52 protein-coding genes and 3 pseudogenes are annotated in these 57,671 nt (G+C 33.2%); 14 read left to right on the top strand and 41 right to left on the bottom strand.

All coding sequences use genetic code 11. The features are described from left to right. Positions 1 to 477 precede the first annotated feature (477 nt). From hblA to hblC, 3 genes are all read right to left on the bottom strand, one after another. Positions 478 to 1,611 carry a hemolysin BL binding component B gene (hblA, locus tag NHG49_RS12870; protein ID WP_064475212.1) on the bottom strand — a complete coding sequence of 378 codons (1,134 nt, stop codon included), beginning with the start codon at positions 1,609 to 1,611 and terminating at the stop codon, positions 478 to 480. 31 nt (positions 1,612 to 1,642) lie between these two features. Further along, complete coding sequence (hblD, locus tag NHG49_RS12865) at positions 1,643 to 2,869, bottom strand: hemolysin BL lytic component L1 (protein ID WP_098101942.1); 1,227 nt, start codon at positions 2,867 to 2,869, stop codon at positions 1,643 to 1,645. 65 nt (positions 2,870 to 2,934) lie between these two features. Then, positions 2,935 to 4,254 (bottom strand): hemolysin BL lytic component L2, encoded by a 1,320-nt coding sequence (hblC, locus tag NHG49_RS12860; protein ID WP_064475210.1) that lies wholly within the window; start codon positions 4,252 to 4,254, stop codon positions 2,935 to 2,937. Between the two features lie 608 nt (positions 4,255 to 4,862). On the opposite strand from hblC, the pseudogene NHG49_RS31675 reads away from it, so the two are divergent. Continuing rightward, positions 4,863 to 4,937 (top strand): annotated as a pseudogene (locus NHG49_RS31675) (undecaprenyl-diphosphatase); the annotation flags it as partial. A 19-nt stretch (positions 4,938 to 4,956) separates the two neighbouring features. On the opposite strand, the gene bla reads toward NHG49_RS31675, so the two are convergent. Together bla and NHG49_RS12850 are read right to left on the bottom strand one after the other, a co-directional pair. Beyond that, entirely contained in the window at positions 4,957 to 5,883 is a 927-nt protein-coding gene (gene bla / locus NHG49_RS12855; RefSeq protein ID WP_374987924.1) for a class A beta-lactamase Bla1, read from the bottom strand. Positions 5,884 to 6,162: 279 nt separating this feature from the next. After that, positions 6,163 to 8,301, bottom strand: a complete 2,139-nt coding sequence (locus tag NHG49_RS12850; RefSeq protein ID WP_088047192.1) for a peptidoglycan D,D-transpeptidase FtsI family protein — start codon at positions 8,299 to 8,301, stop codon at positions 6,163 to 6,165. Positions 8,302 to 8,694: 393 nt separating this feature from the next. On the opposite strand from NHG49_RS12850, the gene NHG49_RS12845 reads away from it, so the two are divergent. After that, positions 8,695 to 10,455, top strand: a complete 1,761-nt coding sequence (locus tag NHG49_RS12845) for a peptidoglycan D,D-transpeptidase FtsI family protein (RefSeq protein WP_098111723.1) — start codon at positions 8,695 to 8,697, stop codon at positions 10,453 to 10,455. A gap of 11 nt (positions 10,456 to 10,466) precedes the next feature. On the opposite strand, the gene NHG49_RS12840 is transcribed toward NHG49_RS12845, so the two are convergent. The 7 genes from NHG49_RS12840 to NHG49_RS12810 form a co-directional block, all read right to left on the bottom strand. Continuing rightward, on the bottom strand, positions 10,467 to 11,294 hold the full coding sequence (locus NHG49_RS12840; protein WP_088047194.1) for an anti-sigma factor: 828 nt from the start codon (positions 11,292 to 11,294) through the stop codon (positions 10,467 to 10,469). Then, positions 11,284 to 11,817, bottom strand: a complete 534-nt coding sequence (locus NHG49_RS12835) for an RNA polymerase sigma factor (RefSeq protein ID WP_060488847.1) — start codon at positions 11,815 to 11,817, stop codon at positions 11,284 to 11,286. The genes NHG49_RS12840 and NHG49_RS12835 overlap by 11 nt, the downstream gene beginning before the upstream one ends. Positions 11,818 to 12,417: 600 nt before the next feature. Then, positions 12,418 to 14,388: a penicillin-binding transpeptidase domain-containing protein gene (locus NHG49_RS12830; RefSeq protein ID WP_088047195.1), complete on the bottom strand. Its 1,971-nt coding sequence runs from the start codon at positions 14,386 to 14,388 to the stop codon at positions 12,418 to 12,420. A 454-nt stretch (positions 14,389 to 14,842) separates the two neighbouring features. Beyond that, positions 14,843 to 15,436, bottom strand: coding sequence for an SGNH/GDSL hydrolase family protein (locus NHG49_RS12825; protein WP_064475205.1), 594 nt, complete (start codon positions 15,434 to 15,436; stop codon positions 14,843 to 14,845). A 187-nt stretch (positions 15,437 to 15,623) separates the two neighbouring features. Continuing rightward, positions 15,624 to 16,772 (bottom strand): acyltransferase family protein, encoded by a 1,149-nt coding sequence (locus NHG49_RS12820; RefSeq protein WP_081257232.1) that lies wholly within the window; start codon positions 16,770 to 16,772, stop codon positions 15,624 to 15,626. 517 nt (positions 16,773 to 17,289) lie between these two features. Then, positions 17,290 to 18,603, bottom strand: a complete 1,314-nt coding sequence (locus NHG49_RS12815) for a D-alanyl-D-alanine carboxypeptidase family protein (RefSeq protein ID WP_064475203.1) — start codon at positions 18,601 to 18,603, stop codon at positions 17,290 to 17,292. Positions 18,604 to 18,868: 265 nt separating this feature from the next. Beyond that, entirely contained in the window at positions 18,869 to 19,528 is a 660-nt protein-coding gene (locus tag NHG49_RS12810) for a CatB-related O-acetyltransferase (RefSeq protein WP_000682543.1), read from the bottom strand. Positions 19,529 to 19,981: 453 nt separating this feature from the next. On the opposite strand from NHG49_RS12810, the gene NHG49_RS12805 reads away from it, so the two are divergent. Continuing rightward, complete coding sequence (locus NHG49_RS12805; RefSeq protein WP_098111442.1) at positions 19,982 to 20,452, top strand: DUF5065 family protein; 471 nt, start codon at positions 19,982 to 19,984, stop codon at positions 20,450 to 20,452. Positions 20,453 to 21,039: 587 nt separating this feature from the next. On the opposite strand, the gene pepD is transcribed toward NHG49_RS12805, so the two are convergent. Together pepD and spoIISB (NHG49_RS12795) are read right to left on the bottom strand one after the other, a co-directional pair. After that, entirely contained in the window at positions 21,040 to 22,509 is a 1,470-nt protein-coding gene (pepD, locus tag NHG49_RS12800) for a beta-Ala-His dipeptidase (RefSeq protein WP_064475201.1), read from the bottom strand. A 141-nt stretch (positions 22,510 to 22,650) separates the two neighbouring features. Further along, positions 22,651 to 22,827: a stage II sporulation protein SB gene (gene spoIISB / locus NHG49_RS12795; protein WP_000852619.1), complete on the bottom strand. Its 177-nt coding sequence runs from the start codon at positions 22,825 to 22,827 to the stop codon at positions 22,651 to 22,653. Between the two features lie 332 nt (positions 22,828 to 23,159). Between spoIISB (NHG49_RS12795) and NHG49_RS12790 the strand changes: the two genes are divergently transcribed. Genes NHG49_RS12790 through NHG49_RS12780 form a run of 3 tightly spaced genes read left to right on the top strand, consistent with a single transcriptional unit; the run spans position 23,160 to position 25,297 of the window. After that, a complete protein-coding gene (locus tag NHG49_RS12790; protein ID WP_064475200.1) occupies positions 23,160 to 24,140 on the top strand; it encodes a WXG100 family type VII secretion target in 981 nt (326 codons plus the stop codon). 60 nt (positions 24,141 to 24,200) lie between these two features. Next, entirely contained in the window at positions 24,201 to 24,995 is a 795-nt protein-coding gene (locus tag NHG49_RS12785; protein WP_176713062.1) for a hypothetical protein, read from the top strand. Positions 24,996 to 25,021: 26 nt separating this feature from the next. Next, positions 25,022 to 25,297, top strand: coding sequence for a hypothetical protein (locus NHG49_RS12780; RefSeq protein WP_064475199.1), 276 nt, complete (start codon positions 25,022 to 25,024; stop codon positions 25,295 to 25,297). A 43-nt stretch (positions 25,298 to 25,340) separates the two neighbouring features. Here NHG49_RS12780 and spoIISB (NHG49_RS12775) read toward each other — a convergent pair whose 3' ends face one another. The 5 genes from spoIISB (NHG49_RS12775) to NHG49_RS12755 form a co-directional block, all read right to left on the bottom strand. After that, positions 25,341 to 25,517: a stage II sporulation protein SB gene (gene spoIISB / locus NHG49_RS12775; protein WP_064475198.1), complete on the bottom strand. Its 177-nt coding sequence runs from the start codon at positions 25,515 to 25,517 to the stop codon at positions 25,341 to 25,343. Positions 25,518 to 25,592: 75 nt separating this feature from the next. Then, positions 25,593 to 25,718 (bottom strand): hypothetical protein, encoded by a 126-nt coding sequence (locus NHG49_RS12770; RefSeq protein WP_064474161.1) that lies wholly within the window; start codon positions 25,716 to 25,718, stop codon positions 25,593 to 25,595. Between the two features lie 112 nt (positions 25,719 to 25,830). Then, positions 25,831 to 26,571 (bottom strand): type II toxin-antitoxin system SpoIISA family toxin, encoded by a 741-nt coding sequence (locus tag NHG49_RS12765; protein WP_222661167.1) that lies wholly within the window; start codon positions 26,569 to 26,571, stop codon positions 25,831 to 25,833. A 332-nt stretch (positions 26,572 to 26,903) separates the two neighbouring features. Then, the gene (gpmA, locus tag NHG49_RS12760) at positions 26,904 to 27,641 is read right to left on the bottom strand and encodes a 2,3-diphosphoglycerate-dependent phosphoglycerate mutase (RefSeq protein WP_064474159.1); all 738 of its coding nucleotides are present in this window, start codon (positions 27,639 to 27,641) and stop codon (positions 26,904 to 26,906) included. Between the two features lie 166 nt (positions 27,642 to 27,807). Continuing rightward, the gene (locus NHG49_RS12755) at positions 27,808 to 28,290 is read right to left on the bottom strand and encodes a MarR family winged helix-turn-helix transcriptional regulator (RefSeq protein ID WP_064474158.1); all 483 of its coding nucleotides are present in this window, start codon (positions 28,288 to 28,290) and stop codon (positions 27,808 to 27,810) included. Between the two features lie 107 nt (positions 28,291 to 28,397). Between NHG49_RS12755 and NHG49_RS12750 the strand changes: the two genes are divergently transcribed. Next, complete coding sequence (locus NHG49_RS12750) at positions 28,398 to 30,083, top strand: alpha-keto acid decarboxylase family protein (RefSeq protein WP_081257103.1); 1,686 nt, start codon at positions 28,398 to 28,400, stop codon at positions 30,081 to 30,083. 49 nt (positions 30,084 to 30,132) lie between these two features. Here NHG49_RS12750 and NHG49_RS12745 read toward each other — a convergent pair whose 3' ends face one another. Then, a complete protein-coding gene (locus NHG49_RS12745; protein ID WP_098112129.1) occupies positions 30,133 to 30,540 on the bottom strand; it encodes a VOC family protein in 408 nt (135 codons plus the stop codon). A 120-nt stretch (positions 30,541 to 30,660) separates the two neighbouring features. Continuing rightward, entirely contained in the window at positions 30,661 to 31,371 is a 711-nt protein-coding gene (locus NHG49_RS12740) for a class I SAM-dependent methyltransferase (protein WP_000787500.1), read from the bottom strand. 287 nt (positions 31,372 to 31,658) lie between these two features. Between NHG49_RS12740 and NHG49_RS12735 the strand changes: the two genes are divergently transcribed. From NHG49_RS12735 to NHG49_RS12720, 4 genes and pseudogenes are all read left to right on the top strand, one after another. After that, positions 31,659 to 31,871, top strand: a complete 213-nt coding sequence (locus NHG49_RS12735; RefSeq protein ID WP_098112170.1) for a hypothetical protein — start codon at positions 31,659 to 31,661, stop codon at positions 31,869 to 31,871. 822 nt (positions 31,872 to 32,693) lie between these two features. Continuing rightward, positions 32,694 to 33,395 carry a collagen-like protein gene (locus NHG49_RS12730; RefSeq protein WP_258126089.1) on the top strand — a complete coding sequence of 234 codons (702 nt, stop codon included), beginning with the start codon at positions 32,694 to 32,696 and terminating at the stop codon, positions 33,393 to 33,395. Between the two features lie 403 nt (positions 33,396 to 33,798). After that, complete coding sequence (locus NHG49_RS12725) at positions 33,799 to 34,263, top strand: hypothetical protein (RefSeq protein WP_064474155.1); 465 nt, start codon at positions 33,799 to 33,801, stop codon at positions 34,261 to 34,263. A gap of 425 nt (positions 34,264 to 34,688) precedes the next feature. Further along, positions 34,689 to 35,684, top strand: a pseudogene (locus NHG49_RS12720) (exosporium leader peptide); the annotation flags it as partial. Between the two features lie 136 nt (positions 35,685 to 35,820). Here NHG49_RS12720 and NHG49_RS12715 read toward each other — a convergent pair. The 5 genes and pseudogenes from NHG49_RS12715 to NHG49_RS12700 form a co-directional block, all read right to left on the bottom strand. Further along, positions 35,821 to 35,970 carry a hypothetical protein gene (locus tag NHG49_RS12715; protein WP_176546182.1) on the bottom strand — a complete coding sequence of 50 codons (150 nt, stop codon included), beginning with the start codon at positions 35,968 to 35,970 and terminating at the stop codon, positions 35,821 to 35,823. Between the two features lie 123 nt (positions 35,971 to 36,093). Next, complete coding sequence (locus NHG49_RS12710; RefSeq protein WP_081257102.1) at positions 36,094 to 36,429, bottom strand: DUF1064 domain-containing protein; 336 nt, start codon at positions 36,427 to 36,429, stop codon at positions 36,094 to 36,096. A 792-nt stretch (positions 36,430 to 37,221) separates the two neighbouring features. Then, positions 37,222 to 37,494: pseudogene (locus tag NHG49_RS31670) on the bottom strand (hypothetical protein). Between the two features lie 172 nt (positions 37,495 to 37,666). Continuing rightward, positions 37,667 to 39,007, bottom strand: a complete 1,341-nt coding sequence (locus tag NHG49_RS12705) for a DEAD/DEAH box helicase (RefSeq protein WP_098112171.1) — start codon at positions 39,005 to 39,007, stop codon at positions 37,667 to 37,669. Positions 39,008 to 39,080: 73 nt separating this feature from the next. Then, entirely contained in the window at positions 39,081 to 39,350 is a 270-nt protein-coding gene (locus tag NHG49_RS12700; protein WP_098111915.1) for a hypothetical protein, read from the bottom strand. 29 nt (positions 39,351 to 39,379) lie between these two features. Here NHG49_RS12700 and NHG49_RS12695 point away from each other — a divergent pair, with 29 nt between their 5' ends. Further along, complete coding sequence (locus NHG49_RS12695) at positions 39,380 to 40,171, top strand: hypothetical protein (protein ID WP_098111914.1); 792 nt, start codon at positions 39,380 to 39,382, stop codon at positions 40,169 to 40,171. Positions 40,172 to 40,212: 41 nt separating this feature from the next. On the opposite strand, the gene NHG49_RS12690 is transcribed toward NHG49_RS12695, so the two are convergent. Further along, positions 40,213 to 40,899 carry an MBL fold metallo-hydrolase gene (locus NHG49_RS12690; protein ID WP_064474150.1) on the bottom strand — a complete coding sequence of 229 codons (687 nt, stop codon included), beginning with the start codon at positions 40,897 to 40,899 and terminating at the stop codon, positions 40,213 to 40,215. A gap of 245 nt (positions 40,900 to 41,144) precedes the next feature. On the opposite strand from NHG49_RS12690, the gene NHG49_RS12685 reads away from it, so the two are divergent. Continuing rightward, positions 41,145 to 41,474 carry a YkvA family protein gene (locus tag NHG49_RS12685; protein WP_064474149.1) on the top strand — a complete coding sequence of 110 codons (330 nt, stop codon included), beginning with the start codon at positions 41,145 to 41,147 and terminating at the stop codon, positions 41,472 to 41,474. Between the two features lie 237 nt (positions 41,475 to 41,711). On the opposite strand, the gene NHG49_RS12680 is transcribed toward NHG49_RS12685, so the two are convergent. The 11 genes from NHG49_RS12680 to NHG49_RS12630 form a co-directional block, all read right to left on the bottom strand. Then, positions 41,712 to 42,941, bottom strand: a complete 1,230-nt coding sequence (locus NHG49_RS12680) for an MFS transporter (RefSeq protein WP_098112132.1) — start codon at positions 42,939 to 42,941, stop codon at positions 41,712 to 41,714. Positions 42,942 to 43,098: 157 nt separating this feature from the next. Then, positions 43,099 to 43,569: a MarR family transcriptional regulator gene (locus NHG49_RS12675; RefSeq protein WP_064474147.1), complete on the bottom strand. Its 471-nt coding sequence runs from the start codon at positions 43,567 to 43,569 to the stop codon at positions 43,099 to 43,101. Between the two features lie 185 nt (positions 43,570 to 43,754). After that, positions 43,755 to 44,867: an RNA-guided endonuclease TnpB family protein gene (locus NHG49_RS12670; RefSeq protein WP_064474146.1), complete on the bottom strand. Its 1,113-nt coding sequence runs from the start codon at positions 44,865 to 44,867 to the stop codon at positions 43,755 to 43,757. 449 nt (positions 44,868 to 45,316) lie between these two features. Continuing rightward, positions 45,317 to 46,318 (bottom strand): bifunctional threonine ammonia-lyase/L-serine ammonia-lyase TdcB, encoded by a 1,002-nt coding sequence (gene tdcB / locus NHG49_RS12665; protein WP_064474145.1) that lies wholly within the window; start codon positions 46,316 to 46,318, stop codon positions 45,317 to 45,319. Between the two features lie 86 nt (positions 46,319 to 46,404). Beyond that, the gene (locus NHG49_RS12660; protein ID WP_088048198.1) at positions 46,405 to 47,988 is read right to left on the bottom strand and encodes an aminotransferase class V-fold PLP-dependent enzyme; all 1,584 of its coding nucleotides are present in this window, start codon (positions 47,986 to 47,988) and stop codon (positions 46,405 to 46,407) included. Positions 47,989 to 48,057: 69 nt separating this feature from the next. Continuing rightward, positions 48,058 to 48,606 (bottom strand): glycerol-3-phosphate 1-O-acyltransferase PlsY, encoded by a 549-nt coding sequence (plsY, locus tag NHG49_RS12655; protein ID WP_064474143.1) that lies wholly within the window; start codon positions 48,604 to 48,606, stop codon positions 48,058 to 48,060. 134 nt (positions 48,607 to 48,740) lie between these two features. Next, entirely contained in the window at positions 48,741 to 49,640 is a 900-nt protein-coding gene (locus NHG49_RS12650) for a BadF/BadG/BcrA/BcrD ATPase family protein (protein ID WP_064474142.1), read from the bottom strand. 9 nt (positions 49,641 to 49,649) lie between these two features. Next, complete coding sequence (gene anmK, locus NHG49_RS12645) at positions 49,650 to 50,807, bottom strand: anhydro-N-acetylmuramic acid kinase AnmK (protein ID WP_098112142.1); 1,158 nt, start codon at positions 50,805 to 50,807, stop codon at positions 49,650 to 49,652. A gap of 22 nt (positions 50,808 to 50,829) precedes the next feature. Further along, positions 50,830 to 51,096 carry a hypothetical protein gene (locus tag NHG49_RS12640; protein ID WP_016126936.1) on the bottom strand — a complete coding sequence of 89 codons (267 nt, stop codon included), beginning with the start codon at positions 51,094 to 51,096 and terminating at the stop codon, positions 50,830 to 50,832. A 77-nt stretch (positions 51,097 to 51,173) separates the two neighbouring features. Continuing rightward, the gene (locus tag NHG49_RS12635) at positions 51,174 to 52,457 is read right to left on the bottom strand and encodes a PTS sugar transporter subunit IIC (protein WP_001032306.1); all 1,284 of its coding nucleotides are present in this window, start codon (positions 52,455 to 52,457) and stop codon (positions 51,174 to 51,176) included. Between the two features lie 11 nt (positions 52,458 to 52,468). Continuing rightward, complete coding sequence (locus tag NHG49_RS12630) at positions 52,469 to 52,774, bottom strand: PTS sugar transporter subunit IIB (RefSeq protein ID WP_064474141.1); 306 nt, start codon at positions 52,772 to 52,774, stop codon at positions 52,469 to 52,471. 226 nt (positions 52,775 to 53,000) lie between these two features. On the opposite strand from NHG49_RS12630, the gene NHG49_RS12625 reads away from it, so the two are divergent. Continuing rightward, positions 53,001 to 54,560 carry a glycoside hydrolase family 10-like protein gene (locus tag NHG49_RS12625; RefSeq protein WP_088048199.1) on the top strand — a complete coding sequence of 520 codons (1,560 nt, stop codon included), beginning with the start codon at positions 53,001 to 53,003 and terminating at the stop codon, positions 54,558 to 54,560. Between the two features lie 54 nt (positions 54,561 to 54,614). Here NHG49_RS12625 and NHG49_RS12620 read toward each other — a convergent pair whose 3' ends face one another. The 3 genes from NHG49_RS12620 to NHG49_RS12610 all read right to left on the bottom strand — a co-directional run bounded on the left by NHG49_RS12620 (position 54,615) and on the right by NHG49_RS12610 (position 57,484). After that, positions 54,615 to 55,448 carry a DUF3974 domain-containing protein gene (locus tag NHG49_RS12620; RefSeq protein ID WP_064474139.1) on the bottom strand — a complete coding sequence of 278 codons (834 nt, stop codon included), beginning with the start codon at positions 55,446 to 55,448 and terminating at the stop codon, positions 54,615 to 54,617. 24 nt (positions 55,449 to 55,472) lie between these two features. Next, positions 55,473 to 56,585, bottom strand: a complete 1,113-nt coding sequence (locus tag NHG49_RS12615) for a toxic anion resistance protein (RefSeq protein WP_000137410.1) — start codon at positions 56,583 to 56,585, stop codon at positions 55,473 to 55,475. Positions 56,586 to 56,899: 314 nt separating this feature from the next. Beyond that, positions 56,900 to 57,484, bottom strand: coding sequence for an O-methyltransferase (locus NHG49_RS12610; RefSeq protein ID WP_000380142.1), 585 nt, complete (start codon positions 57,482 to 57,484; stop codon positions 56,900 to 56,902). Positions 57,485 to 57,671: the final 187 nt, after the last annotated feature.

The following is a 57,671-nucleotide window of genomic DNA, read 5'->3' as shown; positions in this document are numbered from 1 at the left end:
GGACTATTATTTTATTTATCATGTTTTTACATCAAAAACTATTTACGCTATTTATGTTGTATCTAATACTCTATTTTTTCTCATAATAGTCTCCTTTTCTTTATTTCTAATTGTTTATAAATGTTATTTGATGACACATAAAATAACAACTTTACAATAAACTCATCAATAACAACCTATTATGTTTTGATTTAGTATTCTTAACTTCCATCTAATTGTATAAAAGTATTCAATTAGGAAAATAAGAATATAAAGCTCACTAATCATAGATTAGGTTTTACGGAAAAATTCATAAAAATCATTCACCTTAAAAATTCAAACTTGTATAACTACTTTCTACATATAGGATGGAATTATAAAAATATTTCAATAAAACAAAAGACAGAGGCCTGATTATACCTCCGTCTTTTCAATTTATAAAGAACAAAAATTATTTTATAACTGTATAAATGCCCTTGCAACAAATACCGTATTCCGCTATTTTTTTGAAGAAACAGGATCCATTTTTAATGTTTTTATCCCTTCTTTTAATGTAAACGCATCCGCTCTCAATGTTTTCCAACTATCTTTCGCTGCATTCAAATTAGGTTTTAGGAATTTGAATTTATTTTGATCCGCTTTTTGGGATGCTTTATCAATATGACTAAGCACTCCCGAATATTGAGAATCTAAATCATGCCATTGTGCAGACATATAGGTAAGTGCATTAATAGCCGATCCAATCGCATTGTGCATTTCATTAATATTATTATACGCAACACCAACTACACGATTTAATGTTACTTTATAATCTATAGTCTGACGTAATTGTGCTAACAATGGCTCTAACGTACCTAAATTATTTCTTGCTACCCCTATCATTACACCACCAGCAATCCACGTAGGAATTGAGGGAATTGATACAGTTATAATTCCATCTGATTCTACTTGTTTAAAATGTCTTACTTGCTCTAAAACTTCATTTAGGCGCTTTTCATCTTCATCAATTCCAGATGCTTGGTTTTTCAGAATCGAATGCAAAATATCTTTATGACCTCCAAATGCCCGGACATCTTCTCCAATACTATCTCTTAACTCAGCCAGTTCTTGTATTAAATTCTGTGTATATACTTGATTTTGTTTAATCTCACCTTGTAAATCTGTAATGCCTTCTTTTAATGTGTCTGCATCCCCTTCATTAATCGCTTCTACTAATGTGTCATAATAATTGTCGAATTTAGTATCATACTCTACAATCCCCGTCAGTGTATCTAAAAGTTGTTTTTTTATGTGTGAATCCCATTTCGTAGCATGCTCTCTTGCATTCTTTTGATCTTGTAGAATTTGACTAGGTAGATTTGTATATCCTTTAATGTCAATTCCTTCAAAGTTAACATCTGGGTTTTTAATTAACAAATAAGAGTAATCATTCATAGACTTTGCAAATACCCCAGCATCTTGCAAAGCTTTTTTCATCTTTTCGCTGTTTACAGAAAGAGATATATCTTCGGTACTAGTTTGTTCCATTTTACTTTCATTTGCGAAGGCTGCCACTGGAGAAACTACAGTAGTTGTTGTCAGAGTCAAAAACGTCGATACAGCAAGTAGTTTATAAGGAAAGTTTTTATTCATTCTAATTCCTCCTATACATATATATTGATTTTTAGTTTGTTTTTTCTTGTTTAAAAGCAATGTCTTTTGAAATGAATTCTGCATCCTTATGAATATCATTCCAACTTTGTTTTGCAGCCTTTAAATCATCAGGTATTAAAGAAAGTTTATGTTCTTGCATTTGGTCGATATTATCATATAGATCTTTATAATTCGCTCCCATCGTATTCCATTGTTGCTGAATATTCGTTAGAGACATGATTGCTTGATCCACTGTTTGATACAAATATGTCAACGTGTCTTTTGTATTAGTAAGTGAAATAACTGCTTGGTTAGCAAGATCGGCTTTCATACTTAATTCTCCGATTCTATTAGAAATTTCGTTATAGGAGCTCATATGATTAGATGCCACAACACCAGCTGCTGTTCCTAAACCGATACCAGCTGCCCCTAGAGCTGTTAGACCACCAACAACAGCTGGTGTCGCTGTGCCACCGGTCACAACAATTACTACCGCTCCTGCAATCGTTCCAATAACTAAAATAGCTGCTCCTAATCCACCACCAATTGACCAGGCTAATACATTATCAAAATGCGCTTTCTGCGTAGAACGTAAATTCTCAATTTCGGCCTGAAGTTGTGGGACTAGTGCTTGTTTTCCCGCTAATATAGCCGTTAATCCCCCTTGTCCATCTGGACCTCCAACATTATTTTTAAAATCTACAGTATTTGTATACAACTTTGTTTTAAAAGCTTCTAACATCTTAATAACTTCCGTAACTTCATTTGAATTTGTATGAATTGTACCGATTAAATCCCCTATTCCTTCTTTGAGGCCCGCCTTATCTTTCTTTTTTACAGTATCTACTAGTGTGTCGTAATAATTTTGAAATTGTTCATCATAATTTACAATATTACGTGCTGTCTTTTGAATGTTTGGCTTCGCTGTATCTAGCCAGTAATTTGCATTGATTCGTGACAGTTCCTGATTCAGGTGAATGTTTTTGATTAATTCTCCACCTCCTGAACCTAAATCAATGTTGGATAAATTTACATTCGGTTGCTTAATCATTGTTTTTGCGTACAAATCCATTACAAGAATATGAGAGCCTGTTTCAGCCAACACTTTCTTTAACCCTTCAGGTCCTAACGCATAATTTTCTATTTTCTGTTCTTGTGCTGTCTGTTCTTGTGCAAGTGCGTGAATAGTACTACCATTCGTAGCAGTTATAACCGTTGCTAAAGCGGCCAAAGTTATGACCTTAAATGGAAATTTCATTTTTTGATTCTCCTCCTTATTTTCAGTTGCGTTATAATTTTTTCGTTAAATATTATTTCTTAATATTAAAATTTATTAACTTGTTCTTCGAGTTGATTTGTTACATTTTTTAGTCGTCTTAATGTATCTTTTTGAGACTGAGTGTTATTAGTATCAACTTCAGTCGATAATTTTGTAATACTATTATTTATTAGATTCAAATCCTCTTTATAACGTTTCATTAGCTCAATTTCTCCATCTACTTGATTAGCAAATGTATGCAAATCATTTTGCATGAAAAGAATCATTGATTTTTGTAAATCTGCTACTGTTAATTTAGTTGTTAAGTCATATAATTTTTGATTCTGTTTCTCTAGATCATCTAAATGCGCTCGTTGCTCTGCTGTTAGTTTATTAATTTCTGCAAAAGTACTATATGTTTTTTTAATTTTTTCAGGATCAATTACTTTCATAAGATCATACTCTTTCGTTTTCGTAACTGCAGCTGCAGCAATTTCACCTTTTTTACTTTTCTCTATCGTTTCACGTGCCTCTTTTTTGGCAACTTCAATTTCTATAGCTGATTTTCCCTTTTCTGTTGCCTCTTGCTCTGCTTTCTTCTCTGCTTCTACAATAGCATTGTTTATTTCTTTTCCTTTGTTATACGCTACTACTGCTGTTTGAGCAGCCGGTTCAATGATATCTTTTGATAGACTATAAATTTCTTGGAATACCTTTAGCCCTTGTTCATTTAAAGCTCCTGGTAATAATGCTATTTGCTGTAAATCATTTTGAATTGATTTTTTTGTATTTAGCATTTCATTCTTTAACTTGTCTATTTTTCCTGTTCCCTCTGAACTAAGTACACTCTGTGCTTTTACCACATCTGTATCAAGATTTTTCAGTTTCTTATCTACCTGTAGTTTAAGATCTGTTAACTCATTAATCTGACGTTGCACGTTTTCTTGGTTTGTTATAGTCATATCTTGAAGAACTTCCAGTCTATCTAAAAACCCTTCTTTATCTTCCTTATTATCTACAAATCCTTTTAATGTTGGATAATAGCTATTAAATTTGGTTGCAAATCCTTTGCTTTTTGAATTTAATAGAATTAATTTTGGATATAGTTCTGATGACCACTCTTTCATATCTTGTTTAATTAGAAATTGAGTTGTATTTAAAGATGGAACTTCTTCAAGTTGCACATTCGGACTTGCTAAGGCTCCATCTATAAAGGTTTGTGTTAATTTGGAGTGTGCACCTATTTTTCGTAATGCTGAGGAAATATCTATATTATCTTGTTTCGTTTCCGCCTGAACGATTGGCATTGCGAGAGTATTGATAGGAATAGTCGCTCCAGTAACGATTGATGTTATTAAAAATCCTGTCATAATTTTATTCTTCATTCCGTACACCTCTTCACTATTGTTTTTTACAGTTTTAATCGTAAATGTTGTACAACCTAACGTTAGGATTTCATCACACACACTTGAGGAGAGAAATTTTTTCGATAGAGTAATCGTATCTCGTTTTTTATTTATTTTTGATAGAATATAAGGACCTTACTTCCCCCTCATTTTAAACACTATGTTTTTCATAAGTAAACCTGAAAATCACATTGATTAAATTTGATTTTTCAGATATTTATTATTTGAATTTAAAAATATTATATTTAAAAAAGTTATATACAAATTTCATTTCATAAAGTGAAATAATTATACTATGATAATTAAACATAAAAATTCTTTGATTCCCTTAAATCTATATGAATCCCCTTACCTAAAAATGATTTTAATATAATTTAATAGGGATTAGCACATATGTGTCTTTTATATGGATATGTAAAATTACATATCCATATAGGAGTATCTAGCTTAACTAGTCCAAAATATTATTATCGTATACATAATAATATTATTGCTACGAACACCACAGGAGAAAATTTCCCTCATGCACTTTAGGGGATAAATTGTCCATGAAATAATAATTTTCGCTTATATACTTACTATTCATTATAGGAATACAAAAAAGCGATTCTTTTCACATTAAAAAGAATCGCTTTCCAAGTTCATATTTTCAATTACATTAAATAAAGAATTGAGAGATTATTACCTAAGAGCTTTAACTATAACTTCAGCTGCCTCTGCAATTAGTTGATTATCATAGGTAGCCTCTTTCTCATCTTTACTAGATAAAATTGCGATGATAATAGGTGCTCTATTCGGAGGCCAAACGATAGCAATATCATTTCGTGTCCCATAACTTCCAGCTCCTGATTTATCTCCAACTATCCAGTCAGTTGGTACGCCTGCACGAATAAGTTTGTCTCCTGTAGCATTTCCTTTCATCCACTCTGTAAGAATATTACGTTTATGAGCTGGAAGCGCATTTCCGACCGTTAAAGCTTTCAGATTCGTAGCAATTGCTTTCGCTGTACTAGTGTCACGAATATCTCCTGGAATAGCCTCGTTTAACTCTGTCTCAAAGCGATCAGCCATAGTAATCCGATCACCCATCTGTCTAAGCGCTTTTTCATATCCTTTAGGTCCACCTATTTTATTAAATAAAATGTTCCCTGCAGTATTATCACTGGAACGAACGGCGGCCTCAGCAATTTCTCCTAGTGTCATTCCGGTATCTACATGTTTCTCTGTAACAGGTGAATATTCCACTAAGTCGTCTTTCGTATAAGTGATAACTTCATTTAATTTATTAGTTGAGTTTTGCTGTAGCAATACTCCTACGGCTAACGCCTTGTAGGTTGATGCAAAGGCAAATCTTTCGTTAGGTCGATAAGCTATTGTTTGATGTGTACCCGTATCAATAGCATACACACCTAATCGAGCATCAAATTTTTTCTCAAGTTGAGAGAATTCTTTATATGTCGCATGCTTTTTATGTTTAACTTGCCCTGTCTTTTCCTTCGCTTCAACTTGCAATGCCCCTCCTGTAAAAGTTTCTAGGCTTGTAAGACTTATACCTAATATACCAATGCATATTCCTATTTTTAGCATCCTCTTATTTTTCAAAATCATCATTCCTTTCAAATTTTCAATACTGAAAACAAGTAGTAAATTCAATACAATGTATCTATTTGAATACCTGTTTTTATACGTACACATAATAGACCATCTAAGAAACAAGTTTGTTCCATAAATTTAAAACCTTTTTTAACTAGTAACCAAGATATTAACAAAAATAAGAGATAGCAACTATGATAGCTACTAACTCTTATTTCAAATCTTACTTTTTCTTTAACTTATAAAGGCTTTTATATAAACAGGATCTCTTCCCCTGAGAAAAGTACACAATTATTAATGATTTTGATTCGAACTCTCTGTACTAGCAGTTTCACCTTGTATACGTTGCTTTTTCAAATCAAAGTATACATCTAAAACTTCCTTTCCAATTATAGAATTAATACCATTTTTATCATCATGAAGCCATGGGACTACTACTGAGAATGCTACTTCTGGATTATCATATGGGGCGTATCCAACTAATGTTAAGTTGTAACATTCCATACGTTCCCCTTTCGCATTTCTACCAATTGGATCATCTCCACCATATACAGTTTGAGCTGTCCCTGTCTTTCCTGCTGGTTTATATGGAGCATTTTTGAAATATTTCACGCCAGTTCCATCACCTTCTTGGAATACCCATCTAAACCCTTCTTTTATTCGATCAATATGTTCTGTCTTCATATCAATTCGATTTAATACGACAGGCTCTATAGAGCGTATAACTTTGCCAACCTCTTCTTCTTTTATTGATTGCTCTCGTATTTCTTGTACAATTTGAGGTTGCATTCTATAGCCTCCATTAGCAATCGTTGAAATATATTGCGCCAATTGCAACGGTGTATACGTATCATACTGACCAATAGAAAAATCTAGTAAAAACCCAGGCTGACTATCTACTTTTCTAGTTTGTCCTACTATTTCATTCGGTAAATCAATACCTGTTGGAACTCCTAATCCAAATTGTTTAAAATAATAGCGCATCGTATCAAATGCTCCTTGTTTTATATCCAATGAACCATTTGGTACGTAATTAACTCCCGCAATTTTTAAAGCTGTCTGGAACATGTATACATTCGAAGATACTTGTAGCGCTCGTAAATCATTAATATTACCAAATCCGGATACATTCCACGATTTCTTAGCTTGTGTACCTTTAAATTTCATAGGTGCATCATAAAATTGATCTCCTGGCTGTATTGCCCCTGTCTCATATCCAGTTAATACAGTTGCACCTTTTACAGCGGACCCTAGCTCATAGGAAGTTGTCATGTTACCTAATGCCAAATCCTCAATCTCTAATTTCCCTTCTTTTTCTACAATCTTTTTGCCTGCCATAGATAAAATCTGTCCGTTATTTGGATTCGTCATGACGACAAAAGCTCGGTCCAACAGTGGCTCTGAACTCTTAAACGCTCTCAAATTTTTCTCTATACTTTCTTCCACTTTCTTTTGTAATTCCATATCAATCGTTAATGTTAAACTATTACCACTTTTTCCTTTAGAGATTATCTCTGTGTTTATAATGTTTCCTGATTTATCAGTAATATTTTTCACTTCTTCTTTTGTACCGTGTAACACATCTTCATATCGTTGTTCAATATAACTTTTTCCTACACGATCATTACGGTTATATCCACGTACCAAATAAGAATCTAAGTTTTCTTTCGGTAACCCTTCTTCACTACTCGTAATATTACCCAACACAGAACGGAATAAATTACCATTTACATAATTACGTTCCCAATCAACTGTTGCATCTACTCCTGGAAACTCAGCAAGGTTTTCACTTATTCGCGCATACTCTTGATCTGTTACATCTTTTTTTATAATTTGTGGTGTTAGTTGATAACCAGAACTCATTTTACTTTTAATAGCTAACACCTTTAAATCTTGTGCTGTTAATTCTGCCAATTCTAATTCTGTAACACGACTTCGTCTTAAGTCTTCTATTTTTTTATCTAACTCTTTTCCCTCTACTCCCTTATCTTTTAACTTTTCTATATCTTTTTTAGTAATCATTGTCTCCGCACGTTGCCTATTCAACTGCATCCAAAAATCTTTTTTATCGATGTCTGTTAATTTATTTATATCTTGTTCAGGCATTTCAAGCACTTTCGCTAAGTCTTTTGCTGTTTTTAAAATATCTTCACTAGTAATTCCCTTTACCCTTGTATACGTAATCGTACGAAGAGATTTATTATTAACAACTGTTTTCCCTTCTCGATCTAGTATTTGTCCACGTGGAACTGGTATACTAGTTGTTTCATTTTGACTGCTCTCCACTTGGTTCTTATAAGCCTCTCCCTCAACGATTTGTACTTTTCCTAGCTGCATAATAATGGCTGAGAATAGTAGAAATATGCAAAGGAACATTATATTTAATCGAATAGATATATATGTCTGTTGCTTTTTTTCTTTTTGTTTTTTCATAAATCCTCCATATAATTCTTCCGGAACTCCTCACTAATACTTAGTAAATAAATACGTTCCCTATATATTAGAAATCACCATTCAGTTATAAATAGTGTCTTATCTTTTTTTCTACATCCTTGTAAGCATCAAGCCTTCTTCGTTTAGCCGCGTAATTGATAAATCCCCTTTCCTGTTTTTCTCTCTATTTTTTTATTGCTTGCATTAGAAATGCTAAACTGTATAATGACTCATATTAAGCTTACACATAGACTTGCTAGTAACTTTTCATACTAATTATTCCTTTCTTCATGCTGTTATACTTAATAGACAACCTAAATAATAAAATTGTTCCACATTTACAAAAAAAATAATTAACTATAAGATGAAATAGGCTACATAAGGGAGGGTTATATGTTACATATAAAAAGATGGAGATTTTTTGCGGTTCTTTCTATTGTAGGTTTGATTTTACTAATTTTATTAAAAATCAACTTCATCTCAATTACTATCGCAACTTCTTCAGCTGAAAGAGGAAAAATTTCCGATCGAAATGGTGTAATACTAGCTACAAATAAGAAAGTTAAGTCTCTATATTGCACTTTTAATGATGAGAAGCTATCGAAACAAGATGCAGCAAACACATTGGCTTTTTTCAATCAATTTTCAAGCGAGTTTCAACATGACATTTCTACAGTGGACATAAAATCTCAATTACAACAATCTTGTAAAAAGCAGACTATGAATGATTTACCGTTATACTCTGACATAAATGAGAGTGAACTTACATTCATAAACAAGAACAAACCCAATAATGTAATAATTAAAGATGAATGGATTCGATATTATCCTAAACACGAAGTTGGTTCACAGCTAATTGGGTATGTAGAAAATGACCTTAATTCTAAGTATGGACCTGTTGGAAAAAGTGGGATTGAGCTTCAATATGAAAATGATTTAAAAGGAAAACCCGGAAAAACACTGATTTTTAAAATGAATAATAAAAAATTCTTATGGAACATTCAAAAAGTTCAAAAAGGAAAAGATGTCCAGCTAGCTTTAGACTCTAAATTGCAACAAAAAACAGAGGAAGCATTAAGATCTCAAATTAAGAAAATACGTGATGCTAAAGCTGGTTATATTGTAGTAACCGATGTAAAAACTGGCGCAATTTTAACTATGGCCAACTCGGCAGTGTTTGATCCAAATACATTAAATACACATGTATCATCTAAAAATGAAAACATTAAATCACTTTCGCAAAATAAAGCAATTCAAAAATTAAAGTATGGTGAATCTTATGTAAATATGGCCTCAACTATAAAGCCACTTACTATTTTAATTGGATTAAACGAAAAGCTTTTTCAACCTGAAGATACTTATTTAGATAAAGGTACTTTTCAATATGATAATCAAAATAACATTACGAATGCACCTGGAACGCCAACAGGTGAGATTACACCGAGGCAGGCTATCATTAATTCATCTAACACATTTATGACAGCAAAAGTAGCTCTACCCTTATTCAACCAAAATAATGGGAATATAGAAAAAGTTGCACATATATGGACAGAGTATTTAAAGCAATTTGGCCTTCGTTCTAAAACCGGGGTTGATTTACCTTTTGAAGAAGACGGACAATATGAATTTCATCCAACAAACAAGTTTGAAAATGGTATCTCCGCTTTATTAAATGCCTCTTGGGGAGGAAATGAAGTACACACTCCTCTTCAACTCGCTCAATATGCAGCAACTTTAGCAAGTAAAGGTGATAAATATAAACCTCAAATCGTAAGTGCTATTATTGATCAAAATGGTAAGGAAACAAAAAGGTTTAAACCAATTTTAGAAAGTTCTAATCGTTATCCGGTGAAATTTTGGAGTGTCGTGCAAGGCGGAATGAGTCAAAATATAGAGGAGATTAAAAACTTACCCTTTCATGTCGCAGGTAAAACGGGTATTACAGGTTTTCCGAATGAGCAAGCAAAAATGATAAATCATTCTCTTTTCATTGCATATGCTCCTACCGAAGATCCACAAATCGCCATTTCTGTCGTTATTCCTGGTAGTAATTCAGAAAAAAACATCGCTGCTCTCGTTACATCGGAAATTTTAGAGTCTTGGCATACACTTCAAAAAAAAGATAATAGCAAAGAGGAAGGTTCATTAAAGTGAACCTTCCTCTTTTACCATATAGAATCTATATTTATTATTTTCCAATCACCATTATCATTCTTTTCGAACATAAATGAATACTTAATATCAGTTAAAACATACTCTTTTTGTACATATCCAGTATTACCGTTAATTGTCGATATTTTTATATATTCATCATTTTGCACTTTTTCTGGAATCCAAGCTTTTACCATTTCATTAGATACTTCATATAAAACTTGTGATTCTCGTTTTGGTTCAGCTAAAATTTTTGTTTTATTTCCAGTAACCGTTGCATATATAAAATGCGCTTGCTTTGGTTCGTTACTTTCTGTCAATCCACTTGGTACTTTGTATACTTTTTTTGTATCATTTGCAAATTCTCCCCCCATTGTAAGAGCGACTTGCAACTCATGAAAAATATCTTCATCAAACTTCAATTCATCCTTCTTATAACTCTTCCCTTTAAATAGAACTTCATCATTTAATGCTCTATACAAATCATTTTCATTTTTTGAATTTGTGCTTTGATATAAATCATACATAAATTGTTTTAATGATGGATCTTGAGCAGATTCATCTTTTGTTTTAGGCTTAATTTGAGTGCTACTTTGTACCGGTGATTTATTATCATCAAGCCAAGGTTGTTGAACAATAAAAAATAACATTGTACAAACCAAAACAACTACAACAGGCAATGCTTTTTTACGAAATGGTCTCTTATATGTTGCAGAATCTACTTCACTATTTTGATATACCGATTGCTTTATTTTATAAATAAATTCTTCTTCATCTTTCCGATGCTCCATTGGGCCTTTTTTCAATTTACTATACCAGTCAGGATTTTTTTTATTGTTCATCACTACTACCCTCCCCTATTAGTTTTGAAACCTTACTTCTCGCTCGGCTTAATCTAGATTTAACAGTTCCAATGGATACACCTAATGTTTCGGCCATTTCTTCATAAGATAATTCATATTTTGCATCTAAAATAATTATTTCACGGTGTTTTTTAGGTAACTTTAAAACAACATCCCACACTTCATTCATTTCCTCTTGCTTAAAAAACTCTCGTTCTGCCGATGGAGATTGCTTATCGTCACTAAAAAAACCTACTAATGATATCCTTTTAAAATAGGAGGATTTCAAATAGTTTATTGCTGTATTTCTTGTAATTTTTAATATCCACGTTTTAATAGATGACTCCTTTCGAAATGAATTCCAATTTTTAAATACCTTTATAAATACATCTTGCGTGATATCATCTGATAAGTGTGGATCTTTCGTAATAATAAATGAATAATTCCATACATCTTGCCAATAGTCTTTTATAACATAGTCAAGCTCATCATGAATACACTTTTCAATAAACGTCTCTTCCATTTCCACACCTCGAACTTATTTGAATAAAGATAAAACTGCCCTCACTTTTATTATGGTTTCAATATATAGACAAGATACAAGTTTCATTTGTTCCGTTCTTTATCTTTTTTTAATAAAAAAATCCTCCTAAAAATGTAAAGGTGTGCAATTACTTTCATAAAATAATCATCTATACATTCTTTTACATGACAGGCTCCGAAAAAACAAGTAAAGCATACAATGTTAAAAATACACTCATAAAAAATCTGATTATTATTTGTGCATTTCACGCAACACTCCACTTGTATCACCTTTTTTCTTAGAGCATACTTATTTGTGTGCTCTATTTATGTTTTACTAAATAACTGTTTTGTTAACGTTTATAATTCCCCCTCACTTGTCCCTTTCAATTTGTTTTACTCTTCTATTTACTATTAGCAATACCAACCTTTCAAAAATGAAAACAAAGATGTGTTATTATCTTTATTCAGCCACAACAAAAAAGCATTCTCAATTAAGGAGAATGCTTTTTCGAAACTTAATTGTTCTTTGTATTGCTCAATTTATACCTTCGTGTTAAGCAAACAATGAATGTAGTAAAAGATTTCACCTTATAGTTACTTATTTTTTCTGAAAAACATGTTTTACTTTTTCGCCTGGAACGTTACTCCCCCCTCTTCCTTTTACATCTTCGATCATCATGGTAACGATCATGTCGGGCGCATTTGCATCAAAAGCTGCAAACCATCCAAGTTCTTTTCCGTCTGCTTCTTTCGACTCCTTCAGTTCTGCTGTACCGGTTTTACCAGCAAGAGTTATACCATCAACCTTAGCAATTCTCCCCGCGCCATCAGGGTCATTAATGACTTTTATTAATGCGCTCTTTAATATCTCTTGATTCTTTTTAGAAACCACATTTTCTTTCCAATTCCCCTCTACTTTTGCTTCTTTTAAAAGATGAGGCGACGGAATATTCCCTTCATTCACAATCGGTGCATATGTTAATGCTAAATGGAGTGGTGTCATTAATACTTGTCCTTGTCCATATCCCGTGTCTGCTAGTTGAATATCATTTTTTATCCCATCTCTTGCAATGATTGAAATAGGAAATTCGTATTCGATTGGTAATTTTTCATAAAATCCGTATTTCTTAAATTCATTTACATACTGATCTTTTCCCATTTTCAAAGCTTGTTGAGCAAAATAAATATTATCAGAGTACTTCATTGCCTTATCAAAATCAATTGGACTAGCTTCCTTCACACGTGTTACATAATAATTTCCCCAAGATGAATCTTTTGCCCACTTTAATCCTTGAATTTTAAATTCTTCCTTAGGGTTTATAGTGTTTGTTTCCAAACCAATTGCACCAGTAATCGTTTTAAATACGGAACCTGGTACAAATGCTTGTGTGAAACGATTCATCATTGGTAGTTTTGAATCGTTATTCCATGCTTCTCGTTGGGCTTTTGACGCTCCTCTAACTATTGTATTTGGATTATAAGCAGGGCTACTTACAAGTGCTATAGTTTCACCTGTTTTAGGATTGACCGCTGCACTAGATCCTGCTTCATTTTTCATCTCATTAAAGATTTTTTCTTGAATTGCAGCATCAATTGTTAACGTAACGTTTTCCCCTTCTTTTGCTTCTTTTTTTGCTACATTTTTAATCTCTTTTCCATTCTCATCTTCTATAAATACGCGTCCACCTTTTTCGCCACGCAATTTATTCTCTAATACTTTCTCTAAACCTGTCTTACCTACTAAATCATCAGCTTGATAACCTCTTTTTTGAAGCGATTTTAACTCCTCTGCATTCACCTTTCCTATATATCCAGTTAAGTGTGCCGTTGCTTCTCCTAATGAATACGTACGAATATTTACTGGGCGAGATGATACTCCTTCTAATTCAATATAATCATTCTGTCTAGTTCCCTCTTTTAAAATCCCAATTGGTACAAAGGAGTCTGGTTTTATCCATTTCGCTGTAAGCTTCTGATCAACCTCTTCTATAGACATATCCAGTAACTGTGCTACTATTTCTTTTGTTTGCGCTGCCGTTTCGCCTAGTTTCTCTGGAATAATTCCAACCTCAGTCGCTTTACCATTCGTTGCAAGACCTTTCCCATTTCGATCATATATTTCTCCACGTTTTCCTTGTTCTATTTGCATACGTACTTTGTAATCTTTTTTCATACCTGGAAAAATGAAATCTGGTGTCCAATCTATTTTCCAAGATTCTTTTTCTTTTACAAGTTTTGCTTCATGGATAAATGAAGCTGTTCCTCCATCCGTATCCATATTAACTTCAAAAAGAAAAAGTTCTTTATCTTTAGCATTCTCTCCTTTCGTTTTAATTTTTAAATCCTTAACTCCAATACCCTCATAGATTTTTTGATATTTCTCGGTGAATTCCTTTTTAGAAATCGTTTTTTGGGCATGTTCTGATAAATGATCATACATATTTGCGAATTTTTTATCATTCCATAAATTTATATATTCTTCAAATGCTTGTTTTGGCGGTTCGTTTTTATTACATCCTACCAACATAACTGCAAAACAAAAGAAAACCAACATCCATAATTTTTTCAATTCAATCTTCTCCCTTAGTTAAAAATATTTATTCCTTTCTTGATATATTAAATAAAAAATGTTGTAACGCTTAATAGACAGTGTAAGTAATGAGATTGTTCCATATTTACAAAAGAAATTAATTTATGGTTCAGATGCATTCGAAGGGGAAGATTTTAAAATTCTTACAAATAAAAAAGCGAATCTATTTAGCAATCGGTGTCATTATTAGTGCTGTTTTAACAATTTTATTTAAAATACCTTTTAGTTTGAGTTCTCCGCTCTTATCTTTTTTGTAAATATTTGAAACAAAAAAGACCCCTTATACTAAGGGTCCTACAATAGAAAATAACTAAGTATAAACAATAAAAAGAATTACTGAAAGTATAATTTATAGGCGCTTTATATCCTTCTATTTCGCATCAAAACCCCTGCGCTGTATGCGACAGGGGATTCGATGCGTTCATTCTAAAGCTTATTTAGAAGAGTCATGTACAGGCAAACTACTAAAAATCAATTCAGCAACTTTTACATATCCTTTTGAGTTTGGATGAATCAAATCCGTAGACCAAAGCGTATTATCATTAACTAAATGATGATTCCAAAAGTCAACATGATGAAGCTTATACTCTCTACTCAGTGAAAGTATAATTTCATTTGCCTCTAATAATTGTTCTTTTAACACTTGTTTTTTTTCAGAAGAAATAGGTAGCCGAACTGTAAAATCTGGAAGGTTTGCTATAATAATATCAGCATCTGTTTTACTTAATGTATCTATCATAAATTCCATATCGTTCTTATATGCTTGATGATCCCAACGTCCTTTTAAAACATCGTTTGCACCTGCAATTAGACTAACCAAATCTGGATTAAACGTTAATGCCTTTTCCAATTGCTGTGAGCGTATTTCTTTAGTTACTAACCCACGCTTTGCAAAATTAGCATATTCTATATCGTTTACACAAAGTTGAACAAAATGATCTACCCAGCTTTTTAATGCTATTCCCTCAACTTCATCCCCTATGCCCTCTGTAAAACTATCACCAATCGATACAAATCGCTTCCACATATGTAGTCCCCCTTTATTATTAACCATATCTATACTATACAATAGCTCACACCGTAATTGTTATTTCTAAGTAGTTTTCGATTTCAATTATATTTACATTTAGAATCCAAAATTGACCGATTCCTAAGTATACTTAGGAATCGGTCATATTCGTATATTTACTAAAGAAATAAAATCTCTCTAGGAATTATACTTTTTTCAAAAAATTGGTTGTTCTTTGTTTTGCCCAGTTGATACATTTCTTTTCGATTAAATGATACGAAATTATAGAAAAAAGTAGTGTCATTGCAATGCACAAAGTAAGAAGGAAAAAGATAGGTATCTTTGTATACAAAAGTTTAAATAGTACCATCATGATTGGAAAATGACACAAATAGATACTGTATGAAATTTCTCCTAAATATACAAATACATTCTTATTTAAAAATGCTTTTACTTTTAGGTTACTCATAGCCATTATAATAAATATACTAACCCCCATTACGACACCCCAATCTTTTAATAAGAAAGTAGTATCATTACGGGAAAAACCATAAATTAAAATGGAATATAAATATAAAATAATCCCTAATGCAATAAGAAATCCTTTTTTAAATTTTTTCATATTCCTATATGAGTAAATAAGTTTTTCCTTATACTTAAAAAGTAACATTCCAACCATAAACATAGATGTAAAATGCAGTGTATCAGCATAACCATTATAAAATCCTTCAGCTTTCCCAATATGCAACATATTAAGAAAAACACTAATGAAAGAAAAGCTCAAAGCAAATAGTATCGTTTTCTTCCAATTCAGTTTATAAAAAAGAAGGAATAATAAAGGAAACACAATAGATATACGCATTTCTTGAGCCAATGACCAAATAACTGGATTATAATTTTCCGTAAAAAAGTTATTAAGAAGCACAAAGTGGTTTAGAATATCTAATTTTGTTATAGACCCTTGCCACCTATCATAGAACCAATCCCGTAGTCCTACCACTTCATACGACGAAAATAAAATAAATAAAACAAAGGTAATGATTATCCAAAAATAATAAGGAATATAGATTCTTACAAATCTCTTAATTAAATATCCCCAATAATTTGTTTTTGAATGATAAAGTGCCATAGATAACACAAAACCACTTAGTACATAAAAAACGATAACAGCTTCCCCACCCGCCCATAAAAACCTAAGCGGGGAAAATTTAATAGAATTAGGCAACGATGGTAGCATTAAACAAAAATGTCCAAATACCACAGTAAGTGCCGCTAACCCTCGTATAGAATCTAATTCTTTTATTCTCTTACTCATAAAATGTTCTCCTTGTAAATTGTAGATTTTGCTGTTCATAAAGGCCACTATACTAGTGTAGTGGGAGAATTGTACATAATGTCTATCTAGATCCCAGATATAAGCAGTTCAAAGTCAATCTATGCATCTGTTTTCTGGTCTCCATTTCCTTATATAAATAATTTAAAACAAAATATTTAATACAAAGAAAAGATTTTATTAAATTTTTATAAAATCTTTTTACAGAAATAAGTAACGGATATTCATTTTTTATTGTCATTTGATGCAAAAATGGATGTTTTTTCTTCATGTAACTTTATTAAACTAACTTTGTACTAGAATGCATTGAATCAAAAAATACATAATAAACGCCATCCTTTCTGTATATTTCTACAAAAAGAATAGCGTTTTTTGTTTTTATAGATACAAATTTAGCTTAGCTTGATTACAATAAGAAAAGTTCCGAAGAATCCAATTTGAAAATTAATACCATCTTCCATTCCAAACTATCTACATAAGAATTTATAAAACTTCGAAACTCTTTTTTCAGATTAATATTTAGTTTTATCCTATAAATTTAGCTTTTTACTATATCAACCGCACTATCCCACATACCGCTAAAAAAAGATCCGATGTTACGCATAAAACGTGTAAACCAATTTGCTTGTTCTATATCAGATTTTGTTACAAGGTCTACTTGTAATGATTTACCTAATAAGAACCCTGGATCTGTACTATCTTTAGGCGAGATAATCATTTTACTTATTGTTACACCTTTTTTAATAGGTGCTTCTTGTTCTTCATTCAATACTTTAAATTCTTTTTTATATACGTCTTTGTTGTTCTTTGGTATCGGAAGTGAAACAGCTTGCTTCGTTTGAACAACAACATCTTTGTCTTTCGCATTTGCTACTCGCACTGTTTCATGCCCTTTTGCTACTGAGTCTTTTCCATAGGCCTTCTTCACTTCGAAATTTGCAAATCCATAATCATATAATTTCTTCGTTTCATCAAAACGTGCTGCATGAGAGTTTGCTTTTATCACTACAGATATTAGACGCATACCGTTTCTTTCTACTGTACCAGTGAAACAATCACCAGCTTCTGGGGTAGTTCCTGTTTTTAACCCATCTACACCTTCGTATTGCTTAATTAAACCTTTTAACATCCAGTTAAAGTTCGTCATATCAATTGGATACTTACCACCCTGTTGGAATGTTTTTTTAGGGATTTTTGCAGTATCTAACATTTTCGGAAAATCTTGAATAAGACGTTGTGCTAAAATCGCACAATCTCTTGCGGACATTTTATTTTTCTCGTCTGGAGTTGTCCCTTCTGGGTGATATCCTTTTAAATCATAGTTTGTTAAGCCTGTAGAATTTACAAATTTATAATTTTTCATTCCAAACTCTTTTGACTTATCATTCATCATTTTCACGAAATCGGCTTCTTTTCCAGCAATTTCTTCAACTAAAGCAATTGTTGCACCATTTGCAGAGTAAATTGCCATTGCCTCATATAACTCTTTTACTGTATAAGAGCCACCATTTTCTAATGGAACGTTTGATAATGAGCGATCTTGTGAAATCTTATGTGCATATTCAGAGATTTTAACTTTTTGATCCCATTTAAGTTTTCCTTTATCCACCGCTTCATGAACTAAATATTCACTCATCATTTTTGTCATACTAGCAATTGCTAGTGATTCATCCGCATTTTTTTCATATAAAATTTTTCCGGAATTCGCTTCTACTAAAATTGCTGATCCTGCTTCTACATCTAAAACAGGGACTGTTTCCGCTGTTGCTCTTCCAGATGTAACAATTATGCTACAAAATAGTGTAAGCACTGTTACTATTGCAATAAATCTCTTGCAAAACATACCTTTCACTTCTGTTACCTCCAATATATTTTTTAGGATTACAATGAATAGACAATCTAAATAATACGTTTGTTCCATATTTACAAAAAATAAAACCAGTGTATCCCGATTAAATATCGAGACACACTGGTTTTATTAGCTATCAAGGATTTTAATTATTTAATTCAGCTATTTACTATACTCATACCAGAGATGAATTTTCCTTAGTCTATATTATTAATTTTTTATAATAAAAAAACTACATCCTATATAGAATGTAGTTTCCCTCACAGATCTATCTATTTTTTACTTCCTTGTTATAAAAATCATATAATAATTCAATAGATGAACTAGATAAAAGCGGCATTGCCTTCTCAACTAATTCTCTATCCCAATCAAACCAACGCATTTCCATTAGCATTTTCATTTCTGTATCAGTGAATCGTTTCTTTATTTCCTTAGCAGGATTTCCACCAACTATTGTATACGGCGGAACATCTTTACTTACGACAGATCCAGCTGCAACGATTGCACCTTCACCGATTATAACGCCAGGCATAATAATAGCATTCATTCCAATCCAAGCATCACTTTTAATGACTGTATCGCCCTTCGGTTCATATGAATGTTCAATTTGCTCAGCGAATGGATATACTGTAATCCATTCTGAGTGATGATTATGATTACCACCCATTAAAATGACTACTCCACTCGCAATACAAACATAGTTCCCAATAATGAGTTTATCAAGATGCCATCCCATCTGTTCAATTGGATTGAACAGCGCTCGGGACTTAGCATCCCCCCACAAATACCTTACACAGCCATCTTCAAAATTTTGATGACCATAATAACCTGAATAATAGGAGTACTCTCCTACCTCAATGAGTGAATTTGTTACTATATCTTTTAAATACTTTGTTTCTGACCAATGATTAAATAATGGATGCTTCATAACTTTATTCCTCGCTTCTAAGTATTATATATTTTGCTATTTACTTAGAAGCTTACTACGACTGCTACATTTTTTAGCTTTCTCAAACGACGAATCATTGTCTTCAAGCCTTTCTTTTATTATAAAGGAATCATATCGTGATAAATTATATAAGTCAAATTGTAAAATTATGTACTGAAACTTGAAGTATGAATTGAAATTTCAGCATTAAAACAATCGAGTTTTCAAATAACAAATCCCAATTACATATAATAAAGATTTTTTAGCTATACATCTAACCTCTTTCTTATATTAGCCTTAACTCCCTCGATATAGTTTTATTATTTATTCATTTGTCTGATAAATCAATAAATGTTAATATGATTATAGAAGATATTATCATCCATTAGATTTCACAGCTAGTTTTTCACAAAAACGATTTCTGAATCCTTAAGTAAATAGGAGGTTTAGAACATGAAACTATTAAGGCAATCAACAATTATTGGCGCATTGACTGTTGGAGGATTTTTATTTTCGAATACAATTGGTACACTCCCACCTGTGTCTGCTGAATCGCAACTTATACAAAAAGAATCACGATTTACAGATAATTGGCGGTGGCAAAGCTATTTTTTATTACATCATAATGCAGATTTTTTAGAAGAGTTAGCAGTTGGTAACTTAAAGCATGGAGATACATTCGATGTTACTATATATACTGGTGGTAAAGATACTGGTATTGTAAAAATATATCAATTGAGTGGAAATGAAAATGATGAAATAAACTTGCATAGATATAAAACCATTTATGACTCAGGTCTAAAACATAATTATGGTAGATTTGTTACACCTATTACTAATGTTTATAATCCAGGAACATATGTAGCTGTTATGAAACTTGGAGAAAATTATTATTATGGGGGCAGCTTTAAAATCTCAAAATAATTTACATTTATCTCATCAGTAAAAAAATATTGGATACATTTTTATTAGACAAAAATCATTTTAAAAGCTCTCCTTATATATAGGGAGCTTTTTTGATCGTTTCCCCTTTTTAAGGCTAGAAGAAATCCTTACCTTCTTTATCAATTAGCATTTTTATTCACGAACCATTTTTACTTCTTTATGTCCTACAATTCGATATGCAATATTGCATATTCTATATGTTCAATTTTAAAACATGCGATAATTCATTTATATAAAGGTATAAAATTAGTATTGAAAGGAGAATGTTACATGTCTTTCTATTCTTGGTCTCCTCTTATTTTCTTAATAGTTGTTGCAATTATCATTTCTATTCAAAAGGCTAAGAAACAATAATTTATTATGTGGAGGTGTAATAATGTCATTTGCAGCATGGAGTACAATTTTTATGACTTTAATCGGTGCAATATCCGGAGCAGTCTTTGGTATAATCTCCCCTAGAAATAAAAGCAAAAATTAAATGATATCGTAAAAATGAATTTCTAATAAAACTATATACAAAAAAGTAGCCTATAAAGTTTTATAGGCTACTTTTCATTTCATTCATATTATTTAGCTAATTCTTTCGTACCCTTCATTACATCAACGAAGAAGCCCCAGTTATTCACAACAGAAGAAATACTAATATGTTCATCTGGAGTGTGAACATTGAATATATCTGGACCGAATGAAATTGCATCTAAGTCAGGCATCTTTTGAACGAATGCACTACATTCAATACCCGCATGTACAGCGAAGATTTCAGCATCTTTGTTGTATTTTTCTTGATGCACTTTTTCAAACAAATTACGAATTTGCGAATTCGGATTGTATGGCCATTCTGGATACTCCGACTCTATTTCAAATGTTGCACCAACTAATTCGGCAATACATTTAATTTCATTTGCAACATGTTGTTTTAAACTACTGACAGAACTTCTCACTTCGTTACGTAATTTAATTTCATCTTGCAACGTTTCAATAACGCCTAAATTTGTTGAACTTTCTACTAGGCCTTTAATATCCATGCTCATACTTTGAATGCCATTTGGAATTAAGAATAATGATGAAATAAGTTGCTTTTGCGTCTCTTTAGCAAATACTTTTTCTACTTTCTCATCCAATTTTGTAAGAGTTACATGAACATCTGGATCAACAGCACGCATTTCTTCTTGTAATACTCTTGTCCATGATTCTAGTTTTTCTTCTACTTTCTCTACATCTTCTGTAGCTAATACAATTGTAGCTACACTTTCACGCGGAATTGCATTTGTTTTTAATCCGCCGTGAACTTCATTTATATCAAATTGGATATTTGCTGATAAATCTCGTAATACTCGTCCTAATACTTTGTTCGCATTACCGCGTTGTTTATCAATTTCCATACCAGAATGTCCGCCTTTTAAACCACCAACATATAGACGGTATGCATCCGTATTCGCTGGCACTTCATCCCATATTACTGGAATTGTTTCTACAGCTTTCGCACCACCTGCGCTACTTACAAGTAATTTATGATCTTCTTCAGAATCAATATTTATAAAAATCTTTCCTTCAAAGTGATTTGCATCAACAGCGAAAGCCCCGCCCATTGTTGTTTCTTCTTCAGTAGTAATAACTACTTCAAGTGCTGGATGCGAAATGTCTGATGCATCTAATAAAGCCATTGCATACGCAACTGCAATACCATTATCAGCACCTAAAGTCGTTTGATTTGCATATAACATGTCCCCAATGATTCGTAATTCAATTGGATCTTTTTCAAAATCATGTACGGTTGCTTGATTTTTTTCACATACCATATCCATATGGCCTTGAATGATAATAGCTGGTACATTTTCATAGCCAGTAGTTGCGTCTTTTTTAATAATGACATTCATTTCTTCATCTTGAATCACTTCTAAGTTACGCTCTTTTGCAAAACCAACTAAATAATCACTAATTTCCTTTTCATTACCAGATCCTCTAGGAATCTTTGAAATTTCTGCAAAATGATAAAATACAGGGTGCTTTGTTAATTGTTCTAAAGTAGAATACATTTTTAAGCTCCTCTCAAAATGACAAAATAATATGTAAGTCTGCTATCATTATACCATGATTCGTTACTTTCCCTTTCTATTTCATCCTTTAAAATCCACCCTTTAAATATTTAATCGTATAAAAAAACGAAAGAAAATGCACTATGCATTTTCTTTCGTTTTTTTTGCTCTCATATATTTTGAAGTACCATTATTCATTAATTTCTCTAAACGATTTATATTTTCCGTTAATGCACCTTTCACAAGAGAGAAATCTGTATTTGGTTCTTCTTTTTTTTCTTTAAAAAATGAAGACTTTTGTACGTTTACTTCAGCCATCTCTTCTCCCCCTCTTCAAAAAGATACAATCTTCTATTTATATTATATCGCAAATGTAGACAGCGTGTACACGTATCATTTTCTTTTTAATTCTTCTTCTAACTCTTCTACTTGCTGCAAAGTATCTCCTTTTATTAACGAGAAATCAGTTGTATCTTTAACTCCTACCCGGCATTCTCTCTTTTTTATTTTTGTTAATTATCATAAAATTACCAATATTAATCTACTATTTAATAATAATATTTGATATTATAAAAAAGTAGATTTTAATGGAATTATAATCTAATATATTTTTGGTTAAAATAATTTTTCACACAAGGAGGTTAACCATATTGAATATTATCGTGACTCCAGAATTATTAGAAGCTTCTGCTAACAAGTTTAAAAGTGCTCAAGAGCAAGCACAAGTACAATTCACTAACCTTCGACAAGATATCTCATATCTTGAATCAATTTGGTATGGTTCTACCAAAGAAAAGTTTTATTATGATTTTCAACAATCTAGCCAAGTAATGAATAAATATATTCATTGCCTTCAACAGATTGAAATTCAACTAAAAAGATCGGCCGAAAAATTCAGAAAAGTAGATAGTGAAACAGGAGCTGAGTTATCTACAAATGAGGGAAGTTTGCTTGAATCTCTCAAAAAGGGATTGATGACCTCCTTATCTCCCACCGTTAAATTAGGTATAATGGCAGGTGTATTAAATGTTATTCCTAACAAAAAAAGAAATGATTTAGTAGATATCGTCACTCGTAAATGGGTTAATGGTAAGGCAGGAGAAATATGGAATAAATTAATTCCCTTAAAAGACTTTTCAACATTAGAAAAAACCGCTGCATCATTAGGGAAATTAGATAAATCTCTTCCTAAAAATAGTATTAAAGAATCTAATATTTCTAAGCATATTATAAAAAATATGAAACCCTTTGGTATAGCTTCCATTTCCCTTACTGCATTAGGAGAAGTAAGTTCATTAACATCCGCCATACAAGGTGATTTTAAAAAATATGATGGCTCTCAAGCTGGTGTTAATATTGCTATGGATACAGTTTATTCTACAGGAAAGGTAGTTGGAAATTTAGCTTCAACTTATGCAGGTGGAGTAGCGGGTGCTGAAGCGGGTGCATTAGCTGGCTCATTAATTTTCCCTCCAGTTGGTACAGCTGTTGGTGCAATTGCAGGTGGCATTATTGGTTCTACTGTAGGTGGAACCGCATTCAATGAATTAGCAGATAAATTTGTACCTCGTCAAAAGTTTAAAGAGAGTATTTCAAGTTTTACAGATAGCTTCACTAATTTTTTAAAATAAATTAAAAATCAATTGAAGAAATGAGGTAAAAAAAGTCTCTAATTAGACTTTTTCAGAGCTATGAATAAAAAACAAATTGTTTCTATAGAAGAATTAGCATTTCTAATGAATTCCAAAGAAAATCAAACTTATGCAAAAGAATTACTAAGTCTTATTTATGATGAACTAGAGAAAGCAGATGTCGAAAAAATATTATTGACTGCAGCGCATTCCCTTTATGCTAGAGGATTGTTAAACTTTAATCAACAAACTAAAGAAATGCAATTACAACCGAGTATAGAGAAATTATTCAACACTATGTGTAACCCGCAACTTTCATTATTACTTCAAAAAATCGATTTTATAAACGAAACAACGATTACTGCTAACATTTATATTGATAACACTTCAAACGTTACATATCAGAGTTTAGATGGTATTGCACATAAAATCGAAGAAATTTCAGACGATAGATTATTTTTAGAATCTAAAAATTTATTACAGCTAGTATTTCAGCAAGAAGAAAAAGGCAGTGACATTGTAGGAACTCTTCCAAACCATATCGTACAAAATATTGAAAAGTTTTTCCCTTTGTCTATTCAAGAAGGGAAAACAATGTTAATAGAGAATGGATTTAATTCCTTATATGCTGAAAATTTGATAATAGATTTAAAAACAACACAGTCTATTTACACTATTATGCGTCTAGATACAACCGAAAAGAATGAGGTTATTTCTGACAATGGATTCTTTGTTATTGAATCACCCAACACCCAATGGCTATTAACTCGAAATATAATAAATGATTCCTTTGATATAACCTATTTAACCAAAAATCTTTTCGTAAATGAAATAACAAAACTAATAAAAGATTAATCCTTTAAGACGGGAGTATATTTATATTGAATAAACAACAGCATTCTAGCAAAAAAAAGGAAGGCTTTTTCGAAAATAGGATATTACCTATCATCACTGTTCTTTCAGGTGTCATTCTACTAGTGTACAAAGGGTTAGAATTTATTTCAAAGTATGTATTAATTTTAATCTTATTTACCCTAATTATTGCTTCGTTATACTTATTGTTTATGAAACAAATAGTTGGTGCTGCTATTGGATTCATTTTTGCAGCCCTTGGGTATTTTATGTATAAAATCATTTTTAAACAAAAAAAGAAATAACGCATAAACAAATCATAAAGAGATAATTTAAAAGAGAATGTTTTTACGCATTCTCTTTTAAATTACCCTTTTTTATATACTTATATGGAATTGCCTCTACAAATTTTTCTAATCGATCTATATTTTGAGTCAATGCACCTTTCACAAGAGAGAAATCTGTATTTGGTTCTTCTTTTTTTTCTTTAAAAAATGAAGATTTTTGTACGTTTACTTCAGCCATCTCTTCTCCCCCTCTTCAAAAAGATACAATCTTCTATTTATATTATATCGCAAATGTAGACAGCGTGTACACGTATCATTTTCTTTTTAATTCTTCTTCTAACTCTTCTACTTGCTGCAAAGTATCTCCTTTTATTAACGAGAAATCAGTTGTATCTTCATTTTCTTCTTTAAAAAAATCATTGTCATAATCTTTTATCACTACAATCACCTCTACGTGCTAGTGTAGGAATGATTGTCCGATTTTATACAAGTTTGTCTAAATTTGCTTTCCCTTTATGTATAAGTGAAAAGGACAGAAGAAAATCCTGTCCTTATTTACTAAAATAACTATGATGTATTGTTAAATTATATACATTTTCAAAATCTCGATCTTGCAGGTTATTTTTCTTCCCATCAATAACAATGAAAACATCACTCACCATTTTTGCTGGTATTATTCCGACATTTTCTACTTGCACCGCTTTCTGTTCATTCAATTGCTCAATGTGTTCTAACGGAATGATAATACTAAATTGAGAACGGATACCACGAAAGTTTGTATTTAATTCTTTTGCCGCTTCAAATACAACAATTTTCGCACCAATCTTTTCTCCATACGAATCTAAAAATGCGTTTAAGCTCTTTGTATATTCCTCTTCCATATGCCATTCCATTGTACCGAATACTGCTGGATTAACATTTTGAATAATTGTTGTGTATATTTCTCCTCTTGCTTTAGAAGCAATTAATGACCGTTTTATCGATTGAACAGTCTTACCGATATCGCTAAATTTCGCTCCCCATATTTCTGAAATATTTGGTGTTAAAATAAATGCGATATCAACGAAAATAACCATTGCAGTGAACATTAAAAGATTTTTCCAGAGGGTTAAATCAATTCCTTTTATCATGAAATACACGGTGACTAATATTATAAACAACCCATACCAAGTCTTTCTAATTCGTTGCTTCTTCTCCTCGTAGAGCTCTTCATTTCTCCAGTAAAAGAAAACAAGAACTAGAAAAACGATTGCTAAAATAAATAAGCCGATTCGAATGTTAGAGATCACCAATGACATCACCCTCCATTCAAAAACTACTCACGATATCATTACATGCACAAGTAGCTCTCTTTATGACAAAAGACGTGGACAAGCTTCTAAATTTAGCAATATCGCATATACATTAGAAGGTGCCACGTCTTTTACCACGCATTAACGGGCAGTAAGACCTCCACCTGAAAATTTAGCGAAAGCATAGAAGTTAGGTAGGGGATCAACTGCCCTTAAAAGCCCGATTGGTTCAACTAATAATCAATGGGGATGAACCCCCCACTGATTAAAGTTTCACTTTATCATGAATCTACATTGTATATGTAGACAAGCATGCGTTTCAAATTTTCATGTTAAAAAGAAATATGTTTCGGAATTTCCCCTTCTGGTACTTCTCCGTCCATACTTAAGTAATAATGGCGAATCGGACGTAAATCATCGTCTAATTCATACACGAGTGGAATGCTCGTTGGAATATTTAATGAAACAACACCATCGCTTGAAAGGTTATCTAAGTGTTTCACTAGCGAACGAATCGTATTACCGTGTGATGAAATAATTACCTTTTCACCACTTTTTAATGATGGCGCAATTTCTGAATGCCAATAATCAAGTACTCTTTTCTCCGTATCCACTAAACATTCAGTCAATGGAAACTCACCTTTTTTAAGTGCTTTATATTTTGGATCATTCATTTCATATCTAGGATCATCCTCAGTAAGAGCAGGTGGTCTTACATCAATACTTCTTCTCCAAATATGAACTTGCTCCTCACCATATTTTTTCGCGGTTTCATCTTTATTCAACCCTTGCAATGCACCGTAATGTCTTTCATTTAGCTTCCAACATTTATGTACTGGCACCCAAGCAAGATCCATCTCATGAAGTACAATCCATAACGTCCGGATTGCTCGTTTTAATACAGATGTATAAGCTACATCAAAAGTATATCCGTTTTTCTTTAATATTGCTCCTGCTTCTCTCGCTTCACTTAATCCATTCTCTGATAAATCTACATCTGTCCATCCTGTAAAGCGATTTTCAAGATTCCATAAACTTTGTCCGTGACGAATAAGTACAAGTTTTATCATAATAATTCCCCTCTCGGAAATGTGAATTGTATTGTTCCATTGCGTACACGTATAAAGTATCTAGTAATGTATCTTTTTATCCATTCACTCTATGACCAATCCATAGTTGCCAAATGTATGGATAAAATTTGTTCTTTTTCAAACTATAAAACAGATATATTTCTTATTATGTTTGATCGATTACAACTTCTCGCTTCGACATCCAAGCATCAAAACCTGATCGGCTATTTGCCATTTCATTCATAACTTGATGCCAATTTTCTTCACACGATTCACCAAATTTTGAAAAAATAGCACCCATTTGTTGTCTTTGAACATCGCTCAATTTTTTCTCTAAATCTACACCTATTTCTGTTAAAGATAACTGTTTCACACGGCGATCATGTGTAGCTTCATTACTCTCAATTAAGCCCTTTTCCACAAGTTGTCGTAGTGGTCCGTGAAGAGCTTGTTTACTAATTTCTAACAGTGATAATAACTCATTTACGCTTATACCTGGAAAGCGTGCGATAAAAAATAAAATTCGGTGATGTACTCGTTGTATGCCATACTCTTTTATAATTTCATCTGGCTTTTCAGTAAATGTTTTATATGCAAAGTAAAATAATGCTAATGCTTCATTCATCTGTTCTTCTTTATGTTGTGTCATCTACTTTCCCCCTGTATGTAAATTATACCACAATCCAGTAATCAATATTTTAATGAACGCATTGGAACTTCTTTAGTCTATTGAAATATTCACTGCACAATTAGGAGATGATTCAATTGAAAACGCAATATACAGTAAGTACATATTTACTAGACCGACTAAGCGAATTAGGAATCGAGCATATTTTTGGTGTCCCTGGTGACTATAATTTGGCTTTTTTAGATGACGTAGTAGCACATGAAAAGTTAGAGTGGGTTGGCAATTGTAATGAACTAAATGCAGCATATGCTGCTGATGGATATGCTCGTATAAAAGGAATCGCGGCTCTTATTACCACTTTCGGTGTTGGAGAGTTAAGCGCCATTAACGGCGTTGCTGGCTCATACGCAGAGAACGTACCTATTATAAAAATCACAGGGACACCACCAACAACAGTAATGGAAAATGGAGCACTCGTTCATCATACGTTAGGTGATGGAAAGTTCGATCATTTCTCCAATATGTATAGAGAAATCACGGTAGCACAATCAAAATTAACACCTGAGCATGCCGCTGAGGAAATTGACCGTGTGTTACGTGCATGTTGGAGTGAGAAACGCCCTGTTCATATTCAATTACCGATTGATGTATATAATAAGCCAATTAATAAACCTACGGAACCAATTTTACATAAACCAGTTTTAAGTAATAAAGATGCGCTGGATAAAATGCTTCTACATGCGACTTCAAAAATAAACAGTGCCAAAAAACCTGTTATTTTAGCTGATTTTGAAGTGGCTCGTTTTCATGCGGAAGAATATTTGCATCAATTCGTAGAAAAAACTGGGTTTCCTATCGCAACGTTAAGTATGGGAAAAGGAATATTCCCTGAAAAACACCTTCAATTTATAGGAATTTATACTGGGGATGTTAGTTCTCCATACATACGAAAAAGAATTGATGAATCTGACTGTATTATTAGTATTGGTGTGAAATTAACTGATACTATTACTGGCGGCTTTACACAAGGTTTTACGAAAGAGCAAGTTATAGAAATCCATCCCTATACTGTGAAAATTATTGATAAAAAATACGGACCAGTTGTAATGAAAGATGTTTTAGAACAATTAAGTGATTTAATCAAACATCGTATTGAGGAAACACTTGAAATGAAGCCCTTTATTTCAGAATCACTATCTATGACAGAAGAGTTCAATCCAAAAGCACAAATGGTTACACAAAAACGTTTTTGGCAACAAATATACCATTTCTTACAAGAAAACGATGTTTTAATTGCAGAGCAAGGAACGCCTTTCTTCGGTAGTGCCGCTATCCCTTTACCAAATAGCACTACATATGTAGCACAACCATTATGGGGATCAATTGGTTATACATTACCTGCTCTACTCGGTACACAGCTCGCTGATTTATCACGGCGTAACATTTTAATTATTGGTGATGGTTCTTTCCAATTAACTGTTCAAGAGTTATCGACTATACTTCGGCAAAATTTAAAACCGATTATATTTTTAATCAATAACAATGGATATACTGTTGAACGTGCAATTCACGGCCAAAATCAACCGTATAATGACATACAAATATGGGATTACACGAAACTAGCAAACGTATTCGGATCAGAAGAAAAATGCCAAACATTTAAAGTGAAAAATGAAATAGAGTTAGCAGAAGTCTTAACTAAAATAAATTTTAATATGAATCGACTTATCTTTGTTGAAGTTGTAATGAGCCAAGAGGATCAGCCTGAATTGTTAGCTAAACTCGGTGAAAGATTCGGCAAGCAAAATTCTTAAAAAGAAAAAGCGTAACTATAAATAGGCTACGCTTTTTCTTTTTAAATTTTTATTCCGCAAGCGTTAACTGCCAAGACACACCATATTTATCATTTAACCAGCCAAACTTTTTGCTAAATGGATAGGAACCTAAAGGCATTAGTACGGATCCATCCTGCACTAGTTTATGAAAGACCGTTTCAATTTCTTCTTCTGTCTCACAAGTTACATAAAGAGACATAGATGGTGTAAATGTAAAACCATGCTTTACATAACTATCAATGCACATAAATTCTTGACCATTTAACGTAAAAATTGCATGAATGACAGAACCCTCTTTACCAGGTCCGTTTTCATCGTAGCGAGAGATACTTACAATTTCTGATTGGTCGAATAGCGACGTGTAAAAATTCATCGCCTCCTCAGCTTTACCTTCAAACATTAAAAACGTAGTAATTTTTTGATTTGTGTTACTCATATAGAGACAACCCCTTGTTATGTATTTATGCAAAACATACACCGGCAAGCAAAAACCGAACGTATATTCTTATAAATATATTGTCTATAAAAACGATGAGTTTGTCAATTATCTACTTTCTTATTTCTTCTTAAATAATGCTGTCCAAAGAAATGATTCTCCAAACATAGTATTTGGTTGGTCAATTTGCTTCATCTTTCTAATTTCGATCACTTCAAACTCGTCAAATATATCTCTTAATTTTTCTTCTGAATATGCAAGGCCACCTTGTAGACTCCATCCTCTATATACATCCCAATCTGTTATTTCTGATCCATTTCGCTCATCTAAATCACCTGCCGAAAAACATGTTAATCCAAAATAACCACCCGATTTCAAGGAGTTTTTAATTAAATTCACATAATTTATTCTTCTATGCGGTGGAATATGATGTAAACAGCCCGAATCGTACACAAAATCAAAATCATTTTGACACTCTAAATTAAAAATCGAATCACAAATAAAATCGATTTCTATTCCTTTTGCTAACGCCCTCTCTTTCGCCCAATTAATGCCCTCTATAGATAAATCCACTGCTGTTACTTCAAATCCTTTATTTGCTAGATAAATTGCGTTTCTACCCGGACCACATCCAAGTTCTAGTACTTTTCCTTTTGAAACCCGCTTTTTTTGGATATACGAAACTAGATTCTCATCTGGAACATTTTCAAAAAACGGAACATCTTTTTCTCTATTCTCATAAAATTCATTCCAAAATGGTTCTGCCGGTCTTAATAACGAATCGAGCATTTTATTAATATCTTCTTGAGTATGCAACGTTTCATTTTTCATTTATACCCCTCCAAATTTAATAGTCAGAAAATTATTATATATCTTTTTGAACTTTCAAACAAAGAAAAAACTCCTATATTCAATAGGAGTTTTTGTCTTTAAAATCCAAGTACAGCTAACCATTTTAACAGCTTCTTCATTCCGTGGATTCAATGTTTCTTTTAACGCTTCTGCTGGGTTTTTATCGCCACTCTCAATCAGCTTCTGTGCATTGAGCATAAAGGTAATAATCATAAATTTCCGCAATTTATTTATAAGAATATAAAGCGTTAACAAGGGTGATGTATATGAGCAAGTTCCGAAAGAAGATGATTAAATATTTGCAAACATTTTGGGGATGCTTAGCATTTGGTGTATTAATGTTTGCTCTCTTCTTAATTATGGATTTAACAGATACACCTCTAAATACATTAGGCTGGAGAGACTTGCTAGGTTCTGCAGCAAGCGCAGTCATTATATCTATTGGGATGTTTACTTTAAATAAATTGGATTTAAAATAAATATTCGGTCAATACTGTATTTAGGCTATATGCCAAGATTCATTTAAAGTAGTCTTCTCTGTATCTCCTAGTATTGAGCAGTTAGCTTTTTCTAGCTGCTCTTTGTTTGTAAAAAACGAACTCAATTGACTACACGCACATATAATATTCTGTGTTCCTTTCTTTATAATTTGAAATAGTCATTACAAAATGAATCTCGTCACGAGAGCACTTTATTGAGTGCTCTTTTTTGATTTTTGAATACTTATTAAATGAAATTTTTGTTTAATTTATAAAATAAAAACGCTTGTCCACTTCACCCCATTCACCATCGTATATTATCCAACCATTATAATCGTATAATTCTTCTTGTATTTTCCATTCACTACGATACATTCTTTAATTCCCCTTAACAATCCTTGCCCTTTTATATAATTGCTTTCCAACTTCATGATTTGCTTTTTGCTACCTTCACCTCCTATGACGAGCAATCATAGGAGATGAAGGTATGAATGAAGAAAATATTGTTTTACATGGAACTGCGGTTAAATCAAGTTTAATCGATTCAACACTCCTATCTATTTTTCGTCATTCACTTTACCGACAGAAGCAACAGGTTCAACGGTATTGATTTAGGAAGCGGACTCCCTTATATATATTAAAAGCTTTTTGGAGTGAACCCATGTTCCTTATATATTATGGAATGGGTTTATATTTGTGACATAAGGGCTTATTTTTTTATTTATTTTAATTTTCAAGGGCCTTTTTCTTATACTTGTGTGTTAACCAATTCATAAGTTGTAGTGTGTAAGTGGGTGAATGAATGATAAGGATGGTGTAAAAATGAGTGAATTTAAAAAGAAATTTCATATTCCATGTGATTGTTTTCTCCCCCCTGTACCCCCACCTCAAGTTGGACCGACTGGGCCGACCGGAGCGACTGGACCAACTGGACCAACTGGGCCGACCGGAGTGACTGGACCAACTGCTGTAGGATGTTGTCCATGTAATAATGTTCTTAACAACCCTGGATTTGACATACCACCTGTAGGAGTAGATCCAGTTCCAGGTTGGAATCAAGTAGGTTCTGTTTCAGAAGTAGGTTTTCCAAACGTTCATAGTGGTCGTTTTCTGCCAGATGGGTCATTTAGTCTCTTAGCTGCATCAATTGGTCCAGGTGGAAGTATTAATCAAACAGTTGATGTTGACGAAGGTTGTTGTTTTACATTTTCATTTGCTGCAGATGTAAGGGATGGTGCATTTCTTATAGCTTCTGTATCTTTTCCAGAACTTGGGCAAGCATGTCCCCCAGCCCCTGCAACTCTTGGTCCATCAAACATTCCACATATTGTACCAGTTATGAATCAACCACAATCTCTTTTCCAACATTATGTTCTTGTTGTGTGTATACCTGCTACTGTGACTATAGCTTGTATTTCTTTCCAAAATACTGCTACAGGTGGTGAAGGCGCAACAGCCTTTGTTGACAATGTTGTATTTCAACCTACTGGTGGACCTTGCACTTCATGTTCACAAAATTTTTAACACATTAATACGCTTGAAAATTTCCTTTTTTCTGGCGAATACAACAACTATTAAAGAGGGCCTTCTAGCTCTCTTTTTATATTAGGAATCATCATAATCTGGCCCCTCAACCATGACTCCACTCACTATATATTCATTAATAAACCATTGGTTACTCTTCATTTCATTCCAATAACTATTTTATATTAAATCCGCACATCCCTCAGAAGCATACATACGATATTATGTTGTATTCTTTTTCAATATCAGTGTTTAGCTGAGAGTACCTTGGATGGCGCTCTTTAATTTTCAAATAACATTTTTAAGTAATTACGAGAGCGGATTTTATTATGTTGTACAAGCACTACTTCGCCTTTTTAAATAAACTATATAGACATCTAAATGAAGGTAGATTTATATTCATATGGCTGATTACTTTTATAAAGATGGTAAAAAGTATTATAAAAAACAGTCACATTCGGGCAATCAAAAAAACAACTGTTTTATTGATACGCATACAATTGCAGGTTCTGAAGAAAATGCAAATGGAAATATACCTGTATCTGTTTTCCTTGAAACTACCACTCCACAAACTGTATTTGAGGATTTTACAAACAATCACAATAAAACATTAATCCAGTTATTTGTTGTTGGTATGAGTGCACCCGTTCAAGTAACTATTCTAACAAGAAGATCTAGCATACCAATTACTACTACATTACAACCCGTTCAAACAAAAATATTTCAAGTTGAAGATTTTCAAAGTCTTACTCTTACAAAGCAGGAAGGTCCTACTAGTGCAGTTAGTTTATTTGTTCAAAAAACATTTTGTATCTGCTGTAACGATAATAACGACTCATGTGATGAATGTTACCATGAGTGCAATTAATAGATTAAATCACTTGAATAACTCTTTATATAGAGGGTTCTTTTCTTTTTTTAATGTCGTGTGAAATATACCAAGGTTTGAACCCCTAATCCTAGGGATTCTTTATTTAAATAAGAATTTTAGTGAAAATAAATTTACTGTTTATCCTAAAAATTCATACACTTATATGAACTTTAAAAAATACAAAATATAGTCCTTGGTCCAAGAGCACCACACTCTCTGTTGGTGCTCTTTTCAGTTAAATAATACTTTTGCGAAAATTTTGTTGTCTAATTTTTCACTTATCCATTTCACTTTGCTCTATTTTCGCATTTATTATTAGAAATACTAATTTTTTAGAGGTGAAATTATTATGGACGAGTTATTATCTTCCGCTTTAATAAAAGCCTGATTTACTCGGACCTACTTTACCAGCTATTCCACCATTCACTCTGCCTACCGGACCAGGATGTATAGAACCCCTACCAACTTTCACTCAAATCGTCTATTTAAACAAAGCTGGTGATGATTCTGAATACGCACCATTTTTAACAGTGACTGCAGTAATGGCATCAATAACAGATGCTATAGCACCATTTCCGGATCCCTTAAATATAACTAAACGTTATGCTATCTCTATTGGACCTGGCAACTATATCGAACCATTAATTCATTTAAAAGCTAACGTTCAATTAGTAGAAACTAGTACTTTATTGACTAGATTACAAATTCCTTTCGATATAAATGATCCGTCTTGGTTTGATTTAAACTTTTCCCAGGATCCTAGATCTGGGTTTGTTAATCTGACATTACTAAGTTCGCCTCTTGATTTTAACTTTCAAACGGCACAAAGTGTTTCAGGTAAATTATTCTTTGTTAGCGTTAATATAACCCCTACTCCTATATTCACAACTTTATCGACTTCTGTGAATCAAGTGAATATCCGTAATTCAATGTTATCCGCTGGTTATACTCAAAATGGAATTAACATGGAAATGTTTGCTTCGTTCGTTTCTAGTGGCAATATTACTATTAATTCGCAAGCAACCACAGATACCCAAGTCAACTTAGTTGGTGGAGGAATAAATGGTAATGTCATTATTAATGTGCTACCTGGTCATATTCCAATTGCCCCCTTAAATTTAACCAGCTTTGCTATTACAGAAAACATCTTCAATCCCAGCCCTAATTCTGGAAATTCATTTGTCAACGGCGCTAATAACGATATTACAAGAGTCAGAGCGACAGTTGATTCATTACCTATTCGTTCCCGAATAAATCTTATAGGAACAAATACATCTTTAATTAGAGTTGATGATGCTTTCGATTTAGCTTATACACCTAATAATCCAGCAAACTAGGCTCCTCTTCCTCCTACTACAGTACAGGAAGCTTTAGATGGAATTGCTGCATTGCTGGCAGTAACTATCGGTACGCCATAAACATCTTAGAATGAACTTAAATCCTAATTTAACACGAGCTAAATTGCTATGATATGTGAAAGAAAAGTCTCTTCAAATCTGATTGGAGAGACTTTTATGTTACTAAGCAAATCCGATATCTGAAAATTAATATACATCATAAACAAATTGTATTAAACTTTATTTCCATCATTATTTTTTGCATAACCGCTATTTTATTTTCCTCTGCTCTAAAACCAAAATAGAGTAAGCCACAAGTAGCAAACGAACCTAATACGGATCCTATAATGATTTCTAAGCAGAACATAACGTAACTCCTCCTATACATTAATTCAGACATTTATAAAAAAATTAAAATATATAAATCCAACGTAAAACACTTGTTAAGATTGCTGTCATTCGCACTATTTGTTCTGATAACGTTATATAATCAAGATGCAACAAGCGACAAATGTGGGAAATAATATTCGAACATTTTCTTTTTAATACTAAAGATGTCAGTTACTACACCTTTTACATCACCGTTTGGCAAATAGATCATGAATTCTGCTTTATATGTAATTGCATCAAACCGTTTGCCATTCTTTTTATAACCAGGTTGTAGAACAAACGATGGTTGCAATTCGATTGCCTGTATTTCACCTGCACCTTGCTTTTCTTTTAACAGCTCATAATATTTAGACTCGGCTTCTGAATTAAAGATACAACCATCTAGCTCAACCTTTTTATTGTTATATTTGCTCTTTGTTTTTCTCTTTTGTTTTATTAATTAGCTGATTAATTTCACAGACATCATTTATCAAACGTTCCATGTTTCTTCACCCCTTGAATATTTTTCAAATAAAAATACATACTATTTTCAAGCCGCCGTGTCCACGGCTAATACTTCTTTCTTTTGTTACAGCAGAAGCAGGTAGGTTCTTCACTTATCTGCTTTCTCTGTATATTTTTTAAGAAATCGAAAATAATACCAACAAGCTGTTTGAACTAGCAGCTTCACTCTTCTCGTAATGGGGATGCAATTTATTACAATTAGCTAACTCATTGAACTCACTGGCAGACAACCAAAATCGTTGTCTGCTTTTTGTATGAGATTTTTCGTTTTACATATACTACTTTTGAACCTGCAGACCAATACGAACCATTTTGGTGCTTGGGATTTCCCTTCCTGGGGATAAGTATTTTTTACTTATCCCTTTTTGTATAGACACGTACATTTAAGGTAAAGCTAATTACAAGCAGATTTTCTGTTTATGCGTAGTTCTAAACAAGAATACTTTTTCTCCTATTAAAGGACGGCAGGTACGACTGCTAGTCCTTTTTTCTTATATCGCATACTATCCCTTCAGGTAACTTCGTACTACATTACCTTCATCGTCGTAGTAAGCAATTTCCCAATAAGGATGGCAGTTGTGCTTCTCAAGTTCCCCATCGAGCAAAACGAACAAATTAGTTTTCCAGTTTCCAACGATCGTATCCCAATACGAGTTAAATCCTTCATAAACTTCTCTTGTTCCATTTCGATAATTGCGGAATGTGTAATGAAAATACTCGCTCGCTACATTACCTTTTCTTTCAACCAAAGTATTCTGCCGAAATAGTAGACATAATAAGTTCCGTTCTCTTTTTGCTGCAGCATAACATTCCCGTACCGTTTGAATGTGTTACGAATTTCTTTCACCAAATCGTCCAATTCTTTGTTAGCAAAAAATGCTTTCTTATCGTTATACCAATTGATTTTTTCATAACCCGTATCATCATCAGGGCGCTAGTACGAATTGTTTTCTCTCGATTTTTTTTCGATTAAATATTGTTCATACGTAAGTTGCACTTGTTCTTGAATTGCGACATGGTAGTAATACCCTTGCTCTGCTGGTTTTGGACTATAAAATTCATTTTAAATACGGTGAATGAAATTTTTGCTTTTTCTCGGCATCACCCTTGTTGTCTACAAACAAAAAAAGAGCCGCAACACTTTACGACTCTTTTTAAATAATAACTATTTAACGGCCACGTCTTTGCTGACCTTGTTTTGTACTACTTTTCTTATTACTTGGCTTATTAAATGATCGATTGTTATCATTTCTCGAACTATTTCTTGGGCCACCTTTTGAACCACTTCTTGAACCTTCACGGCTATCTCTTTGACGATATTGATCTGATTTCTTTGGAGCCGGCTTTGGTACCGGTTTTCCATTTTCATCTACACGTTTTATCTTCGGTTGTTCGATTATTTCTCTTTGCAGTGGTGCACCAAGCGTTTTTTCAATTTCTTCTAAATGTTTTTCATCTTTCGCTGCAACGAACGTAATTGCAATACCTGATCCACCTGCACGTCCTGTTCGGCCAATGCGGTGAATATAACTTTCTACATCTTCAGGAATGTCAAAGTTAAATACGTGCGTTACACCATCTACATCAAGTCCACGAGCTGCTACATCAGTCGCAATTAAGTACTGAATTTTAGCTTCGCGGAAACTCTTCATGACTCTTTCACGTTTCGCTTGAGGTATATCACCATGAAGTTCAGCACAATTATAACCTAGTCCTTTTAAATTATCATACAGCTTACTTGCTCTAACCTTTGTACGACAGAAAATAACTGCTAAAAATGGCTGATCACGATCCATAACAAAACGAAGTGCATCTGGCTTTGCACGATCTGTCGTCTCAATGACACGCTGCTCAATTGTCTCTACCGTTACTTCTTCACTTTGTACTTGAATCATTTGCGGCTCGTCCATATAACGCTTCGCCAATTTTTTAATATCTTTTGGCATCGTTGCTGAGAATAACATCGTTTGTTTACTATCAGGTGTCTCATCTAAAATATCTTCAATATCATATAAGAAACCGAAATAAAGCATTTGATCCGCTTCATCTAGTACAATTGTTGAAAGATTACTTAAATCAATTGTTTCACGACGTATATGATCTAATAATCGCCCTGGTGTCGCAATAACAATATGTGTATTGCCTTTTAATTTTCTCAATTGTTGTGCTACATCTTGCCCGCCATAAATCGCTAGTACATTAATATCTTCCCTTTGAACAAGCATTTTTTTAATTTCAGTTGTAATTTGCAGTGCTAGTTCCCTTGTTGGTGCAACAATTAAAGCCTGAACATCACTAGACTCTGGATCGATTTTTTCTAAAATCGGTAACACGAATGCTAACGTTTTACCCGTTCCTGTTTTCGCCTGTCCAATAATATCTTTACCTGACATAATAACAGGAATTGCCTTCTCTTGAATTGGTGTTGCTTCTGTAATTCCATTTTCACGTAATGTATGATTAAAAGTTTCACTAATTCCTAATTCTAAAAAGTTTTTCAAATAGACCACTTCTTTTCCTTATTTTTCACATTAGCTTTCATTGTACCATTTGTTTCGCCAAATATGAAAAATAAAAAAATTCTTATCTTCTTTTTTTATATTCATCGTGTACTAAATGAACAAATTCTTTTTTCTTTTTCTCAGATTTTATTAATGCTTCCATGTTAGTAGCAGACAAAATGAACTTCTTAATTTTTCTATTACTCCAAATTAAACCTGTATACTTCGGATCTTCATGTAGATTTCGAAACCACTCAAATTCACTTAATTTAGCAATATGATGTTTTAGTTTCATGTCATTTCCAGGGTAAAATGTAATTATAGCCATTATTACATCAAGCAATAAACTCATCTTCTCCCCTCCTATACATATATATTTCAATGTTAAGGAAACATAGTTACAAGGTGATAAAATTGACCAATACATTCATAAAGATTTTTTGCGTATTTTTCTTACTATATTTTCAATCCACCTCAATTATAATGGCGAAATCTCAAACAGATGTAATAAGTGAATTCAAACATGCTTTACTCAAAAATGATAAAAAATTAATGCAGTCATATGTAACAGAAGGGGTTGAACTACCTACTTTCCAAACAAATAAACAAATTCATGAAATTAAAATAGTACCATCTCCAAAAGAAGATACCACAGTCCTCATTTCTTATTCCAAAGACACTGATGATGGATTTACTATCGGTTGCATTTTAGAAATAGTAACAAAGAATAATAAAATATCTCGAATTAATCAAATTTATGATGGAACTAACCCTCTTATGAAAGAAGCTACTATTGTAAAAGAATATGAATTGAGGATTAAGCGGCATATACTAACACCTACAAAATTCCCATTCGAAATTCACGAATTTCAAGGGTACATCTATAACGATTACTTAAACCTCCAATACTACAATGAAGGTATTAATGGGATTTTAAAAATCACTGTTTCACCAGTTCAACATAAATTAGATCAATATGTACATAAGGGAACTAAATTTTACATTTTAAAACATAATATAAAGGCAGTATATAATCCTCATTTTGATTTAGCATATGAACTTATCTTTCAGAAGGACGGTTTTCAATATAAAATCGCCATTGGTAACAAACTATACATAAAAAGAAAATACAGTGTTAATGATTTGATTAGACTTGCAGAATCTATGAATTAAAAAACCGATCTTTTCGATATAGGAAAGATCGGTTTTTTAATTCATACAGTGAGTTTTCCTCCATGATAGCAATAATACCTTGCTGCTTTAAGGTTTTTAATTCTCTTTAAAGATTCTTCCGCTTTTTCTATATCTAAGCAAAAATCCGGATTAGCTATTTCTAATTCACAATTATTTTGAACGGCCGCATCCCCTGTAATTACACAATTTAAATTTGGAAAATATAATGAAATATGCCCCGAAGTATGTCCAGGGGTCGCTACTATTTGACATTCATCATTCAAAATCATTTGACCATCATATACTTTTTCATCGACGGAAATATGTCTTATATTTTTTAATTGTTGTATAAACCACTTACCAAATTCTTTTTCTTCAATTGGCATACGTTGTAACATTTCTTCAGCTTGGACTAGTCTCTCCGATTTTATTTCACCATTAATGTAGTTGGATTCAATTTCACTAGCAATAATATTAACGTGAGGATATTTCACTTTGAAATCATATAAAGATCCTATATGATCGTCATCATAATGAGTAATAATTATATTTTTTAAGTTTTTCATCTCATACCCATGTTTTACAATTGCGACTTCAATTAAAGGTAAAAAATTGATATAACCCGTATCCACTAAAGTTAATTCCTTGTTTAATATAAGTAAGCTCGGATAAATACATTGTTTTGCACCGTTAAATTCGAATTCAATTGGTAGTTCTATTATCTTCATTTTTCTTCCCCCATACCGCTTATTAAATGTTTAATAATAAATAAATCATCCACATACATTTTACTGTACATACTTATGTAACGAAACAATGTGAGTCGTTACATAACAAACATTCTATTATTTTGAACAGGTAATTCCTTATTTTTATGGAAATATACAATAAGATAAATAATAAAATTGATTATTCCTTCACTTTTTTGTCTATCCTTTTAAAAAATCTATGTTTTTGTAAAAGGAGTGTTTATATGGAGAAACAGACACTTTGGAAAAAATTCAAACAAAGCTCAGCAAGCCTCGGGAAATCTAGCGTATATGAAAGTATTATTTTATACTACACAATGAGAAAAAAAGGGTTACCTACTAAAGCGAAATTTATAATTTTAGCCGCTTTATCCTATTACGTATTAACAATCGACTTCATTCCAGATATAGCTGCTATTATTGGGATTGGCTTATTAGATGATGTTTTAGCAATTGCTATAGCGCATAAATTTGTAATGCGCCATGCGGACGCTGAAATTCGAGAAAAGAGCAAAGTAAAAATGGAGTCATTATTTACTTCAGTACAAGTATAATGATACTGTCTAGTCATTTACCTAGCTTTTTACTTTCAAAAAAGCTAACTTTAATTATTGATAGTTCTATTTAACCTTCACCATGAGATCATTACAGAATACTTTCTTAATTTCTCTTAGCTCTCAAGCCGTAAACAAATAGGGGCCAGCACTTGTTCCTAAGTTCTGACTCCCTATTATTTGTTCTTATTCATTTGATTTCAATTAAGGAATATAGAAAATATTAGTACATGTAGTTTATGCAGTTACATGTGTTCCCCTATACAAAACTGCTATGGCCACTACTATAAGAATCATCCCCATAAAAGCAGGTGCGGCATGACCAAGTGATACATAGATTTGCCCTCCAATAATTGGACCAATCATTCTTGCCAAAGCTTGAATAGATTGGCTACCGCCTTGAATCCTTCCTTGTTCACTAGAATCGACAGACTTTGAGAGCATCCCATTAAATGAAGGTCCGAAAATTGAGTCACCAAAACAAAACAGTAACATCCCAACGATTAGAAGAGGATATAAGGAAAATAAAGCAGATGCTGCAATAAAACTGTAGCCAATAATCTCCGAAACCATTCCAAGCATAGCTATTTGTTTATCACTAAGCTTGATCAAAAGCTTGGGCATTATAAAAGCTTGTGAAATGATATCTTGAAAGCCCATAATTGAAAACATAAGTCCGATTAGTGCAGGTTTCCAGCTAAAAGTATCCATCGTAAATTGTGTAAAAATTGCTTGTAAAGATCCGTTAGGTATCCAAAGCAAAAATGCTGAGACAAGTAACCATTTTAAGTTTTTCATGGAAAGTATGTTTGCCAGCTGTGCAAAAGGATTTAACCTTACAAAAGTAATTTCTTTTAACCTATTATTTTTGTCAAGACTCTCAGGCATATATTTCATCCCATATAAAACATTTAATAAAGTTATAAGTGCTCCGAAATATAAAGGTACAGAATGACCAAACTTTGCAAGTAATCCCCCAAGAGTTGGTCCGATAATGGTTCCTGCACCTACCACTGCACTCACCCATCCAAAATACTTCGTTCTCTGTTCTGAGGGAATGATATCTGCAAAATATGCAAAAATTGTACTGATGCTCCCGCCTGTTATTCCTTCTACTATACGTCCAGCAAATAGTACCCATAAAGCCCCTCCTATACCAAAAACTAAGTACCCGATTGCAGAACCGAAAAGGCATATTAAAAGTAATGGACGACGGCCATATTTATCGCTCAAAGCTCCGAGTGCAGGAGCAGCGAAAAACACGCAGACCGCATAAACAGAGGTCAGTAGCGTAACAACTAGAGCCTGTTCTTCCGGACTACTTATATAAGGCTCCACTAAGAATGGCACTACAGGCATAATGATACTGAAACCTATACCACAAAGAAATACAGAAATAAGACCGAATATTAAAGCATGTTTATCTATGTTTTTTTCAGTTTCATTTTTTGATTTAAAAATAGACATTTAATTTCTCCTCTCAAAACACTTTGTTGCTTTGTCAACAAAAATAATAACTCTGTTTTGTTGATTAGTCAACAAAAATAAAATAATAAAAAGGTAGCCTTACCGTGAATAGGCTACCTTTTTATTATTTAAATATATCTCGCATTAACAGGCAAATTTACGACTTAATATGTATACCTTGTTTCTTTATTTCTGCATCCAAATGCCTACTATACTTTTCCACGAAGTTAATTATACTGTCGAATTCTGCCTCGGTTACTTGCTCAAATACAGCTTTATCCCGCTGTTGAAACTCATTGTGCAACTCCTCGTGAATTTTATATATTTCTTTCCCTTGTTCAGTAAGCCTAAAATAGATTTCTTTTTTATTCTCTGATTTCTGGTAACTTTCGATAAGGCCTTTGTTTATGAGCTTCTTAGTCATTCTACTTATTGCACCGCGAGTCACATAAAAAGCCTCTGCAAGTTGTGTCACGTTAGAATCGGAATTGTTTTCAATGTATTCAATACAATGTACTTCAGAAGACTTAAAACCTTTAAGACCTTCTTCCATTTTATCCTTATTAAGCCAAACCATCTTATTATATAATTCCCTGAAACCGTTCATGACCTGTTCTTCCTTATTCATGGTCTATCCTCCTAACAGCTCATTCATACGTTAAAACCATTATAGTGAACTACCCACCACTTAGTATCTCTTACGAGCTTACCCCGAGTGGGGGCTTCTCGGTTCATCGCTACTTTTGATAGCTAACGAATTTGTCTTAAGACAGCCGAGCAAACTCCCTTGTTCCAAAGGTTATTTCTTACGTTTTATATCAATGCGAATAACCGCATGGCTTCTTTTTTGATATTGATAGCTGCGTTATAGTCACGACTGATTGTTAGTCCACACGAACACGCATACGTACGTTCAGATAGTGACATTTCTTTTTTGTTTCCACAACGACTACACATCTTTGTAGAAGGAAACCATTTATCTATTTTCACAAGCTGTTTTCCTTGTTCTTGTAGCTTATATGCTAAAAATGTCGTTAACATCCCCCAGTCGTTATCAGCTACACTCTTACCAAAGCGAAGTGCTCGTGACATTCCTTTCATATGTAAATCTTCGATTGCTACAACGTCAAAATGAGTAGCCAATTCTTTAGACTTGTGATGAAGGAAATTCTTACGTTGATTTGCGACCTTTTCATGCAACTTCGCTACACGAATGCGTTGTTTATTCCAGCGTACCGAATCTTTCACACGTCTGGCTAATACTCGTTGTTCCTTCGCTAATTTGTCTAACATCTGATGATAAAAGCGAGGATAATTGGCTTTCTCATCTTCGCTACTCACATATAATTCAGCCATTGCGAAGTCTAATCCAACTACATTTTGTACTTCTTTTTGTACAATCTCTTTTTCATATTCAGTCAAGATGGACACATAGTATTTACCAGTAGGTGTCATCGAGATCGTACACGATTTGATGATATGACTTGGCGGTATCTCCCTATGTTGCTTCAGTTTCACCATTTTCAATTTCGGTAATTTGATATAACCATGAAATAACATAATATTTCCGTTTACGCGATTCGTTGTATAAGATTTTCTACTCTTTCTACTTTTGAATGTAGGAAAATCACTTTGACCACTAAAAAAGTTCTTATACGCAGTTTGCAAGTTTAATTGCGCGTTAGCCAATGCTAAGGAATCGACCTCTTTCAGCCATTCATACTCCACTTTGTATTTCGCAGGAGTAGGGAATTTTTGTTTCTTCAGCTCTTCCTTGTTCTCATTATATGTTTCGTATATTTCTTTCCGCTCAGCCAGCATTTTATTATACACAAAGCGTACACATCCGAACGTTTTACGTATGAGATGTGCTTGTTCTTCTGTAGGATACAGACGAAATTTGTACGCCTTATTCTGCTTTATCATTTCCATTCACCTCAGTTTTCGCTTCATTTCCCATAAGCTATGAAGGTGATTATACAACCTGAACATTACATTATTATTATCTACTTTCATTGTTATACCAAACTTTACCTCTTATAAGAATGATTATATCAGAGGCGAAAAAAATAGGAAAACCAAATGTTTGGCTACGCCAAATCGAAATTCATCCCCCACCTACCGCTAGACTTTCGTCTTTCACACGCTTGAGGAAGGAGGCTTCTTTCGGATAATACGTTAAATTTCTGTTTCCGTTTCGACAATATTGATATAATTATTTGAGTTATCTATGAAAGTAGACGATAAAATATAATAATTCACTATACGGAAAATAAAGCATGTATATTATAATATGCCCTACACGGTAAACAAAAAGTAAGATCTAAGATTAGTTGTCTTAGCTCTTCTTCCATAAAATTTATGTTTTTTAAATACTATTTCACTTCATTGGCTACAAAAAATTGCTCACAAACACTGGAAATGCGCTGCAGGTCTACGTTTCCACCAGATATAACCGCGACTACCTTTTTCCCTTTAATATATGGATCCACTTTCCCTGCAAGTAGAGCAGCAGTAGCTAATGCGCCAGCCCCTTCTACAACAGCTTTACCGCGTTGTAATAAGTCTTTCATCGCTACTTCTAATTCACCTTCTGATACAGTTACAATATCATCTACTAATTCTTTTACTACTTCAAAAGTTAAATCGCCTGGTATTTTAACTGCGCAACCATCTGCTATAGTAGGTGCCTCATAATGCTCTACAATCGTACCTTTGTCATAAGATGCCTTCATCCCATGAACATTGTCTGCTTGGACACCAATAATATTAATGGATGGATTAAAAGATTTTAATGCAACAGCAATACCAGAAATAATTCCACCTCCGCCAATTGGTACAATGACAGTATCTACATCCCACATATCATCAAGAATATCTAATCCTATTGTACCTTGACCAGCCATTACTTCTATATCGTCATATGGATGTAAGTATGTTTCACCTGTTTCCTTAATAATCTCCTCACATTTTGCCTTCGCATCATCAAAAGTTTCACCGTATAAAATCACTTCTGATCCATATCCTCTAGTTGCTTCAACTTTCGCCTGAGGGGCAGAAATTGGCATCACAATTTTACTCTTAATACCAAGTAAATGAGCAGATAAAGCAACTCCTTGCGCATGATTACCAGCGGAACAAGCAATTACTCCTCTCTCTTTTTCTTGATCTGTCAACTGTGACATTTTATTAAACGCACCACGAAATTTAAAAGAACCGGTTAATTGCATATTTTCTAATTTCAAGTGAATTTCTCCACCTGTTTTACTAGTCAAATAAAAAGATTTTACTAGTGGCGTTTTACGAGCATTTCTGTCTAAAATGGTTTGGGCTTTTTTTATATCATCTATATGTAACGGTAGTTTTTTAGTTATCATACTAACACCTCTTCCAATGGTCTATTCCTAAGTTTTCGTATGTAGCAACTCCTTTATACGAAACCATCTATATTAAGAAAAAGTCTTTATATATGTACCCCACTCTGTAATACACACATTTGCAAACAATTTAACATCCTCTTCATATCGCGTTCTTTATAATCATTTAAACATGCAATTTGGACCCAATTATTTTTTTGTAAATAAGATGACTCATAATGAACAATGTATCCTTGTAACGCTAACGCATCGCCAATCGCCTTAGAAGACTGATTTTCATTTAATTGAATGGTAACTATAATTGGCGCGGCATGTTCTTTAGGTGAAACAAGATTTAGACCCATATTAGTAATAGCTTGTTCAATATATGCATACGTCTCGTTTATTTTTTCAAATGCTTTTGCATCTTCAAATCTCTTTAATGCTTCTTGCAGTGCATAAATTAAATTCCATGAATGAGAATATGGAATACTTTCATTTTCTTCGTACATACCAACGTCCATATAGGCCGGTAATGTCTCGTTTACTTTCACATTATGATTATAAAAAACGAAAGATAATCCAGTAAACGATTTAATTGCCTTTCCGCTAACACCGCTTGCAAAATATACATCCTTCAAGTCTATCGGTATTGCTCCAATCGAACTGATACAATCTACACATAGCTTCACATTATACTTTTTACTTAAAACATTTAGCTCGTCTAAATCATTTAACATTCCGGTTGATGTTTCATGGTGAACAAACCAAAGCCATTCATAATTGCCAGTTCCCATTATTTTTTCTAATTCGGTATAAATAAACGGTTCTCCCATTTCTTTTTTATACGTATCAAAATGTAATTGCGCGCGTGCTGCATGTCCAACTAATCTATTACCAAATTCCCCATTTGTTAATACTAGTCCTTTCCCTTTTAAAGAACGTAACTGTAAAGCAATGGCATCATTTGCTAACGTCCCTGTTCCTAACATAAGTTGTACATGCTTTGCTTTTGTCATGTGAAGTAACCGTTTTTTCACATTGTCCATCGTCACGTGAAATGACTTAGAACGATGCGAAATAGGCTTAGTAGAAAATGCCTTTCGAACATTTTCTTCAATATCTACTGGACCAGGTAAAAACGTATATTCTTTCGTCATAATTCCCCCAACACTCGATGCTTCAAACATAGCAGGGGTAACATACATTGGCTGGAAGGCTGCTTCTTCTGTACCAACTAACATATGGAAAGATTTGAATCCCATTTGCTCATATAAAGGTAGTTCACGTGTTGTAGCAGAAATGAGTGCCAATTCATATCCATTTAGGAGCAAATAACGATGTAAAAAGCGAATTAAACCTAACAACGCTCTTCCATTTCTATATTCACGTTCTACTGAAAGTAAACGAATTTCATATACGTTTTCTCCATGTTTTTGCAAATAATAATCTAGATTTGGAATTTTATTATCTAACGAGAATGGTCGTTTTCCTCGCAATGTAACCATACCTACTAACTTATCGTCATCTAAACAAATTAAATATGTATTTTCTTCATGGAAACGATCTATACGAACACGCTCTTTCGTTTCTTCATGTTGCGGAATTTCTTCTACAAATGTTTTATAATTCAACTTATGTATACTTTCAAATTCCCAAGCTTGATCAGCAACTTTATAAATTAGCCCCATGTTGTATCTCCTTTATGTATTTAATAAAAATTATAAGTGGAGATTAACTCCACTTATAAAAAGTTCATTTCATTCTCGATTTACATATAAAATAAGTACAATGATAAGTGCACTTAAAATAGTCGTAACAATAGAGTAAGAATACAAAATCATGCAAATTGGTAAACAAGCGATGGTAATTAGTCCTGGCTTAGTAAATCCTTTAAAGATAAAATAAAATATAATGAAAACAGCAACAAGGGTAAGCGCTATCAAATAATCAAATGCAATTAATCCTCCAATAAATGTTGAAATGCCTTTTCCACCCTTGCCTTTAAATAAAATCGGGTAAATATGTCCAAGTAAAACAGCCAGTAAAGCTAACATTACAAATGTAGAATCTTCAAAAAGGGATTTTGCAATAGAAATTACGATTGCCCCTTTGATCGCATCACCTAAAAATGTAGCGATGAAATACCCTTTTCCATATACCCGCCCCATATTTCTTGCGCCAGGATTACCGCTTCCTTCCTGACGAATATCAACATTATGTTTCCATTTCGTCACTATATAAGCGGTCAATATGTTTCCAAATAAATAAGAAGCCACCAAATACAAAAATTGCATACTATTAATCATGTAATCATTCACTTTCTACATGGGAGTACTTATACAATATTCAATGACTATGTATATTGTACTTTTCTTACTTTACATCCCTTTATACATTTTAACATCATATTTTTACAAATCATACAAAAATTCTCATACAGCTATTTATTAAAATATAAATTCTTCATTAAGTAATAGGTTCCTTTCACTGCTAGTTCTGATGGTGATACAAATATAACTTCTCCCATACTTTTCTCGCAGCATTTCTTAAATTCAGCATATATTTCAGGAACGAAACGTAATATACTGCCACTTACTGCAATTGGAATTGATAAATCAAACTGCATCTTATTGTAAATATTCACCGTAATTCTCGTTAATTCCGTAGCCGCTTGCACCATAATTTCACGTGCGTCATCATTCCCATTTCTCGCTTCCTCAATAATGAATGGTGCGATTGCTGCAACTTTATCTTTTGATGAACTATAAACTAGTCTTTTTATATGAGACGACGTCAAAAGTTGAAACTCATCTTGAATCCTTAAGCTTAATGGGCAAAGTGCAACGCCTTGATCAAATTGATTTGCCATTCTCTTTAAACATTGTAATGCAATCCAATATCCACTTCCTTCATCTCCTAAAATATGTCCCCATCCCCCACTATACTCGTACACTTCCCTTTTCTTTCCTATACAAATCGCACCTGTACCGCCAATTGTTAAAATTCCATCCTTTCCTTTTAAAGCAGCTGCATGAGCAATCATTGCGTCATTAAAAACTTCAATTTGTGTTCCATACTTCTTTTTTAGACGTAATGTTAATTCATTTGTATTTGCTCCGCTTGCACCCGCTAATCCTAAACAAATACAAACGCAATGCCCATTTAATAAACCTTCTTGACATTGATCAATCGCTTCCATAATATGAAAAAGTGCTTCTTCAAAATCTATTAATATATTTCCAAAACCACTCGTAGCCCTTTCAAGTTCACTTCCGTCTTGATCAAATGCAATTGCTTCTGTCTTTGTTCCCCCGCCGTCTACTCCAATCATATATTTCATATGTTCGCCTCATTCTCTTCGAATTGGAGGGAATGTTATATTCCCTAAAACTACAGATTGCTTTGCACCTGTTGCACTTGGCACATTACTCGGATTACGATGATACGTTTCGTTTGCTAAAATGGCAAAGGCGATTGCTTCTTTCGCCTCTGAAGAATAGCCTATATCTTCTTGAATGAATATGGCGCATTTTTCATCCTTCAATCCATACCGTATCATTTCAACAAGTGTACGATTATAACTGCCACCACCGCCTAAAATCACCTCATCGATTTCATAATACAGCAGAATAAACTCCTTATATTGATGAACAATTGAACTTGCTGTAAACATCGTGACAGTCGTCACTATATTTTCTTTACTATGCTTTTCATACCGCTTCAATAACTCACTGACAAATTCTTCTCCAAACTGTTCTCTACCAGTTGATTTTGGTGGATTCATTTTCAAAAATGGATGGTTCATACAATATGTCAAAATTTCATCTACAACTACTCCCTGTTTTGCAATTTTACCATTTTGATCATATGACAACTGAAATAGCCTTTGACACATTTCATCAATTACCATATTACCTGGACCAGTATCAAAAGCTATAACGTTCTTATCACTTAGGTGACTTGGTATTACGGTAACATTACCGATCCCGCCAATATTTTGTAGTAGTCTATTTTTAGTTGGATGACGATACAAAATAACCTCTGAATATGGTACAAGTGGTGCACCTTGTCCCCCTGCTGCGATATCCATCGCTCGAAAATTAGAAATAACCGTCGTATTCGTTTCATATGCTATAACTGCTGGTTCTCCAATTTGCAATGTGGAAGGAATCATATTACCATCTTGCTTTGGCTGATGATAAATCGTTTGTCCGTGAGAACCAATTACATCTAATTGTCCCAAAGGAAAATTGGCCTCTTTACAAACTTCCTTTACAGCATTGGCGAAGCATAAACCGAGTTTAAAATTTAAACTGCATATGAGTTGTACATTTGAATTTTCTATTGATAATGCCTGCTGGATCTCATTTTTCATATCATTACTAAATGGCACAGTAGTAAAATGGATGAGTTCAACTTTAGAACCTACACCGCTTCCTTCTATATGAACGAGTGCTACATCTATTCCATCTAATGAAGTACCGGACATAATCCCTGCAATATACATAGCATGCATGACCTCCCCTTTACTAAAAAACAATCATGTAAGTTACAAACGTACAACCGATCGAAAATAATATAAATCTATAAAATAACTGAGCTTTTGATGCAAACGATCCATCAATAAAAGAAACAACTACTGTAAGCAAAATACTTGCCGCAATGCTTGTAACGAGCCATATACTATGCATTTGTGATAGATGTAGCATTCTTAATAAAGGTACGAAAAGGAAATTCGCACATATCACTCCAAATAGTAATAAAAATACACCTTTATAACTAAATTTTATATTCATTCCATTTCACCCTCTCTGGACTTCATGTGAAAGAAGTGATAGACAAAATGCCTATCACTCAAAATAAAATATAAAACTTACGGATTAACAGATTCCCCATCACCATTTTTCTCAATTTCAAGCATGTTTTTGTCGTACATTTTAAAGAATGGTAAATAAATAAGGAATGATATTGTTATGTTTATAAATACGAGTACAATCGCTCTCCAATCCCCACCTGTTGCTAAATATGCACCAATTGGAGCTGGTAATGTCCATGGAGGCATTATATGTGTTGGTGTAACAAACCCCATCGCGGTTGCTGAGTATGCAATAGTTGCTGTTACTAGTGGTGTAATGATAAATGGGATAATTAATATTGGGTTTAGTACAATTGGCAATCCAAAAATAACAGGTTCATTAATATTAAAAATACCAGGCACAATACAAGTTCTTGATAATGCTTTCGAATATTTTGATCGACCAAATACAATCATAGCTAATACAAGTCCTAACGTCGCACCAGAACCACCAATCCATATAAACCATTGGTATAATGGTTCTGGTGAAATGAATGGTAACTGATTTGCGCCACTAGCAACTGCTTCACCATTTTTCCCTAAATATACTTCCCATAATGGCCGGGCAACAGTTCCAACAACCGACACACCATGTATTCCGAATGACCAAAAAAATGTAATTAAAAATACTGGAATGATTACACCGAAGTAACTATCACCAGCTTTTACTAACGGTGCCGCTAATTTATCAACTACATGATGTAAATCAATACTAAAAACGACAGTTACTAAACTCATTAAAATAATAACGAATGCAGCAGGTATAAGTGCTTCAAACGAACGTGAAACAGACGGCGGTACTTGTTCTGGCATTTTAATCATTACATTTTTCGTCTTACAAAATCTTAAAATCTCAACTGATAAAATAGAAACAATCATTGTCACGAATAATCCATGACCTCCGAGATTTGTCATCGGAAGCATAAACCCTTTTTTATCAATTAATTCAGGCGTTAATGTTAATAGTAATGAACATACTGCAAGCTGTGCTCCTGATAAAGCATCTAGCTTATAACTTTTCGCTAAATTATACCCTATTCCAAATGCTATATATAAAGACATAATAAACATCGTTAAACGATATGGTATTAATATACTTGTTTGATTTTTTAATGCCCAAACAGATATGAAACTATCTTTCGGTAATGGTGGAAATGCTACGATTAAAAAGAAACTTCCTACAATAATAAATGGTAACGCTGAAATAACTCCATCACGGATTGCTTGTAAATGCCTCTGTTCAGAAAGCCTTGCCATCGGTCCAGATAAATTTCTATCAAGAAACGTGACAAATTTATTCATAACGCTTCCCCCTAACTAATTAAATCATTTACAGTTTTTAATAAAGTCGGTCCGCCAAGCGGCGTGTATGCTTGTGGCGGTATGATACCGCACGGGATAGATTCCTCTTCTGCGAATTTTTTAACAGAGTCAAATCTATGTCTTACTTGAGGTGCAACCATTACAACGTCCCAGCCATTCTTTACTTCTTCCTCTATCTCACTTGTTCCAATGGCATAGACTTCCATGTTTACACCTTTTTTCTCCGCCTCTTTTTTTAAAGCGTTTACAACAATTGCACTGGACATCCCTCCAGAACAAACGAATAAAACCTTCATTTATTAATCCTCCTATACTTATAAATTATCCCCTTCGGATGAAAGGAAGTTTCACTTTACTAACAAGCATATGAAGAAGTAAAAGAATTTAGTTATATTGAAAGTAAATTTCAGTAAAAATATTTTTCCTATTAAATTAATGTTTCAATATTTATTTTTCTCAATTGTAAGTACAACCTCACCTCGGATATCATATTAGCTAACCATATAATAGGGAGGCGTATAAATAATCATGAAACGTTTATTAGTGATATGTTGTATCGGCATCTTTTTTATTCCTTTCTCTTTCATTTCTCCTCACTCTACTTACGCTGAAGTAAATACTACGTATAAAAAACACGAATTACGTGCTGTATGGATTGCATCTGTACTTAATATTGACTGGCCCTCAAAAACTGGCTTACCTATCGCAAATCAAAAACAAGAGTTTATTAGATTATTAGACGATGTAAAAAACACTGGTATGAATGCAGTTGTTGTACAAATAAAACCAACCGCTGATGCTTTTTACCCTTCCAATTACGGTCCTTGGTCTGAATACATTACAGGTACACAAGGAAAAGATCCTGGATACGACCCGCTCGCATTTATGATTGAAGAAGCACATAAAAGAAATATAGAATTCCACGCATGGATTAATCCATACCGAATAACGATGAATCACACTGATATAAATCGGTTATCGGATAACCACCCTGCAAAACAGCATCCGGATTGGGTTGTACCTTATGGAGGAAAGTTATATTACAACCCTGGTATTCCAGAAGTGAAAAAATTTATTACAGAAGGCGCTTTAGAAATCGTACAAAATTACGATATTGATGCACTGCATATGGATGATTATTTTTATCCATATAAAGTAGCGGGTGAACAATTCCCCGATCAAAAAACGTTCGAAACGTATAATAATGGTAGATTTACAAATATAGAAGATTGGCGACGTGACAATGTAAATGAACTTGTCAAAGGTTTAAATACTGCTATAAAACAAGAAAAATCATACGTAAAGTTTGGCATAAGTCCGTTCGGCGTATGGCGAAATATAGCTGACGATCCAACTGGCTCTAACACAACTGCAGGTCAAAGAAACTATGATGACCTTTATGCCGATACACGTGAATGGATACAAAAAGGATATATTGACTACATTACACCACAAATTTATTGGAATATTGGTTTCACACCAGCTGCATATGACATATTAGTAGATTGGTGGGTAAAAGAAACAAATAATAAACCGATTCACCTATACATCGGTCAGGCGGCCTATAAAATTAATAATAATTCTGTCCCAGCTTGGTCTAATCCTGAAGAATATCCAAGACAAATTGCATTAAACCGGTTATATCCTGAAATAAAAGGTAGTATGCATTTTAGCTTAAAAGATATTAATAACAATCCAATAGGGGTTAAAGATAGACTCGCAAAAGACATATATAAACATCCTGCATTAATCCCATCTATGCCTTGGCTTGATCATGATCCACCAAAACAACCGACTTTAAAAGGGGCCATTCCAAGAGAAGAAGGTATTGCTGTAGGTATCATTGATGATAGAGAGAATGATTCTGCTTATTACGCCATTTACCGTGTGAATGGAAAAAATGAAGTGGATATAGAAAATCCGAAACATTTACTTACTACTGTAAGAAAAACAAAACTTGGAGAAATTTATGTAGATAAAACAGCTATTTCTGGAGAAACATATACGTATGTAGTAACTGCAGTTGATCGATTGCATAATGAAAGTGTTGCATCTAGTCATACTACCGTTAAAGCAAAATAACAACTAATAAAAAACGCCTTAAAAGCTAAGAACTATAGCTTTAAGGCGCTTTTTTTATTTATTCTTAAATTTCTCAGTCGCTGCTCTCATCTTCACATTCAAATCGTGATCAATCGAGTCACGAATATCTCGCTCGACTACTTCCATTTCTTTTTGGAAATTTTGCAAGTAGATTTTTAATTCTTCTTCTTTTTCTGGTCGTTGTGAAGGTGGTAATTGTACGACTAACGATAGCATCGCTGTTAAATCTTTCATTAAGAATGTTTCAAGTTTATGTTGTTGTTCAAACATACGCTGCTCCTGATAATACGGCAAGGCATTTAATACTGAAATTGTAATTTCATCAACCGTTCTTTGTAATGAAGGGTTTATTGAGCGTTTATACGCTTGAATTGTATTTAATGCATCTGGATATCGATCATAAAAATACAATTTATAAAACGATAAGTCTGTCGGTTTTACTGTTTGCTGCGTTTCTTGTCTTAAAAAATCTTTTACTTTCATCGCCGCTACATCAATATCTTCATTTGTAAGTTTTTTCGTTGTTTTTGCCATTACATGTACTTTTTTCTGTTTTTCTTTCGGTAACATTGAGAATACTTGCTCTCTCGTACGTTGACCCGATGCACAGAAAAGCGTGTTTAATGTATATTGTTCTTTCTTTCCTTCCGTACGAATCCAGCGATAAAAAAGTGGATGTTGTGTAAATTCTTGTAGAAACGGCAAAGATTTATTCGATAACTTATCTAAAGAATCGTGTGCCCTTTTATATGGTTTCGTCCATGAAAAAAACAGTTTGCGTCCGAAATATACAACTAAAACAACGACAGTAAATGCGATTAAAAGCAATGTACCCAATAGTACTAATACTGTTTGAATGAAACTCATTTTTTCACCTCCTCTAAAAGTCTGTTATTTCCTTGGACGCTGAATGAGTTTTTGTTTCATTTCATCATTAAATGTGTCTAGTTCAATAACAAACTTCTTACTTGACTCTATAATACGTTCTGATGATTTCTCAGAAGCTTCAATCGCAGCAAATACGTTTTGGAATGATTCGCGTAATTTATCCATGCTAATTGCAGGATTTTCAAGTAGTTTTGTTGTTTCTTCTGTATTTTGTTTTAATGCTTGTGAGTTACTTAATACCATTGATTCAATTGCTTCATTTGTCGCATTCACTGCATCAATTGTTTTACGTTGATTTGTTAGGGCTAACTGGATAGCAGCTGAAACTGTTACAACGTTTTGCGTCATCGTAATTGCATTACGAATTGCCTCTGTTAACTTTTCATTATTTTTTTTAATAATGTCTACAGATGCGATAGATTGTAATAGTACACTTTTCGCTTGCTGCATATTTCGTGTACGTACTAGAATTTTTTCTAATGCATCATTAATTAATGGAATATCTCTTTGACGTTCTGGATTTTGTTTCTCAGCTTCCAGCATACCAGCGAGTTTTCTTCCTAAGTATACTTGTTTATCCAGAGCGTGAATTTTATCGTGCGATTGTTCTTTAAGCATCTCAAGGCCAACTGTATCTTCTTGTAAGTTGTCACGACCAATTAGAAGGGATCTTATAATCTCTTCAATTTGTTTATCTATAGATTGATATTTATGCACGTATGTTTCAAGTGGATTTTTCTTGAATACTTTAAACATAATTTTCTTCATACCACTTGCTTTTAATGAATTCGGATCAAGCTCTGATACCACTTTGCGTAATTCTAACAATGTATTTGGAATTTCTTCATTCTTTCCATTCATCATCGCTGTTACAGGACGTTTTAATGCTGATAACGTTTGTCCTGCTGCTTGTTGCTCTTTATCCCCTAAATCTCCTAGCTGTGACAATACTTTTGATAAATCCGTATTTTGCTCGCTATTTAATTTTTGTACATAAAGATCAGCTTCTTTATTCAGTTCCTCTAATTCTTGATCTTTTATAACTGTATCTACTACTACTTCTACATTATTATCTTTCACAATGGATACAGGTTCTTTTTTCTCGAGTTCAGTCAACAAAATCGCTCCTTTATTTATATGTGCGAATTTATATGCACTATATTTCATCTATTATATCGTATTTCATATACATTCTAACTGCTTGAAATCGATTTTTTTAGAAATGCCTGTCTATGCAGTCATTCCCTGTTTCTTAGTATAAGTATACCTGTTCTCAACATTATTTTCCTCAGACTTAAGACCTAGAGAACAACATGCTGAAGGCGGATTCTTCGTATGTTACGTATATAAATTACGTCCTTCCCATCCTACTGTACTCAATCTTTTGACATACACCCTTCTTAAATGTGATAATTATATTACGCTTAATCCTAACTCTTCTTAAGCGCTACAAATGCTCCATTTTGAAATGCCAATAAGACCGTTTCAAACATTTCATCTTCTTCAATCATTTTTCTAAACTCGGCTAACTCACTTGCATGAGAGGTTGCATTATCAACAACAAGAAAACCCTTTGGTTGTAAAATGCGTTTTATATGCTCAAGCCACCACATGTATTGCGTACGCTCTGAATCTAGGAAAATAAAATCAAATGAGTGATCTAATTGTGCATCTAAAAATGCCCCTGCTTCTTGATTATGAACATCAATCCTTTGTAAAAGGTTTGCCTTTTCAAAATTGACAAGTGCCTCTCCAACTCGTTCTGAAGAAAGCTCTACAGTTGTTACATTTCCATTTGTTTCTTCTACCGCGTTAGCTAACCACAATGTAGAATAACCATTAGAAGTTCCGATTTCTAAAATGTTTTTTGCGCTACACCCTTTTACTAAAATCGATAAAAACTGCCCCATCTCACGAGTAATATTCCGTAATTTTTCTTCCCGTGTTTTTTTATTTCGATCATGCTCTTCTCCATATTGTTCAAGTTGAAATAATAATGAATCTAACGTATCCATTTTTTCATCGCCTTTCCAAAGCAATATGATGAAAAAGCTCTTGCTGCCCGTCTACTTTCATTATATGCGAAACAAAAACCTTTTTCCCGTTATATGACAAAGATTTGAATTTTTTTATAGCATATTGTTTCGTTTTTTGGTAAAGTTAATTTCTACGTGCAATTATTCCATTCATACTATTTTTAAT

Origin of the sequence: Bacillus sp. IBL03825, from assembly GCF_024712505.1 — a bacterium.
GTDB classification, from domain to species: domain Bacteria; phylum Bacillota; class Bacilli; order Bacillales; family Bacillaceae_G; genus Bacillus_A; species Bacillus_A wiedmannii.
Note: the sequence above shows the minus strand (reverse complement) of the source record. Positions and strands in the feature narration are given on the sequence as shown.

Excerpts from the sequence above, each read along its gene's own strand:
- hblA (WP_064475212.1), bottom strand. The coding sequence starts at position 1,611 with ATGAATAAAAACTTTCCTTATAAACTACTTGCTGTATCGACGTTTTTG.
- hblD (WP_098101942.1), bottom strand. The coding sequence starts at position 2,869 with ATGAAATTTCCATTTAAGGTCATAACTTTGGCCGCTTTAGCAACGGTT.
- hblC (WP_064475210.1), bottom strand. The coding sequence starts at position 4,254 with ATGAAGAATAAAATTATGACAGGATTTTTAATAACATCAATCGTTACT.
- bla (WP_374987924.1), bottom strand. The coding sequence starts at position 5,883 with ATGATTTTGAAAAATAAGAGGATGCTAAAAATAGGAATATGCATTGGT.
- NHG49_RS12850 (WP_088047192.1), bottom strand. The coding sequence starts at position 8,301 with ATGAAAAAACAAAAAGAAAAAAAGCAACAGACATATATATCTATTCGA.
- NHG49_RS12845 (WP_098111723.1), top strand. The coding sequence starts at position 8,695 with ATGTTACATATAAAAAGATGGAGATTTTTTGCGGTTCTTTCTATTGTA.
- NHG49_RS12840 (WP_088047194.1), bottom strand. The coding sequence starts at position 11,294 with ATGAACAATAAAAAAAATCCTGACTGGTATAGTAAATTGAAAAAAGGC.
- NHG49_RS12835 (WP_060488847.1), bottom strand. The coding sequence starts at position 11,817 with ATGGAAGAGACGTTTATTGAAAAGTGTATTCATGATGAGCTTGACTAT.
- NHG49_RS12825 (WP_064475205.1), bottom strand. The coding sequence starts at position 15,436 with ATGTGGAAGCGATTTGTATCGATTGGTGATAGTTTTACAGAGGGCATA.
- NHG49_RS12820 (WP_081257232.1), bottom strand. The coding sequence starts at position 16,772 with ATGAACAGCAAAATCTACAATTTACAAGGAGAACATTTTATGAGTAAG.
- NHG49_RS12810 (WP_000682543.1), bottom strand. The coding sequence starts at position 19,528 with ATGAAGCATCCATTATTTAATCATTGGTCAGAAACAAAGTATTTAAAA.
- NHG49_RS12805 (WP_098111442.1), top strand. The coding sequence starts at position 19,982 with ATGAAACTATTAAGGCAATCAACAATTATTGGCGCATTGACTGTTGGA.
- pepD (WP_064475201.1), bottom strand. The coding sequence starts at position 22,509 with ATGTATTCTACTTTAGAACAATTAACAAAGCACCCTGTATTTTATCAT.
- spoIISB (WP_000852619.1), bottom strand. The coding sequence starts at position 22,827 with ATGGCTGAAGTAAACGTACAAAAGTCTTCATTTTTTAAAGAAAAAAAA.
- NHG49_RS12785 (WP_176713062.1), top strand. The coding sequence starts at position 24,201 with ATGAATAAAAAACAAATTGTTTCTATAGAAGAATTAGCATTTCTAATG.
- spoIISB (WP_064475198.1), bottom strand. The coding sequence starts at position 25,517 with ATGGCTGAAGTAAACGTACAAAAATCTTCATTTTTTAAAGAAAAAAAA.
- gpmA (WP_064474159.1), bottom strand. The coding sequence starts at position 27,641 with ATGATAAAACTTGTACTTATTCGTCACGGACAAAGTTTATGGAATCTT.
- NHG49_RS12755 (WP_064474158.1), bottom strand. The coding sequence starts at position 28,290 with ATGACACAACATAAAGAAGAACAGATGAATGAAGCATTAGCATTATTT.
- NHG49_RS12750 (WP_081257103.1), top strand. The coding sequence starts at position 28,398 with ATGATTCAATTGAAAACGCAATATACAGTAAGTACATATTTACTAGAC.
- NHG49_RS12745 (WP_098112129.1), bottom strand. The coding sequence starts at position 30,540 with ATGAGTAACACAAATCAAAAAATTACTACGTTTTTAATGTTTGAAGGT.
- NHG49_RS12740 (WP_000787500.1), bottom strand. The coding sequence starts at position 31,371 with ATGAAAAATGAAACGTTGCATACTCAAGAAGATATTAATAAAATGCTC.
- NHG49_RS12735 (WP_098112170.1), top strand. The coding sequence starts at position 31,659 with ATGAGCAAGTTCCGAAAGAAGATGATTAAATATTTGCAAACATTTTGG.
- NHG49_RS12730 (WP_258126089.1), top strand. The coding sequence starts at position 32,694 with ATGAGTGAATTTAAAAAGAAATTTCATATTCCATGTGATTGTTTTCTC.
- NHG49_RS12725 (WP_064474155.1), top strand. The coding sequence starts at position 33,799 with ATGGCTGATTACTTTTATAAAGATGGTAAAAAGTATTATAAAAAACAG.
- NHG49_RS12715 (WP_176546182.1), bottom strand. The coding sequence starts at position 35,970 with ATGTTCTGCTTAGAAATCATTATAGGATCCGTATTAGGTTCGTTTGCT.
- NHG49_RS12700 (WP_098111915.1), bottom strand. The coding sequence starts at position 39,350 with ATGAGTTTATTGCTTGATGTAATAATGGCTATAATTACATTTTACCCT.
- NHG49_RS12695 (WP_098111914.1), top strand. The coding sequence starts at position 39,380 with ATGTTAAGGAAACATAGTTACAAGGTGATAAAATTGACCAATACATTC.
- NHG49_RS12690 (WP_064474150.1), bottom strand. The coding sequence starts at position 40,899 with ATGAAGATAATAGAACTACCAATTGAATTCGAATTTAACGGTGCAAAA.
- NHG49_RS12685 (WP_064474149.1), top strand. The coding sequence starts at position 41,145 with ATGGAGAAACAGACACTTTGGAAAAAATTCAAACAAAGCTCAGCAAGC.
- NHG49_RS12680 (WP_098112132.1), bottom strand. The coding sequence starts at position 42,941 with ATGTCTATTTTTAAATCAAAAAATGAAACTGAAAAAAACATAGATAAA.
- NHG49_RS12675 (WP_064474147.1), bottom strand. The coding sequence starts at position 43,569 with ATGAATAAGGAAGAACAGGTCATGAACGGTTTCAGGGAATTATATAAT.
- NHG49_RS12670 (WP_064474146.1), bottom strand. The coding sequence starts at position 44,867 with ATGATAAAGCAGAATAAGGCGTACAAATTTCGTCTGTATCCTACAGAA.
- tdcB (WP_064474145.1), bottom strand. The coding sequence starts at position 46,318 with ATGATAACTAAAAAACTACCGTTACATATAGATGATATAAAAAAAGCC.
- NHG49_RS12660 (WP_088048198.1), bottom strand. The coding sequence starts at position 47,988 with ATGGGGCTAATTTATAAAGTTGCTGATCAAGCTTGGGAATTTGAAAGT.
- plsY (WP_064474143.1), bottom strand. The coding sequence starts at position 48,606 with ATGATTAATAGTATGCAATTTTTGTATTTGGTGGCTTCTTATTTATTT.
- NHG49_RS12650 (WP_064474142.1), bottom strand. The coding sequence starts at position 49,640 with ATGAAATATATGATTGGAGTAGACGGCGGGGGAACAAAGACAGAAGCA.
- anmK (WP_098112142.1), bottom strand. The coding sequence starts at position 50,807 with ATGTATATTGCAGGGATTATGTCCGGTACTTCATTAGATGGAATAGAT.
- NHG49_RS12640 (WP_016126936.1), bottom strand. The coding sequence starts at position 51,096 with ATGAATATAAAATTTAGTTATAAAGGTGTATTTTTATTACTATTTGGA.
- NHG49_RS12635 (WP_001032306.1), bottom strand. The coding sequence starts at position 52,457 with ATGAATAAATTTGTCACGTTTCTTGATAGAAATTTATCTGGACCGATG.
- NHG49_RS12630 (WP_064474141.1), bottom strand. The coding sequence starts at position 52,774 with ATGAAGGTTTTATTCGTTTGTTCTGGAGGGATGTCCAGTGCAATTGTT.
- NHG49_RS12620 (WP_064474139.1), bottom strand. The coding sequence starts at position 55,448 with ATGAGTTTCATTCAAACAGTATTAGTACTATTGGGTACATTGCTTTTA.
- NHG49_RS12610 (WP_000380142.1), bottom strand. The coding sequence starts at position 57,484 with ATGGATACGTTAGATTCATTATTATTTCAACTTGAACAATATGGAGAA.